Annotated in this window: 40 protein-coding genes and 2 tRNA genes (2 of these 42 running past the window's edge); 21 read left to right on the top strand and 21 right to left on the bottom strand. The window is 70.5% G+C overall.

The window, feature by feature from the left end:
- Both BMY97_RS37925 and BMY97_RS37920 read left to right on the top strand, forming a co-directional pair.
- Positions 1-15,758, top strand: partial view of a TcdA/TcdB catalytic glycosyltransferase domain-containing protein gene (locus BMY97_RS37925; protein WP_143086385.1) — the 3' portion only. The gene continues 982 nt to the left of window position 1, outside the view; the window shows 15,758 of its 16,740 coding nt (coding positions 983-16,740); its start codon lies beyond the left edge, outside the window; its stop codon occupies positions 15,756-15,758.
- On the top strand, positions 15,748-16,290 hold the full coding sequence (locus tag BMY97_RS37920; RefSeq protein WP_091627235.1) for a type VII secretion system-associated protein: 543 nt from the start codon (positions 15,748-15,750) through the stop codon (positions 16,288-16,290). Before BMY97_RS37925 ends, BMY97_RS37920 begins: the two co-directional genes overlap by 11 nt.
- Here the strand turns inward: BMY97_RS37920 and BMY97_RS37915 are convergent.
- Complete coding sequence (locus BMY97_RS37915) at positions 16,287-17,792, bottom strand: purine-cytosine permease family protein (RefSeq protein WP_091627232.1); 1,506 nt, start codon at positions 17,790-17,792, stop codon at positions 16,287-16,289. The genes BMY97_RS37920 and BMY97_RS37915 overlap by 4 nt on opposite strands.
- A gap of 183 nt (positions 17,793-17,975) precedes the next feature.
- Between BMY97_RS37915 and BMY97_RS37910 the strand changes: the two genes are divergently transcribed.
- Complete coding sequence (locus BMY97_RS37910; protein WP_091627228.1) at positions 17,976-18,401, top strand: Hsp20/alpha crystallin family protein; 426 nt, start codon at positions 17,976-17,978, stop codon at positions 18,399-18,401.
- A 760-nt stretch (positions 18,402-19,161) separates the two neighbouring features.
- Here the strand turns inward: BMY97_RS37910 and dusB are convergent.
- Positions 19,162-20,298, bottom strand: coding sequence for a tRNA dihydrouridine synthase DusB (gene dusB, locus BMY97_RS37905; RefSeq protein WP_091627225.1), 1,137 nt, complete (start codon positions 20,296-20,298; stop codon positions 19,162-19,164).
- A gap of 130 nt (positions 20,299-20,428) precedes the next feature.
- On the opposite strand from dusB, the gene BMY97_RS37900 reads away from it, so the two are divergent.
- The 4 genes from BMY97_RS37900 to BMY97_RS37880 all read left to right on the top strand — a co-directional run bounded on the left by BMY97_RS37900 (position 20,429) and on the right by BMY97_RS37880 (position 25,652).
- The gene (locus BMY97_RS37900; RefSeq protein WP_091627221.1) at positions 20,429-21,400 is read left to right on the top strand and encodes a Gfo/Idh/MocA family protein; all 972 of its coding nucleotides are present in this window, start codon (positions 20,429-20,431) and stop codon (positions 21,398-21,400) included.
- Positions 21,401-21,529: 129 nt separating this feature from the next.
- Positions 21,530-23,824, top strand: coding sequence for a DUF2339 domain-containing protein (locus tag BMY97_RS37895; RefSeq protein WP_091627217.1), 2,295 nt, complete (start codon positions 21,530-21,532; stop codon positions 23,822-23,824).
- A gap of 91 nt (positions 23,825-23,915) precedes the next feature.
- Positions 23,916-24,317, top strand: a complete 402-nt coding sequence (locus tag BMY97_RS37890) for a TIGR03667 family PPOX class F420-dependent oxidoreductase (RefSeq protein ID WP_091627215.1) — start codon at positions 23,916-23,918, stop codon at positions 24,315-24,317.
- Positions 24,318-25,136: 819 nt separating this feature from the next.
- Positions 25,137-25,652 carry a DUF6328 family protein gene (locus BMY97_RS37880; protein WP_091627212.1) on the top strand — a complete coding sequence of 172 codons (516 nt, stop codon included), beginning with the start codon at positions 25,137-25,139 and terminating at the stop codon, positions 25,650-25,652.
- A 94-nt stretch (positions 25,653-25,746) separates the two neighbouring features.
- Here BMY97_RS37880 and BMY97_RS37875 read toward each other — a convergent pair whose 3' ends face one another.
- Entirely contained in the window at positions 25,747-26,244 is a 498-nt protein-coding gene (locus BMY97_RS37875) for an Lrp/AsnC family transcriptional regulator (RefSeq protein WP_091627209.1), read from the bottom strand.
- 247 nt (positions 26,245-26,491) lie between these two features.
- Between BMY97_RS37875 and BMY97_RS37870 the strand changes: the two genes are divergently transcribed.
- Positions 26,492-28,033, top strand: coding sequence for an APC family permease (locus BMY97_RS37870; RefSeq protein ID WP_091627207.1), 1,542 nt, complete (start codon positions 26,492-26,494; stop codon positions 28,031-28,033).
- On the opposite strand, the gene lysA is transcribed toward BMY97_RS37870, so the two are convergent.
- Positions 28,030-29,367 carry a diaminopimelate decarboxylase gene (gene lysA / locus BMY97_RS37865; RefSeq protein ID WP_091627204.1) on the bottom strand — a complete coding sequence of 446 codons (1,338 nt, stop codon included), beginning with the start codon at positions 29,365-29,367 and terminating at the stop codon, positions 28,030-28,032. The two genes, BMY97_RS37870 and lysA, sit on opposite strands and share 4 nt — an antisense overlap.
- 206 nt (positions 29,368-29,573) lie before the next feature.
- Here lysA and BMY97_RS37860 point away from each other — a divergent pair, with 206 nt between their 5' ends.
- Positions 29,574-30,551: an RNA polymerase subunit sigma-70 gene (locus BMY97_RS37860; RefSeq protein ID WP_245787705.1), complete on the top strand. Its 978-nt coding sequence runs from the start codon at positions 29,574-29,576 to the stop codon at positions 30,549-30,551.
- Between the two features lie 65 nt (positions 30,552-30,616).
- On the opposite strand, the gene BMY97_RS47405 is transcribed toward BMY97_RS37860, so the two are convergent.
- From BMY97_RS47405 to BMY97_RS37835, 6 genes are all read right to left on the bottom strand, one after another.
- Positions 30,617-30,772, bottom strand: coding sequence for a DUF6307 family protein (locus BMY97_RS47405; protein WP_177231728.1), 156 nt, complete (start codon positions 30,770-30,772; stop codon positions 30,617-30,619).
- On the bottom strand, positions 30,769-30,960 hold the full coding sequence (locus tag BMY97_RS47895; protein ID WP_091627199.1) for an RGCVC family protein: 192 nt from the start codon (positions 30,958-30,960) through the stop codon (positions 30,769-30,771). Before BMY97_RS47895 ends, BMY97_RS47405 begins: the two co-directional genes overlap by 4 nt.
- Positions 30,957-32,006 carry a fatty acid desaturase family protein gene (locus BMY97_RS37850; RefSeq protein WP_091627196.1) on the bottom strand — a complete coding sequence of 350 codons (1,050 nt, stop codon included), beginning with the start codon at positions 32,004-32,006 and terminating at the stop codon, positions 30,957-30,959. Before BMY97_RS37850 ends, BMY97_RS47895 begins: the two co-directional genes overlap by 4 nt.
- A 241-nt stretch (positions 32,007-32,247) precedes the next feature.
- Positions 32,248-33,150 carry a dihydrodipicolinate synthase family protein gene (locus BMY97_RS37845; protein ID WP_091627193.1) on the bottom strand — a complete coding sequence of 301 codons (903 nt, stop codon included), beginning with the start codon at positions 33,148-33,150 and terminating at the stop codon, positions 32,248-32,250.
- A gap of 112 nt (positions 33,151-33,262) precedes the next feature.
- Positions 33,263-33,721 carry a heme-degrading domain-containing protein gene (locus tag BMY97_RS37840; RefSeq protein WP_091627190.1) on the bottom strand — a complete coding sequence of 153 codons (459 nt, stop codon included), beginning with the start codon at positions 33,719-33,721 and terminating at the stop codon, positions 33,263-33,265.
- A 25-nt stretch (positions 33,722-33,746) separates the two neighbouring features.
- The gene (locus BMY97_RS37835; RefSeq protein WP_091627188.1) at positions 33,747-34,979 is read right to left on the bottom strand and encodes a M20 metallopeptidase family protein; all 1,233 of its coding nucleotides are present in this window, start codon (positions 34,977-34,979) and stop codon (positions 33,747-33,749) included.
- Positions 34,980-35,055: 76 nt separating this feature from the next.
- Here BMY97_RS37835 and BMY97_RS37830 point away from each other — a divergent pair, with 76 nt between their 5' ends.
- The 4 genes from BMY97_RS37830 (at position 35,056) to BMY97_RS37815 (ending at position 37,110) form a co-directional block, all read left to right on the top strand.
- Positions 35,056-35,538, top strand: coding sequence for a tRNA adenosine deaminase-associated protein (locus BMY97_RS37830; protein WP_091627185.1), 483 nt, complete (start codon positions 35,056-35,058; stop codon positions 35,536-35,538).
- A gap of 23 nt (positions 35,539-35,561) precedes the next feature.
- Positions 35,562-36,002: a nucleoside deaminase gene (locus BMY97_RS37825; protein ID WP_091627182.1), complete on the top strand. Its 441-nt coding sequence runs from the start codon at positions 35,562-35,564 to the stop codon at positions 36,000-36,002.
- A gap of 44 nt (positions 36,003-36,046) precedes the next feature.
- Positions 36,047-36,137: transfer RNA gene (locus BMY97_RS37820), tRNA-Ser, on the top strand.
- A gap of 154 nt (positions 36,138-36,291) precedes the next feature.
- Positions 36,292-37,110, top strand: a complete 819-nt coding sequence (locus tag BMY97_RS37815; RefSeq protein WP_091627179.1) for a class I SAM-dependent methyltransferase — start codon at positions 36,292-36,294, stop codon at positions 37,108-37,110.
- A gap of 10 nt (positions 37,111-37,120) precedes the next feature.
- Here the strand turns inward: BMY97_RS37815 and BMY97_RS37810 are convergent, their stop codons facing one another.
- Together BMY97_RS37810 and BMY97_RS37805 are read right to left on the bottom strand one after the other, a co-directional pair.
- Positions 37,121-37,690, bottom strand: coding sequence for a hypothetical protein (locus BMY97_RS37810; RefSeq protein WP_091627176.1), 570 nt, complete (start codon positions 37,688-37,690; stop codon positions 37,121-37,123).
- Between the two features lie 156 nt (positions 37,691-37,846).
- Complete coding sequence (locus tag BMY97_RS37805) at positions 37,847-38,146, bottom strand: hypothetical protein (protein ID WP_091627173.1); 300 nt, start codon at positions 38,144-38,146, stop codon at positions 37,847-37,849.
- A gap of 350 nt (positions 38,147-38,496) precedes the next feature.
- Here BMY97_RS37805 and BMY97_RS37800 point away from each other — a divergent pair, with 350 nt between their 5' ends.
- Both BMY97_RS37800 and BMY97_RS37795 read left to right on the top strand, forming a co-directional pair.
- Entirely contained in the window at positions 38,497-39,423 is a 927-nt protein-coding gene (locus BMY97_RS37800; RefSeq protein ID WP_091627170.1) for a TauD/TfdA dioxygenase family protein, read from the top strand.
- 23 nt (positions 39,424-39,446) lie between these two features.
- Positions 39,447-39,893, top strand: coding sequence for a limonene-1,2-epoxide hydrolase family protein (locus tag BMY97_RS37795; RefSeq protein WP_177231726.1), 447 nt, complete (start codon positions 39,447-39,449; stop codon positions 39,891-39,893).
- 352 nt (positions 39,894-40,245) lie between these two features.
- Here BMY97_RS37795 and BMY97_RS37790 read toward each other — a convergent pair whose 3' ends face one another.
- Positions 40,246-41,283, bottom strand: a complete 1,038-nt coding sequence (locus BMY97_RS37790; RefSeq protein WP_091627168.1) for a CapA family protein — start codon at positions 41,281-41,283, stop codon at positions 40,246-40,248.
- Positions 41,284-41,471: 188 nt separating this feature from the next.
- Between BMY97_RS37790 and BMY97_RS37785 the strand changes: the two genes are divergently transcribed.
- Complete coding sequence (locus tag BMY97_RS37785; RefSeq protein WP_177231725.1) at positions 41,472-43,922, top strand: endonuclease/exonuclease/phosphatase family protein; 2,451 nt, start codon at positions 41,472-41,474, stop codon at positions 43,920-43,922.
- A 530-nt stretch (positions 43,923-44,452) separates the two neighbouring features.
- Here BMY97_RS37785 and BMY97_RS37780 read toward each other — a convergent pair.
- From BMY97_RS37780 to BMY97_RS37755, 6 genes are all read right to left on the bottom strand, one after another.
- The gene (locus BMY97_RS37780; RefSeq protein WP_091627162.1) at positions 44,453-44,824 is read right to left on the bottom strand and encodes a hypothetical protein; all 372 of its coding nucleotides are present in this window, start codon (positions 44,822-44,824) and stop codon (positions 44,453-44,455) included.
- The gene (locus BMY97_RS37775) at positions 44,821-47,574 is read right to left on the bottom strand and encodes an FtsK/SpoIIIE domain-containing protein (protein WP_091627160.1); all 2,754 of its coding nucleotides are present in this window, start codon (positions 47,572-47,574) and stop codon (positions 44,821-44,823) included. The genes BMY97_RS37780 and BMY97_RS37775 overlap by 4 nt, the downstream gene beginning before the upstream one ends.
- A 26-nt stretch (positions 47,575-47,600) precedes the next feature.
- Positions 47,601-47,849, bottom strand: coding sequence for a hypothetical protein (locus tag BMY97_RS37770; RefSeq protein ID WP_091627157.1), 249 nt, complete (start codon positions 47,847-47,849; stop codon positions 47,601-47,603).
- A gap of 6 nt (positions 47,850-47,855) precedes the next feature.
- Positions 47,856-48,116 carry a hypothetical protein gene (locus tag BMY97_RS37765; RefSeq protein WP_091627155.1) on the bottom strand — a complete coding sequence of 87 codons (261 nt, stop codon included), beginning with the start codon at positions 48,114-48,116 and terminating at the stop codon, positions 47,856-47,858.
- A gap of 489 nt (positions 48,117-48,605) precedes the next feature.
- A tRNA-Ser gene (locus BMY97_RS37760) sits at positions 48,606-48,690 on the bottom strand.
- A gap of 64 nt (positions 48,691-48,754) precedes the next feature.
- On the bottom strand, positions 48,755-49,507 hold the full coding sequence (locus tag BMY97_RS37755; RefSeq protein WP_091627152.1) for a PP2C family protein-serine/threonine phosphatase: 753 nt from the start codon (positions 49,505-49,507) through the stop codon (positions 48,755-48,757).
- A 77-nt stretch (positions 49,508-49,584) separates the two neighbouring features.
- On the opposite strand from BMY97_RS37755, the gene BMY97_RS37750 reads away from it, so the two are divergent.
- Both BMY97_RS37750 and BMY97_RS37745 read left to right on the top strand, forming a co-directional pair.
- On the top strand, positions 49,585-51,339 hold the full coding sequence (locus BMY97_RS37750) for an N-6 DNA methylase (protein WP_091627290.1): 1,755 nt from the start codon (positions 49,585-49,587) through the stop codon (positions 51,337-51,339).
- Between the two features lie 25 nt (positions 51,340-51,364).
- The gene (locus BMY97_RS37745) at positions 51,365-52,255 is read left to right on the top strand and encodes a serine/threonine-protein kinase (protein WP_091627287.1); all 891 of its coding nucleotides are present in this window, start codon (positions 51,365-51,367) and stop codon (positions 52,253-52,255) included.
- A gap of 22 nt (positions 52,256-52,277) precedes the next feature.
- On the opposite strand, the gene budC is transcribed toward BMY97_RS37745, so the two are convergent.
- A complete protein-coding gene (gene budC / locus BMY97_RS37740) occupies positions 52,278-53,045 on the bottom strand; it encodes a meso-2,3-butanediol dehydrogenase (RefSeq protein ID WP_091627150.1) in 768 nt (255 codons plus the stop codon).
- A 94-nt stretch (positions 53,046-53,139) separates the two neighbouring features.
- Between budC and BMY97_RS37735 the strand changes: the two genes are divergently transcribed.
- On the top strand, positions 53,140-53,706 hold the full coding sequence (locus BMY97_RS37735) for a TetR/AcrR family transcriptional regulator (RefSeq protein WP_091627147.1): 567 nt from the start codon (positions 53,140-53,142) through the stop codon (positions 53,704-53,706).
- Positions 53,707-53,726: 20 nt separating this feature from the next.
- On the opposite strand, the gene BMY97_RS37730 is transcribed toward BMY97_RS37735, so the two are convergent.
- A complete protein-coding gene (locus tag BMY97_RS37730; RefSeq protein WP_091627145.1) occupies positions 53,727-54,233 on the bottom strand; it encodes a hypothetical protein in 507 nt (168 codons plus the stop codon).
- Between the two features lie 233 nt (positions 54,234-54,466).
- Here BMY97_RS37730 and BMY97_RS37725 point away from each other — a divergent pair, with 233 nt between their 5' ends.
- Positions 54,467-55,096: a L,D-transpeptidase gene (locus BMY97_RS37725; protein WP_091627142.1), complete on the top strand. Its 630-nt coding sequence runs from the start codon at positions 54,467-54,469 to the stop codon at positions 55,094-55,096.
- 99 nt (positions 55,097-55,195) lie between these two features.
- Positions 55,196-57,671: the 5' portion of a PQQ-dependent sugar dehydrogenase gene (locus BMY97_RS37720; RefSeq protein ID WP_091627139.1), read on the top strand. Its footprint extends 335 nt past the window's final position; the window shows 2,476 of its 2,811 coding nt (coding positions 1-2,476); it begins with the start codon at positions 55,196-55,198; its stop codon lies beyond the right edge, outside the window.

Raw genomic sequence — 57,671 nt, 5'->3', positions numbered from 1 at the left:
GCCTCAACCGCACGATCGCGAGCATCACCGGCGACGCGCAGTCGACCCTCGGCTGGGCCTACGAGCGCATGCTCCACCCCGACCGCGCCGCCCAACGCGACCAGTTCCGCGACCGCTTCCACATGGTCTCACTGGACGCCGACGGCCCCCTCGGCCCGAACGGCAAGGCGTTCAGCGACCTGGTCAAGGGCCAGCGGTTCGACGACCTGGCCGAGTACGGGTCCTACAACTTCCAAGGGAAAACCGACTCACGCGCCGACTTCGACAACGGCCGGCCGCACCGCCGGCACGAACCGAATCCGGACGGCAGCGCCTACGACGCGCTCAAGGAGAGCATCGGCACCCGCAACCCGGCGAACCCCGAACCGGCGAACACCAACGCGCCACCGAAGCCCCCACCGTCCACGAACCCGAGCGCGGAGAAGAATCCGGGAACGTCCACAAAGGATCTTCCGCCCGCGAAGGATTGGTCGAACCAGCGCGATTCCGCTCCGGCCACGCGGTTCTCCTCGGAACGGTTCGATCCGGCGAAGTCGATTTCGCAGCAGTTCACGGGTAATCGTGAGGGCTTGCGGGGCGGCCAGCTCGGCGGGGCGATCACGCAAATGCGGTACGACGTGCGGCGTTTCGAAGAGTCGCCGGGGAATTGGGTCCGTGAGTTCACCGTTCCACTGGACCTGACCTCGCAGTCGGGCTCGGTATCGATCGATGCGCGCAACCAGCTGGCCGCCGACCTGCAGAGCCACCTCGACGCGACGGTGAACCAGCACTACCGGCTGCCGGGCGGAGACCAGCTGCACGTTCGAGTGGATGCCAACGCCACCAACGACATCCACCCGAACGACGACAGCTGGGAGTCCGACTCGTCCCGCGGCGTGCCGGTGAACATCCACGATTCCACTGTGGACGAGAACACCCCGGCCACGAACCAGCTCAACTGGGACGTGCACGACGCCAGCACCGGCCTCACCCACGAAGTGATGCACTTCCTCGGCCTGGGCGAGGGCTATCGCGACAGCCGGCTGCTGTTCAACCGCCAGGACACCCCCGGGGTGATGGGGCCGGACGCGTGGACCGACTCCTCGCTGACGCCGCAGAACCTGAGCCAGCTCGAGAACGTCTCGAACACCGCGAACATCCGCGACCACCACCTCGGCGACCCGGCGGCGACCACCCCGTCGGCGCCGCATCACACCCCGGCCCCAGACCACCACGCCGAGCCCAAGCCCACCCTGCACTACCCCACCGAAGCACCCAGCTCGGCGCACGTCACCGTCAACGGCAGCCGCACCGTCGATGCCACGCCCGGCACCGTCGTCCGCCGCGACGCCTTCGACCCGGACCAGCACACGATGCTCGGCGTGCACGGCCTGGACGCCGTCATCGTCGGCGGCGACACCACCCACGAAAACTTCCGCCAGGCCATCGCCCACAGCCTGCCGGACAACACCCCCCGTGAAACCGCCCGCATCACCTCGCAGCTGGAAGGCAGCCACCACACCGACCTCGGCCAGATCGCGCACGACGCCGGGGTACGGGTGCACGTGCTCGACCCCGGTGGCGGCTGGACCAGCCACGGGCCCGAGACCGGCCGCCCGGTCCACATTGTCAAGTCCACAGTAGACGGAAAGGACACCTACCTCGGCACGAAGGAGAACGTCCACATCGGACGCCCCGGCGTGAGCTATCCCGGGCCGACCGTGCTCGACGGCGACCGCAAGGTGGTGCACCGCGGCGAGTTCGAGGTCGAGACCGTGCGGGGTGAGCACTACGTCCGGATGTACACCGCGGTACTCGACCCGGCCGCACGCGATTCGGACTTCAAGGACGTGCACCAGAACGCCGACGGCACGGTGGACGTCTTCGCGGGCGGGACCGCGCAGACGTTCTGGGTCGGCGGCGGCCGGCCGATGCGCGCGGTGCAGTGGGCCGCCAAGTACGAGCACGACGCGAACCGCGGCAGTGACATGCAGCCGGTGCTGCGCTCGTTCCTGGTGCCGCTCAAGACGTTCAACCAGGTCAGCCGCGAGGCCACGGTCGAGGCGCTGTCCAAGGACAACTCGCTGGCGATGAACGTCGACCAGGCCGGCGACACCAACCAGTTCGGCCTGCGGGGCGAGCACTTCGAGCAGATGCGGGACAACGCGCTCAAGGGCTCGCTCGTCACCTACGCCCCCGGTGGCAAGGACATCAAGCTCCCCGATCTGGCCGGACGCCGCGAGGACATTTCGGACCTTTACGTCCGCCTCGGCCTGAGCCCCGACTTCGACTCGGCCGGGCTCGGCCGCGAGAACGACCCGTGGTTCGACTGGAGCAAGGAAAGCGGTCAGGACCGCAAGTACTTCAGCAACGACCCCGGCAAGCTCAGCGCGCTCGCGAAGACCCTCAGCGGCCACTACCACACGTGGAAGGGCTCGCCAGAGGCGTTTTTCACCCCGCCCGGCGACTCGACGCCGGGGGTGAACAGCGGTCAGGCGCGCGACTCGCAGGAGCAGCGCCAGCAGGACCTGAATGTCTTCCTGAACACCCACGGACCGTCCGGCCAGGTGGTCGGGCAGCTCACCGACGGCATCGGCGACGCGCTGACCTCGGCCGTCGACGCCGGCCCGCACACCGTGCCGCTGGACGGCCCGGCGGTCCGCGACCAGGTGCTGATCGAGGCGAAGAACCTCAACAACGCGCTGACCACGGCGGTGACCAACCTCGTCCGCGAGCGGGCCAAGGGGCCGGACGGCTTCGTCCCGCCCACTGCCCGAATCGACACGATCGAAGGCCTGCGGGACGTGATGAGCGACCCGTCCTTTGTGGACGAGGTGGCGAAGCGGGCCGCCGAGCAGATGGTGGACAACGCGGTCAACACCATCGGCGCGACGCACGGCACGCAGGACTTTCGCGCCGGGCTCAACACGATCGTCCAGGACGCGGTGAAGAGCCAGTTCGCCCTGAAAGATGGGAAGTTCAGCCCTGAGGTCGAAAAGGGCTTCCAGAAGACCACCGGGTCGAAGCGTGGCTACTTCACCGGGCCGCGAGTCGACGTCATCGGCGGCGCGGTTTCCAAGCACCTCAAGGCCGACGGCAATATCGAGACGCTGGTCCACGACACCGGCCTCGGCCTCGACCGCGAAACCGTCAAGCAGCGCCTTTCCGAGCACGTGGTGCCCGAAGCGGTGTCGGACGTGGCGAAGCAGAACCTCGTCGACGCCAGCCCGGACCAGCTGAAGGACACCTTCCGGAACGCGCTGCAGGGCGGCGCCGACCGGTTGCGCAAGAACCTGAACGAAGACCCGGTGCTCAAGTTCGCCGTGGCGAACGAGCGCACCCGCCTCGGCGACGCGGCCGCGCAGGTGATCAACGACCCGCACACGGTCGACGGGATCACTTTCACGCCCGTCACGCGCGAGCAGGCCGACGCGTTCATGGACAAGGTGCCCGATTACGCCACCCAGGCGGAGATCGGCGCGGCCATCGCGACGGACGAGCGGCGGGTGAAGGTCGACTTCAACACCCGGGAGAACCAGCTCGACCCGTCGCGCACCAAGGTCGAGTCGAAGACGTTCGAGAACGAGTACGGTCACTGGGGCGCGGGCGCGGTGCCAGGCCACACGCGACAGCACCCGGCCGGGGTTTTCGAGCGGCACCAGCAGATCGGCCGCTCGCTCGGCACCACGATCGGCGACCAGCTGGCCCGGCCGGACGAGCGGTCCGCCAAGGCCGTCCTCGACCACCTGGTGCGCGAGGCCGATCGCGACAACCCGGATCGGCACGATTCGCTGCGCCGGAAGTTCGACGAGGTCGTGAAGGCCGACCCGAAGAACCCGCGGTACCGCACCGGCGACACGGCCAACCCGAACACCTTCGGCGAGCACGCGCAAATGGTCCTCAACCAATATCTGCGCCTCACCCAGGGCCAGAACGACAATGGGCGCTTCGTGTCCAGGGACGCGCTCGCGAAGGCGATCCTGTTCCACGACATGGAGAAAGTGAACTCCAAGAACCAGTTCGGCGACGGGCAGGGCCGGCACGACCGGGAGCCGGAGCACCGCGGCGCCGTCGACCAGATGAACCGGCACGAAGGCCTGTGGGGCAACAGCCGCGACTTCCGCATCGCCCGCGCCATGGTGGACGCCGACCCGTTCGGCTTCTACTTCCGCCCGGGCAAGGGCCTGGACGTCGACGGGGTGCACTCGTTCATCAAGGGCCTCGCGCACCAGGTCGGCAGCCCCCGCGGCGGCGCCCCGACCGCGGTCGACGTCCGCAATCTGTTCAACGAATTCCACGAGTACTACCAAGCGGGCTTCTCCTCGTATTTCTCCGACAGCCACTTCGCGCACGAGCAGCACGGTGACGTCCGCTCGTTCGGCAAGCCGGCGCTTTCGGGCCTGAAGACCGATCCCGACGGAAAACTGGTCACGACCGACGGCGGCCATCGATTCGCCTATCTCGACGACAAAGGCAAGGGCGCCAAGCAATCGTACGAGCAGAAGTACCGTGACCTGCGGGATCGTTTCGACAAGGACGTGGCGAAGGAAGAGCAGGAGCGCGTCGTTTATGTGAACGACGACAATCCGGCGACCGGCGTCACCCACGATTCCGACCGCGGGGTGCAGGCGGTCAAGGAGAGCAACCCCAATGGGAAGCCGTCCGCACTCGCGCGGGTGCGCATGCGCGACTTCACCAACGAAGAGAAGGGCGCGATCGACGACGCCCTTGGCCACTATTCGCCGATCATCGGTGACCAGCGGGCGAACTCCAGCCGGGCCGGGGTCGAGCAGGAAGTGCGACACATCGGCGCGGTCAATTTCGGGCTGGAGCGCGGTGAAATCGCGTACGGCATGGGCGGCGAGTACATCGGTTCGCACCAGACGGTCAACCTCTACGCCCCCGCGATGCTCAGCCGGGAGTTCGGCGGCGGACAGCGCGGGCTGGAGGGCACCGTCACCCACGAGCTGTCCCACGGCCTGCTCAAGTACGCGCTCGACGACTACGGCAAGCACGTCGGCTCGTGGAACGAGGACGGGTCCCCGAATCGCGGCCCCGACGCCGAGCCGCCCAGCGACGCGAAGGCCCGCAGCGACCAGGCCGACTTCAAGGCCGCGGTCAAGTCGCACCTGCTCGGCCGGGCCGGCCTGGAGCAGAAGGCGCCGCGCCGCGCCGAGTTCGTCGCGCAGCTTGAGCAACAGCACCCGGATGTGTTCGCGCGGCAGGGCACCGAGCTTTCCGGCCCGCGCGCCGAGCGCGTCTACCAGGCACTGAAGGACCGGCAGGCGGACTTCAACGAGCACACCGGTTACTGGGACCGCGACGGCTTCCCGTCGTTCACCGGCGAGCGGCCGATCACGAAGTACGGCGCCACGAACGTCAACGAGGACATGGCCGAGACGGCCAAGTACTACTTCCTCGACCCCGACAAGCTGCGCGCCGAGGCTCCCCGGCGCGCGGCGTTCTTCGACCAGCTGGTCAGCGACTGGAAGAAGCCGTCCGACGACACCGTGCTGGTGGCCGACAACGAGACTGACACCCCGCCCGACGACCGCGCGCTGCGTGACCGCCTGCCCGAGTACGCGCGGGACGGCCAGGCGCTCGGCGCGCTCGTCCCGGTGGACGTGCAGGGCGCCAAGGACGTCGGGACCACCATCGAACGGCTGATCCGGAACCTCGATCCCGGCCGCACGAACCCGCCGAAGCCGGTGGGGATCGACGCCATCACCGGCACGCTCGACGGTCCCGGCTTCGAGTCGTTCCTCGGCCCGGGCCGCAAGTCCATGGTGCGGGTCGGCGAGAAGTGGTACGAGGTGCACGTCAAGGCGGAGCCGGATCTCGCCGCGGTCGGGGCGGACCAGGTCACGAAGCAGCCGAACCCGACGATCGCCGACGTCAACGACCAGAACCAGACCACCCACGCGCAGCCGCAGACCGATTCGACCACGGGCACGGTCGGCTCGTCCTACTTCGGGCTTTTCCCGGCGGGGCCGTACGCCTCGGTCGGGGCCACCGCGCAGCTCGCGTCGCCGTCGGCGGAGCACACGTCCACCGTCACCGGCACCGAGCAGCGGGTGATCCGCTCGGCCGGCGAGGTCGACCGCGCCGACGTGCCGGTGAAGTACACGATCACCGTCTCCGACCAGAACGGCGGGCCGACCGGTTCCACAGTGGACGGTCGCGTTTCGCTGCTGCTGCCCCAGGACCTGGCCAACCTGAAGCCGCACACGATTCAGGGGACGCCGACCCCGCCGAAGCCCGACTGGCACGAGCAGATCGAGTTCCTCACCCCCGAGGCCGTGCTGCTCGACGAGCAGAGCCTGTTCAACCAGGTCAGCGCGCTGCTGCACCCGTCGGTCACGAAGTTCGGCGCGCCCGGCCGGTCCGCGCTGCAGGACTTCGTCAGCGGCGGCGGCATCCGCGGGGTGCTGGGCACGGCGATGCAGGGCAGCCCGGTGGTGTCGAACGACCTGCTGAGCCCGCACGGCAGCCACCGCGACGCCGTCCAGTTGCAGGCGCGGCCGAAGGGCGTCGAGCTGGTCGGCGTGGTGCCGGGTGATTCCGAGCTGCGGTTCAACGACTCTTCGGTGAACGGCGGCAGCACCGCGGCGACCTCGAAGTCCGGGCTGGACGTGAACGCCATCTTCGGCGGCGGCGCCTACATTCCCGGCGCCGTCGGCGGGGTCGGCGGCGTGAGTGGCAGCGCGTCGGCGAAAGTCAGCCAGACGTCGACGAGCGGGACCAACGTCACGACGAAGTCCACAGTGAACGCGAAGGGTGACGTCGGGCTGTACAAGGTGAAGGTCGACGTCGAGGTCACCACCGCCAGCGGTGACAAAGCGACCGTCGAAGCCACCGCTTATGTCCGAATGGGACTGCCCGAGGCGAAGGCGCAGGGCCTGCCGGTGCCGGAAGGCACCCGGGACAAGCTCACCGACGTCGGCAAGCGGCACGAGCCGCCGTACCTCGCTTCCGCTGTCGCGGCCGGCCAAGCGCGGGCCGGTTCGTTCACCCCGGCCGCGAAAGTCCAGCCGCAGATCGAAAACGCGCTGCGCGACCGGCCCGGGTTCGGCAAGTTCCTGCCGCGGTGGGACAAGTTCCAGAGCGATTCGAAGGGCTCCACGCGTGACGTCGCGGAGCGGCTCGCGAACCTGCGCAAGCTCACCTCGGCCTTCTCCCCGGCCGCGCTGAAGTCCAAGATGGACAGCCTGCTGGGCCCCGGCGTCTCGGTGCAGCTCAAACGGCGCGGGCTGTTCACCGACGAGTACCTCAGTGTCACCGTGAAGGCGAAGGTCGGGCCCGGCGAGCACCTCGGCCAGGCCACCGGGCGTTCGGTCAAGGGCTCGGTCGCCAGCAGCCCCTCGCTGAACACCTCAACTACCACGGAGAAAGGCTGGTCCGCGGGCCTCGAAGGCCGCATGATCATCCCGGGTGCCACCGCGATCACCTCGCTCGGCATCAGCCCGACGGTCACGCCGGTGCAGTACTCGGACTCCCGCACGTGGAAGAACACCGGCGGCCCGACCGTCACCACCACCCTGTCCGCCGGTGGCAGCCCCGACTCGCAGGTGTTCAGCCACGACGTCGAGTTCGAGGTCGAGATCACCAGCTACACCCGCAACCGGCCCTGGGTGAAGCGGCTGACGCCGGGCTCGCCGTTCCGCGTCACGCCGACAGTGTCCACAGTGGCCAAGACCGGAGACGGCGGCGGGGTCGCGCTGCCGAAGATCTCCGGCAAGGTCGATCTGTGGGTCAACGACGGCTCGGCGCTGAAGAAGGACCCGGCGGAATTCACGCCCGGCAAGTCGGGCACCGTCGCGCTCACGCCGTCCGAGACTCCGCGCATCGACGACCTGGCGCGGCAGCCGAATCCGCCGAAGTTCCTGCACGTCGAGGCCTTCGCCAACACTGAAGTGCTGCGTGACGAGGCCCTGCGTCAGCTCCAGCGCGCGGCGGGCGGCGACGCGGTGCTCGGGCTCCCCGGTGGTGAGGCCCGCAATCGCGTGGACCGGATGTTCTCGCCCGAGACATTCCGCAATGGACTGCCCCGGTTCCTGAGCCAGGGCGCGCAGTCGGGCGGATTCCGTTACGAGCGCCGGGTTGCCGACCGCGTCGGCGGCCTCGGCATGGGGATGTCGCTGAGCAACCCGAAGCTGGTCGTCACGTCCGACGCGGGTGGCAGCGACACCACGTACGCGGGCGGTGGCAAGGCGGGTTACGAAAACTCGCGCAAGCAGGCCGTCGAGGCGAACGCGCAGCTGGGCCTCACGATCCGGCCGGACGGCAGCGACACCCACGGCCAGGGCCAGATCTACGGCTCGCTCAAGTGGAGCCCGTGGGTCCGCACTTCGGGCAGCTCGAAGGAGCTGAGCGCGAGCGTCGATCACGTCAACCGCGCGCCGTCGAAGAGCCGCACAGTGCTGGTGCAGTACGACGCCGACGTGCGACTGGTCGCCGAGAGCCGTCAGGAAAGCCTGGTCAACGGCTCGACCGCGCGCTCCGGCGCCGACGTCAAGCTGCCCGGCGCGGTGTTCGTGCGGATGACCGAGGACCAGGCCCGTGAGCAGGGCCTGCTGCCGGCGCTGGAGCCGCGCACGGCCCCGCCCGGCGAGCTGACCAGCCCGGCGCTGGTCGGCGCGCAGTCCAGCTCACTCGGCGCGGCGGTGGTCGAGAACGCGCCGGACCTCTCGCAGCTCGTCCGCGACGCCCGCACTCAGCTGGGCCGGACCGGCGACAAGCTGCTGCCGAAGTCGGTGCTCGACGACTCGATGAACAACCTCCAGCGGATGCTCGACCTGGCCTCGCCGGAGAGCGTCACCTCCCTTGTGGACAGTTCGCTCGACGGCGGCGTCCCGCTGGTCCTGCACGACGCGGGGATCCTGTCCACCGACAGCTACCAGGTGCTGCTCAAGGGAACCGTCACCAGCGGCGAGTTCCTCGACGTGGTGCACGACGGCGGTGAGGTCGACCACGTCGTCAACTCCGGCTGCACCGCCAAGGCGAACTCCGGGCACGGCTCGTCGTACGGCGGCCAGTTCCGCGGCGCCGGGCGCGGGCTGTTCCAGAGCACGCCGTCGAAGACCAGTGGTTACGACGGCGCGTACGCCGGGATTTCCGGTACGAAGTCCAAGAGCGACCAGACGGTCTCCACGGACACCACGACCTCCGCGCACACCGCGTCGGCCGGCGGTCCGGCGGTCCGGCACCGGCACCAGGTGCGGTTCGAGCTGGTGGTGCAGCGCGGTGGGCGAACGTACCCGATCGCCCACCAGGACACGCGGCTGACCGTGCGTTCCTCGGCTGACGACCAGAAGATCAGCGCCCAGAACCAGCCCGCGCGGACCGCGTACGCCCCGCGCACCACCGAGCTGACGCCCGCCGACGCCACCCCGGAACGGCTCACCGAGTGGCGGCAGCAGGGCACGGGCCCGTTGCCGCGGTCCGCGCTCACCGAGGGCCTGCGCGGGGCGGGCGCCGTTCGCGCCGGCGCCGTTCGCGCGCTGCGGCTCGCGGGCGCGGGCGACGGGCTGACCGGCCCGGGCACCGGCGCGAACAACACCCTCGTCTCGTCGGTGACCAACGAGATGCTGCAGGCCAACCTGCCCGGCATGGTCGAGCGGCCGCTGGAGGCGCCGGACCTGCACGAGGCCGCGATCTTCAAGAACGGCCACGGCAGCGTGAAGGTGTACGCGCGGCTGGTCAGCCCGGACCTCGCCGGGCTGAGCGATTCGGTGAAGCTGGAGCGCTCGGACCAGGCGACGAACACGTTCACCGGCGAGGCCAAGCAGACGGTCAGCGGTGAGAACCAGTACAACCTCGGCAACGGCGGCCTCACCGACCCCAGCCAGAACGCGCATTCGTGGGGCGGCGTCGACGGCCGTTCCCCGGTCGGCATCTCCGACGCGACGGCCACCACGTCCGGTGGCCAGCGGTCCGTCGTCGGCAAGCCGAAGGGCCGCACCGGGCTGGTCGGGTTCGACGTCGAGTACCGCGTGGTCGCGGATCTCGGCGACGGCCGGACCGGCGCGGTCGAGGTGCGGGTGCCGGCCTCGGCGCTCGTGCGAATGTCGGACGCGGACCTCGAAACGCTGCTCGGCGGGGCGCTGCCGGATTCGCTGACCAAGGCGCAGGACGCGGTGAAGGACGCGGCCACCGAGTGGCGCACCGCGGAGGAGGCCGTCGAGACGGCCCAGCGCGAGGCCGACGACCGGTGGCTCGAGCAGCGCGACAGCGTGAAGACGCTGACCAAGGGCGCCGGCGAACTGCAAGTCGACGTGACCGCCGACCCCGCGCGTGGCGTGCGCCAAGCCCTCGCCGACGCCGAGAATGACGCCCGGGACGCGGGCCGGACCCTGCGCGACGGCAACACCGAGATCGTCCGGCAACAGGACATCGCCGCGCAGGCGTTGTCCGTGGCCGCGTCGACCGACGAGGGCTCGCCCGAGCGCCAGGCCCTGCTGGACCAGGTCACCCGGGCCGAGCAGCGGATTCAGGACATCCGCGACGGGCAGCCCGCGCTGGTCCAGCAGCGGCAGGCGGCGCAGGACCGCGTCGCGCGCCTGGCCGGTGTGCTCGACGAATACCGCAACGACCACTCCGACCAGACGGCCCGGCGCGACAGCTCGCTCGAGGACGTCCGGCAGGCCAGGGAGAAGGCCGACGCGGCGCGGCAGAAGTGGTGGGACGCCAAGCAGAACGTCGACCGGCGGCTCGACACGCACGTGTGGCCACGCCGTGGGTCTACTTTGGACCCGAACGCGGCCCGGCCGATCCGTCGCAAGCCGGTGCCGCCGGCCACCCATCGGATCCCGCGCAAACCGGTACCACAGCCGACTCCACATCGGATCCCGCGCAAGCCGGTGCCGCAGCCCAGCACCACGGCGGGGCCGTCGACCGAGCCGCATCGCGACGGGACCGTCGAGGCGCGTGACACCGAGCCCGCCACAATCTCCGGCTGGGACGCCGGCTCCGGGCGCCCGTACGACTTCGACGTCTCCGAGATCGAGCTGCACCAGGTCACGGACCGTTCGGGGAAGGTCGTCGCGGTCTCGTTCCTGCCCGCCTCGGAGCAGACCTCCGGCGTTGAGCACGACTGGGTGGCGGACAATTCCGGCACCGTCAGCACCCTCGACGAGGGAGTGACGCCGGACCGGTTCGACCCGGCGCTGAAGGACGCGCGCGACAACGGCACCACCCCGGACCTCAACGGCCGCCGCTTCGGCGAGTGGGCCGAGCAGTCGGCGGCGCCGTGGGGCAAGGGCGTCGAGGACAACTTCTTCGTGTTCGCCCACGGCCGTCCGCAGTCGGTGAGGCTGACCCTGCTCGGCGGCCGCACGGTGCGGGTGGACGGCGCCGCGTTCGCGCGGATCGTGGCGAACTCCGCGCCGTTTGGGCAATCGGGGCCCAAATCGTCGGTCACGCTCATCGCGTGCAGCACCGGCCAGGCCGACGGCCCCGGCGGCGTCGCCCACGATTTCCAGCGTGCGCTGAGCGAACTCGGCGGGCCGGTGACCGTGCACGCGCCCACCAGGCCCGCGTTGTTCGGCCGTGACACCGCGACGCTCGGCAGGGCTGTCGGCGCGATCGGCGGATTCACCGCAGTGACCGACGGCGGGCACTTCCGGACCTTCGGCGGCCGCCCCGGCGACGAGGCCATCGTCGGCCTGGTGCGCGAGCTGGAGCAGGGGAACCATGCCGAGCTGCCGGACGGGCCGATCCCGTTGTCGGACCACGACGGCACTCTGGCCCTGACGTCCACTGTGGAGCGTCAGCTCGCGGACGAGGCGGCCCGCACCGGCGAGCTGCGGCTCACCTCGGTGCAGGACCTGGTGGCCCGGCACGATCGCCCCGATGTGATCTGGTCGGCGGCGCTGACCCGGCTGGCCGGACGGCCGGACATCGACGTTCACACCATTGTGGACACTCGACGGGACCCGGAAACCGGAGAGTGGACCCGCACCCCGCTGCCGCCGATGGCGCGCGGACTCCTTACCGTGACCGGAAAGGGCAGCTGGGGCGAGCACGAACTGGCCCGTCCGGCGCGGCTCAATCCCGCGTGGAGCACCGGCCCCGCTCGCGAGACCACTCCGACGCGGCCCGACGCGCGCGACTACGCCGAAACTCTCGTTGAGCACCACCTCGACGGCGCGTCTTCGCCATCGGTCACGGTGCCTGCCGACGTCGCGGACAGGTTCAAGGCCGACGTCACGCGCCTGCTGGACGAGCGGCCGTTCCGCGATTTCCGGCCGTCACTCGACGAGCTGGTGCATCCAGGTGTCGTACTGACGCAGGACGGGTACTCGGCGAACGAGCTGGTCACGGACCTGCGCGCGGCCGCGGTGGGCCGGGGCCCGGCACTCGCGCCGCTGCTGGGCCCGGACCTGTTCGGCCTGTACCGCGCGCCCGAGCCGCCGGAGTTCCTGCGCGGCCACGACTACCGCTACCTCACCGCGGGCCAGGGCATCGAGTTGCTGGACGTGCTCGACCTGGCCAAGGGCTACCAGCTCGCGTCCGAGCACACCGACCCGGCGAACCTGGCCGACAGTCGCGAGTGGACGATCGAGACCGAGCGGGACGAAGAGAAGCTTGCCGCGTGGGCGCCCGGCGATGTCGAACCGCTGACGAAGGTCACCGCGACACCGTTGCTGATGCACGCGATCTGGCTCGGCGGCCCGCTGCGCGACGCGGGCACCATGCACACGTTCCGGCAGAACTTCGGCGGCGCGGCCGACCGGCTGAACGAGAGCGTCGTCCCGGTGCTGTGGACGGACGTCCCGCGGTGGCAGACCGACCTGGCCTTCACCACCGAGCCGCCCGCCGACGGCCCGGACCCGCTGGCCGACGTGCGCGACTTCGTGGGCTGGGCCCAGGAGCACGGGATCCGGCTGGCCAACGTCGACGAGGTGTTCACCAGCGAGAACCCCATGCTGCTGCAGGAGTTCTACAACTCCGAGGCGCTCAAGCAGGCCGGCCCGGGTTACGCCGCGGCCAGCGACATCCTGCGCATGGAGCTGCTGCACCGCTTCGGCGGCTTGTACACCGACGGCGACAACGTGGTGCACAACCTCAACGACGTGATCCTGGCCGCCCGGTCCGACGAGGGTTACGCGACGCACCGTGTCGGGACCAAGATCGCGAACTCCGCGTTTACCATGTCCAAGGGGCACCCGTTCGCCCGCGCCTACCTCGACCAGCAGCGCGAGAACTACGGCAAGACGCAGAAGAATCTCATGCCGGCCAACGTCAACGCGCTCGGACAGGAGTTCTTCGCCACTCCGCTCGGCCGGGTGCACCGCAACTCGATCATGCACCGCACCGGTCCGGAGGCGCTTTCGCAGACCGCGCGCCGGATCGGGCTGGCGTCCGCACAGCAGCTGCCGGGCATGTCCGAGATCCGGATGAACAGCGACGCCAGCTGGCTCAAGCCGCCGCCCGCGGGCGAGTCCGCGCCGCCTTCGCCGGGCCGCGGCGAGACGCTGGAGCTGACCCAGCGCGTGGTGCAGACGCTGGTGCGAGGGCTGTACAACCGCGACGGCGATCTGCATCTGACGGCCGTCGAGTCCACTGTGAACCGGCACCCGGAACCGGATTTGGTCTGGCACGCGGCGTTGTCCTACTTGGCCGCGGACCCGGAGCTGGCGCCGCTCGTGCGCACGGTCACCGATCAACGCGGCTACACCGGCACTGTCCACGATGTACAGTTGCCGCCCGCGGCACGCGTGCTGCTGGACATCGACCCCAGCCGGGTGCACCGCAATCTCGGCGAGGTGCAGCGAGCCGCGACGATGCGCGAACCCGGCGCCGTGCTGGTGTCCGATGTGGAGACACCGCTGGAGACAGCCGCCGGACGGCTGGCCCGCGCGCTCGTCGAGGCCGACGACCGGGGCGAACCGCTCACCCCGATCCACGTGACCGGCACCGGACCCCACGCCCGAGTGCGGGCCATGGAGGTCGCGAAGGAGCTGGCCGGGCACCTCGGCCGGGAGTTCGGCGAGTCCCGTCGTGACCTGCTCGCGCGCGTGCCGGTGAAGATCCGCGCGGGCGAGCGGGACACCGCCGGCGTGACCGTGTCGTTCCGGCCGGAGCACGGCACGGCGGTTGAGGTCGACCTCGGCCGCTCGCATGTCGCGCACGTTTTCCACGGCTTCAGCGAGCCTGCCGACGCGGTGGCCCGTCCGTGGCAGCACGAGGGGCGCACCATCGGCGCGCACTACACCGAGGCGTCGACCGAGGTCACAGCGTTCGATGCGCTCCCGCGGTTCAGCGGCGAAGGCACGGCGCTCGTGCACGACTTCACCGAACACCTGCGCACCAACGGCTTCGATCTGCCCCTGCACCTCGGCACCGATCCCGGTTTTGTCGACGCGGTGGACCGGCTCCCCGGCGTTTCGTACCTGGTGGCCGGCGATCACCCGTTGACCGACGAGGACAAGCGAGTGCTGACGGAGCTGTCGCGCGCTGCGGAGCTGGACTGGTGGCACCGGCCGATGACGCCGACGGGGCTGGTACGGCTCGAGGATCGCTCCGCCACGCTCAAGCTGCTGAGCGGGGTGCTCGGCAAACTGCGCCACTCGGTCAGCTTCGGTCCGGCACTCGACCTGACCGCGGCGGCCGCCGACGTGGCTCGCCACGAGCGGCCCGACCTGGTCTGGAGCGCGGCGCTGGAGCTGGCGACGATGTCGGAGACCGTCACCGGGGACACGCGTTACATCATCGACCGCAGGCTCGACCCGGCCACCGGTCGTTGGTCTCCGGTGGAGCTGCCCGAGGCCGCGCGCGAGCGGTTCACCGTCACCGGCAAGGCGATCTGGCAGGACGGCGCGGTGTACCGCCCGGTGCGGCTGCACGCCGAGCCCGGCCGGCTGCGGGATCGCGACGAGCAGCCGCCCGCGCCGTTGCCGCTCACCGACGAGCGAGCCGTCGCACGGTGGATCGCGGAGTCTATTGTGGAGCGAATGGCGGACGGCCTGGCCGCGCCGCGGGTCGCCGTGAGCGGTCCGGCCGAAGTGCGAGACCGCCTCGTCGCGCGGATCCAGGCCGACCTCGCCGCGCTGACGCCCGCCGGGGTGACGCCGACGGCGGCCGCCGAGCTGGTGACCGTCGCGCCGGGTAATGATGCCGTGGCGACGATCTCGTTGCCACTCAAGCCTTCCCCGGCCACGCTTTCGCCTGCCGAGACCGCGGTCGCCGTGGGCCTCGAGGAGGAGTTCACGCTGCTGCAGCTGCACGGCGTGACCGATACGTTGCTCGGCAAGCAAAATCCGGCCGCGGTCGGCGTGCTGCTGGACCTGGCCACTGAGGTCGCGGGTGGCGCCGACGTCGGCGAGACCGCCGACGCCGTCGAGATCCTCGACCGGCACGGCGCACTCGATGCCGCACTGTCCGCACCCGATGGACGTTCGTTGCTGCGCGGGCACTTCCGCAGCATCCTCGGCCGCCCTGACGCCGAGAGCTACGCCCGCGACCTCGCCACGGCTGTCCGCGAACTGGCGTCGGGCTCCCTCTCGCCGGATGTGGTGCGCGAAGCGGTGCGCGGCGCGCTCAACGGCTGGCGCGGCGACGAAGTAGGCGAAAAGGGCACGCTCGAACAGCGTGTGGTGCGGACTCGCGAGACGTTGTGGCTGATGCGTCGCTTCCGCGTCACGAACCTCGCGTGGCTCTACCGGTGGCGCATCGCCGCAGCCGTGCGACGCTACCAAGAGCAGGAGAAGGCCGCGTCGGCTCAGCAGGCGGCCCAACTAGCGAAACTGACCGGAGGAGGCGCCGGCGATGACCGATGACCAGTGGGTACTGCTCGTCGACCCGGTGTGGCAGGCGGCTTCGGCTTCAGGCTCGGCCTCGGTCGAGGACGGCGCGGAGGTGACGGCCCCGCCGTTGAAGGCCGTGGTCGGCGGCTGGCTGGCCCGCGCGGACGGTTCCGCCGGCCGGTTCGAGGCGAACCCGGCCTACGAGCCGTCGGGCCCCGGCTCGCCGACCGACCCGCTGGACGCCGCGCTGCGCCTGGCCGCGCGCGAGGAGGCGGACTTCGACCAGGTCGCCGCGGTGCTGCGTGAGTCGGCGTTCTCGGTCGCGCTGGACGTCGACCAGGAGCCGCTCATCGCACCGTCGCCCGACAACGTGCCGTGCCTGCTCGTGGCGACCGCGCCGGCCCACCGCACGCGGGTCCGGGCCGCCGGCTGGCTGCCCGCGTCGGCCGAGGACCTGCTCCCGCTGCTGTCCGCCCGCGAGGGCACGGACCTGCTGCTGAACCCCGGCGCCCCCGGCTGCACCCGGTTGCTGGCCGACACCGTCCGCGAGGCCATCGTGAGCTAGGCGGCCGCCTCCTGCGCCCGGACCCGGGACCGGCCGAACCCGAGCGTCACCACGAAACCGAGCACCAGCGCGACCAGCACGCCGAGGTTCGCGAACGCCCACGAGCCGCCGAGGCCGAGCGGCCCCAGCAGGTAGCCCTGCCAGTGCAGCCAGCTCGCGGACGCATTGGTCACCAGTCCCCAGCCCAGCGCCGTCGCGACGACGATGAGCGTGATCGGGCCCAGCCGGACGTCGCCGTAGCGGCCGCGCGGGTCGAACAGGTCGGCCTCGGCGTAGTCGCGGCGGCGCAGCAGGACGTCGGCCAGCATCACGCCGCACCACGCGGCCACCGGCACGCCGAGGGTGGTCAGGAACCCTTGGAACTGGCCGAGGAACGTGCCGCCGAAGAAGACCAGGTAGACCGTGCCGCCGATCATGATCACACCGTCGACCAGCGCGGCGGCGTAGCGCGGGACCCGCAGCCCGGCCGACAGCAGCGACAGCCCCGACGAGTAGATGTCCAGCACCGCGCCGCCGACCAGCCCGAGCACGGCGACGATCGCGAACGGCACCAGGAACCACACCGGCAGGATCGTGGTCAGCGCGCCGATCGGGTCGGCGGCGACGGCCTGGTTCAGCTCCGGTGAGGACGCGGCCAGCAGCAGCCCGAACACCAGCAGCACCACCGGCGCCACGGACGCGCCGAACGTCGTCCACCCGACCACCCCGCGTCCGGACGCCTGTCGCGGCAGGTAGCGCGAATAGTCCGCTGCCGCGTTGACCCAGCCGAGCCCGAAGCCCGTCATCAGGAACACCAGCGCGCCGATGAACTCCTGTGCCGAGCCCGCGGGCACCGCCGTGACCGCGGGCCAGCGCACGTGCCCGGCCACGAGCACCACGTAGACGACGGTGAGCACGCCGGTCACCCAGGTGATGACGGTCTGCAGCCGCATGATCAGGTCGAAGCCGAGCACACCGCTGACCACGGTCAGCCCGGCGACCACCACGAGCGCCACCACTTTGGTCGTCGTCCCGCCGCCCCAGCCGAGCCGTTCGAAGACGGTGGCGGTGGCCATGGCCGCCAGCGCGGTGAGCACGGTCTCCCACCCCACGGTCAACATCCACGAAATCGCCGACGGCAAGTGGTTGCCCCGCACGCCGAACGCCGCGCGCGAAAGCGTCATCGTCGGCGCCGAGCCGCGTTTGCCCGCCACCGCGATGAACCCACAGAGCAGGAACGAGAAAACGATCCCGATCACCCCGGCGACCACCGCCTGCCAGAACGAGATCCCGAACCCGAGCGCGAACGACCCGTAACTGAGCCCGAGAATCGACACATTCGCCCCGAACCACGGCCAGAACAACTGCCGAGGCCACCCCCGCCGATCCGCGCCGCCGATGACGTTGATGCCGTGGGCCTCGACCTTCAACCGGCTTCGGCTGTCTTCGAGCTGATGCTTGGGGTGGCTGTGGTCGCCGCCGTCCTGGCCGCCTTGAGGCGGCTCCTGCCCGGTCCTGACCATGCCGACCGCCTATTCGAACCCGTCCTGGAACTCCGGCTGCGTTCATGGTGCCGCCAAAGACCAGGCCGGCGGTACTCCGACTGTGATCTGCGTCGTATGGGAACAACTAAGTTGAGTCTGTCGTTGGCAACTTTGCAAGGTCCGACCAGGGCAGGTCAGGACCCTTCGAAGGAGGAACCAGACATGTTGATCCGGACCGACCCGTTCGCCCAGTTCGACCGGCTGACCCAGCAGCTCTTCAGCGGCCAGCCCACGTCCACCCGCTCGGCCGCGATGCCGATGGACGCCTATCGCGCGGGCGACGAGTACGTGCTGCAGTTCGACGTCCCCGGTGTGGCCAGGGACTCGATCGACGTGAGCGTCGAGCGCAACGTCCTGACCGTCAAGGCGGCTCGCGAAGCCGGCTACGGCGAGGACGCCAAGGTGCAGGTCTCCGAGCGCTCGCGCGGCAAGTTCTCGCGCCAGCTCTTCCTCGGCGACACCCTCGACACGACCAGCGTCGCCGCGGAGTACGTCGACGGTGTGCTGACCCTGCGCATCCCGTTCGCCGAGAAGTCTCAGCCCCGCAAGATCACCGTCAACGGCGACCCGAAGCAACTCGACGCCTGAACCGGTTTCCCGGCCCCGTCCATCCACTGTGCTCTGTCCATTATGGTCAGTTCGCTACGGGTGGACGGGGCTGCTTCGTGCCCGGCGCCGCGGGTGAACGGAGCCGTACTGCGCTCGTTGACGGCTGCCCGGTTCGCCCGGCCCAGCCATCCACATCCCCCACTAGAGTTATCCACAAGGCCCTGTGGACAACCTGGGGACAAGTTGTGGAGAACCACCACTCGTTCGGGTATCCACAGTTGGTGACCTGGGCTTAGGTGGACAACTCGCCCGGCGCCGAGCGCTCGTCACCCACAACGGCGGGGGTACACCTGTGCACCCACGACAGAGTGAGGCCGTTCAGCGTCGTCTCCAACGGGGATCGGTGTGGATAGCGGTCCGAGCGTCCACAGGCTCCCGAGGGTGACCTCAGCGGTCGGGCGCACTGCCCCGCCGTTCGCGATCCTGGTCGCGATCAGGGAGAAAACCGTTCAGCAGAGGGAAAATCACCGGCCGGCGGCACCGTCGACGGCCAGGCTCCCGCGTCGGTACAGGCAACGTCACCCGAGCTGATTTCCGCAGCTCAGCCGTCGCCGGGAAGGCGGGCGCCAACGTCCGCGGGACGAAGTCGTGGCCGCGATCCAAGAGGGTCGGAAACACCGGCGCACCGAGGCGGCCAGCATCGGCGCGCGTCACCGGCGTCGACGTCCCGGGCGATCTTCATGGGTCGAGCACAATCGGGCGTACCGGACTCGAACTGTCTGTGGACAACTCCGGCCGATCAGCCGCCGGAGTGCATGTCCTCGGCCTCGGGGACGCAGTCGTCGTCCGGGTCGTCGAGCCAGCCGTGCGGGAGCGTGACCTTGCCGGGGGAGCCCTGGCGGCCGCGGGGGCCGTCGGCGTTGTCCGGGAACGGGGTGTCGTGGTCGAGGCGGGCGAGGAGGTCGTCGAGCTCGTCCATGCTCGACACCATCGCGAAGCCGCGGCGCAGCTCGGAGCCGACCGGGAAGCCCATGAAGTACCAGGCCATGTGCTTGCGTAGGTCGCGCATCGCCTTGACCGAGCCGTCGTGGGCGACGAGCAGTTCCGCGTGCCGCCGGAGCACCCGCGCCACTTCGCCCAGGTTCGGGCCCTGCGGCACCTCGCGGCCCGCGAACGCGGCCTCGAGTTCGCCGAACAGCCACGGCCGGCCGAGGCAGCCGCGGCCGACGACCACGCCGTCGCAGCCGGTCTCCGCGATCATCCGCAGCGCGTCGGCGGCGGAGAAGATGTCGCCGTTGCCGAGCACGGGGATGCTGGTCACGGCCTCCTTGAGCGCCGCGACCTTCGTCCAGTCCGCCTGGCCGGAATAGCGCTGGGCGGCGGTGCGGGCGTGCAGGCTGACCGCCGCCGCGCCCTCGGCCTCGGCGATGCGCCCGGCGTCGAGGAACGTCTGGTGGTCGTCGTCGATCCCGACGCGGAACTTCACCGTGAACGGCACCCCGGCCTCGGCCGCGGCCACCGCGGACTCGCGCACGATGTCGGCGAACAGCCGCCGCTTGAACGGCAGCGCCGCGCCCCCGCCCTTCCGCGTCACCTTGGCGACGGGGCAGCCGAAGTTGGAGTCGATGTGGTCGGCCAGCCCCTCGCCGACGATGATCTTCACGGCCTCGCGCATCGTCTTCGGGTCGACCCCGTAAAGCTGCATGGACCTGGGCTTCTCGTGCTCGCCGAAGGTCATCATGTGCATGGTCCCGGGATGCCGCTCGACGACGGCGCGCGCGGTGATCATCTCGCACACGTAGATCCCGGCGCCGTACTCGGCGCACAACTGCCGGAAGGCGACGTTGGTGATCCCGGCCATGGGCGCGAGCACAACCGGCGGATCAACCTCGTAGGGGCCGATCTTCAGGGCGGGCTTGCTCAGGGTCGCGGTCACGGCTCCATTGTCGCTTGTGGCGTCGACCACGTCGACCAGGGGCACGCACAGGCGGCAAGGCACTCCGAAGGGGGAGACGCCGAAAGCGGCATGATGGGCGTGACACAGCCCGAAGATCGAGGAGCGTGACGTGGTCGGGAAGCCGGTGCGGTGGGGAATCATGGGCACGGGCGGCATCGCCGGGGTGTTCGCCGAAGATCTCCGGCTCACCGACTCCGGCACGGTCGTCGCCGTCGGCTCGCGGAGTCGGGACAGCGCTGACGGGTTCGCGGACCGGTTCGGCGTCGGCACGCGGCACGGCAGCTACGAAGACCTGGCGAACGACCCGGACGTCGACGTCGTCTACGTCGCCACCCCGCACCCCATGCACCACGCCAACACCTTGCTGGCGTTGGAGGCGGGCAAGCCGGTGCTGGTGGAGAAGCCGTTCACGATGAACGCCGCGGAGGCTCGTGAGCTGGTCGCGGTCGCGCGGGAGCGGGGACTGTTCCTGATGGAGGCGATGTGGACGCGGTTCCTGCCGCACGTCCGGCGCATCCGCGAGCTGCTCGGCGACCTCGGCGACCTCGTGACCGTCATCGCGGACCACGGGCAGTGGTTCGCCGAAGACCCCGCGTTCCGGCTGTTCGCGCCGGAGCTGGGTGGCGGCGCGCTGCTCGACCTCGGCGTCTACCCGGTGTCGTTCGCGTCGATGGTCCTCGGCGCGCCGAACCGGGTGGTCAGCCTGTCCGATCCGGCGTTCACCGGCGTGGACGCGCAGACTTCGATGCTGCTCGGCCACGCGAGCGGCGCGCAGGCGGTGCTCAGCTGCTCCCTGTGCGCGGTCGGCCCCACCACGGCGACGATCGTCGGCACCGACGCCCGCATCGAGATCGAGGGCGCGTTCTACGCCCCCACCTCGTTCACGGTGATCCCGCGCCGCGGCGAGCGGACCCGGTTCGAGTACACCGACGAGGGCCGCGGCCTGCGCCACGAGGCGGACGAGGTCGCGCTGCGCCTGCGTGCCGGCGAGATCGAGAGCCCGCTCATGCCGTTGGACGAGACCGTGTCGATCATGGCGACCATGGACGAGGTGCTCGCGCAGACCGCCACCGCGAAGTGACCAGCGCCGGGTGACGGTCGCCGATTCGGCCCGGAAGGCGTGGCCAGGGCGGGATCGCAACCGTCCCGTGTCCGGGGTTGAGTAGTGCTACGGATCCGATCAACGGCCCTTATGCCCGAATCTGGCGGCATGAGTACCGAAGGCGAAACCCTCCACCGCCTGGCCGACGAGATCAACGACCTCGGCCGGCGCCTGGCAGTGGTCGGAGCCGAGCTGCGGGGTGTTGAGGTCTCGGTTACCGGAGCTGAGCCGCGGACTGGTCTTTCGACGTCGTCGGGTGTTGCCGGTTCGCAGACGGAGGGCGCTCCGCCGACGTCGTCGACCGTGCCGGGTGCCCGGCCGCAAGGTTCGACGGCAGCGCAGGATGATCCGCGTGATTCGCGCGCGCCGCTGGAGGAAACGGCGGCCGCGCAAGACGATCCTCGTGTGTTGTCGCAGGGGCCGGTGGTAGCGCCGGATGAACCGCGCGTGCCGCCAGAGGAAACGGTTGCAGCGCAAGATGATCCGCGGGCGTTGTTGCGGGGACCGGCGGTGGCGTCAGGTGATTCGCGCACGGCGCTGCCGGGATCGTTGGCGGCGCAGGAGAGTTCGCGCGCGCAGCCGCAGGAGTTGCCCGCCGCGGTGGGCGAACCTCGCCCGCAGCCGCAGCCGCAGCCGCAGCCGCAGCCGCAGCCGCAGCCGCAGCCGCAGCCGCAGCCGCAGGATCCGGTTGGTGTGCAAGGGGATCCGCGGTCTGCCGGGGCGGGCCCGTTCGTGGCGCAGTCTGGGCCGTCCACGCCCGTATACGGAGCCGCCTATCCCTACTACGGCGCGCAGGGCCACAGTCACGGCATGCCTTATCCCGCGCCCCCACAAACCCAGTACACACAAACGCAGTACGCGCAGGCCGTGCCGCAGTACTTCGCGATGCCGCCGCAGCAGCCCTACATTCCGCCGCCGACGTTCGGGGAACGGTTGCGGAAAGAGGGCGCCGGGGCGCGTGTGCTCGCGTGGGTCGGCGGTGCGGTCACTCTGCTGGGCGTTGTGCTGCTGCTGGTGCTCGCCGTGCAGCGGGGGTGGCTCGGGCCGTTGCCGCGGGTGCTGGTCGGGGCGGCGTTCGGGGCCGGGCTCGTCGGGGTGGGCGCTTGGCTGCACCGCAAGCCCGTCGCGCGCACGGGCGCCTTCGCGCTGGCCGCGACCGGCATCGCGACGCTCTACCTCGACGCCGTCGCCGCGACCTCGCTCTACGGCTTCCTGCCTGTCCCCATGGGACTCGGCGCCGGACTCGTCATCGCGGTGGGCGGCCTGCTCCTTGCGGTCAAATGGGATTCCTCTCTGCTCGCCGGCGCGGTCGTGGTCGGGTGTGGGCTGTGCGCGCCCCTGATCACTTGGGGCTTCACTCCGGAATTGGTGACGTTCCTGCTCATGCTCCAGCTCGCAACGGCGCCTGTCCAGTTCCGGAAGGAGTGGTGGGCCCTTTCGCTCACCGCGGCATTGCCGCCCTTGACAACGTCGGTGATCGGCAGCGCGCTGCACACCCAGAACGTTCCGGTCGCCGTGGCCGCCGGCGTCGTGAGTGCTGTGCTCGCGCTGGTCACGTTGCGGTGTAAGGAAAATGATCCGGCTGCATTGGCTGTGCTCGCGTCTGCCGTCCTGCCTGTCCTGGTCGCGGCGGCGCTGTTGCCGAAGACTCAATCGGCGCTTCTGGCGGGTGGTGCGGCCGTTCTGCTTGTCACGACTGGGCTCCTCGTGCGGGGCCATTCCGGGAACGTCGCGGTGATCGCCGGCCTGGTCGCCGCGCTGCAGGCCACCGTTACGCAGTTCGACGGCGGCGCGGTCCTGCTCGGGGAAGCCGTCGTGCTCGCCTTTGCAGCGCGGTGGACGCGTAACCGGTTCGTGCTTGGCGGCGCGTTCGCGTTCGGCGTGATCGGCTGGCTGATCGCGCTGGTCACGGACGTCACGCCGGCGTTGCTGATCGTCGCCCGCGCACGCACCACGACGGACCTGCTGACCGGTCTCGTCGCCGCCGTCCTGCTGCTGGCCGCGGCGGTCGCGGTGCCGTGGGCCGCGGTCCGGCTGGAAGTGTTGAAGCCCGCCAAACTCGTGCCGTGGCTGCCCGCTGGACTGGCGGCGCTGCATGGTGCGGCCGGCCTGGTCCTCTGCGCGTCGTTGCTGGCGATTCCGGACCGGGCGGGGTTCCTGACTGGGCACGCGCTGATCACCGTGTCCTGGACGATCACCGCGCTTGTCCTGCTTTTGCGCGGTATCAACGTTGTCGCGCTGCGGGTGGTCGGGCTGGTGCTGGTGGGGGCAGCGGTGCTGAAGCTCGTGTTGTTCGACCTAGCCGCGTTGGACGGCCTCGCGCGCGTTGCCGCGTTCCTCGGCGCCGGGTTGGTGCTGATGGTCGCGGGCGCGCGCTATGCACGGCTCGTGGCGTCGCGTTAGCCGCTCGGGATCGCGGGTCGCTCGGGAAGAAACTGTCGGTGCCGTGTGGTTGTCTGGCTCACAACGGATCACGACCTGGGAGGAGCCCGGCATGAGTTACACACCCGACCCGAAGCTGATCGAGCGCGCCGGCGAATCGATCGGATGGCTGACCACCGTCACCCCGAAGGGGCGGCCCGCACCCCGACCGGTGTGGTTCACCCTCGACGGCGACGACATCCTGGTGTTCAGCCAACCGGACACGGCGAAGCTGCGCCACATCGCGGCGAATCCCGAGGTGAGCTTCAACTTCAACAGCGACAAAGGCGGCGGCAGCATCCTCGTCGTCAACGGGCGGGCGCAGGTGGAGGCAGGCAAGGCGTCGGAGGCACCCGGTTACCTCGACAAGTACGAGTCGACGTATGCCGGTATCGGTTATGCCGACGCGGCGGCTTTCGACGCTTCGTTCTCTGTGCGGATTCGGATCGTGCCGGAGCGCTCTTGGGGATTCTGACGGTTTTGGTGCTGGGGAGGGCTTCGGGAGGCTGACGTTTCTTGGGTTGCCGTGGAATCTGGCCGCCGGGTGCTTGGTCCATTGTGGACTCGCGGTTGACGGACTTGCAGGGGGTGTGGGGTCTGGTTGCGCCGGCTCAGGTGTCCGGGACGTCCGGTTGCGGGGAGGCTGGCTGCCTAGTGGGCAGGTGATGTCTGGGGTCGGTTCTGGCCGAGAGCGGCGTTTGCGACGTTGCTGGTTGCCGGGTAGCTCCGTGCTGGCCGGATTCAGCCGACGCCGATGCCGATGCCGCTGCCGCTGCCGCTGCCGCTGCCGCTGCCGCTGCCGCTGCCGCTGCCGCTGCCGCTGCCGCCGCGGTGTCGACTGGGCCGGGGCGGTGCCGACGCCGACGGTGCCGCGGCGGTGCCGACAGGGCCGCTGGGGTGCCGACGATGCCGACTGGGCCGGTGCCGACGCCGAAGGTGCTGACGCGGTGCAGGCGGCGGTGACGATGTGGTGCAGGGGCCGGTGCGGTGCGCCGACGGTGCCGATGCGGTGTCGGCGGCGCCCGCGACGATGCGGTGCCGGGGCTGTGGTGTCCGGGCTGAGGTGCTGGTGTTGGCGTTGCGGGATCTGGAACTGGACTCGCGGCCGGTGGTGGGTGCCGCCTAGGGTTCCCGGGGTGTTCTCAGTGGAGTATTGCCTGGTGGCGGCGGTCAGGGCGGTGGGTGGCGTGGAGGCGAGCGCGAAGGTCGGAGGCTCGAGCGCTGGAGACCTCAGTACTGGAGGCATGAGCGTTGGAGACCTCAGTGCTGGATGCTTGAGCGTTGGAGAAAGCGGATGACCGACGCCGGGGATCGTGAGCGTGTTGCTGGGAGTGAGGAGGACGCTGAGAGCACCGGTGAGACCCGTAACCAGAAGCTGCAGCGCAACATCGGCGAGTTGCTCCAGGAGTTGCGCGTGGCGCAGGCCGGGGTGCAGATCCTGTTCGGGTTCCTGCTGGCGGTGGTGTTCACGGATCGGTTCCGCGATGCGAGCGGGCTCGAAAAGGGGCTGCACCTGTGCGCCGTCCTGCTCACCGTGGCGGCGACGGCGCTGCTGACCGCCCCGGCGGCGTGGCATCGGGTGTTGTTCCGGGCCGGTCGGCGGGACGAGATCCTGCGTGTCGGCAATCGGTTCGTGCTGGTTGGGCTGGGGTGTCTGGCCGCGGCGATCACGGTGACGGTCGCGCTCATCGCCGAGGTCGTTTATGGGCTGGTTGCGATGGTGGGCGTCGCGGTGTTGGCGTTGTTGCTGTTCGGGGTGCTCTGGGGGTTGATCCCGTATCGGATGCGGCAGGGACAAGAGCGCGATTGAACGCCCAGGAGCGCTCCCAGCGGCAGCCGCCGCGGTAACAGGCGGAACAAGCCTCGGAGGCCACCAGAACCCACGGCGGCCTCCGAGACCGGAGTCACGCCGTCAGCTTCCCCCACGCGTAGTTCTGCTTCGCCAGCTTCAGATAGACGAACAGTTCCGTCGACGTCACCCCGGGGATGGGCCGGACCTCCTCGCCCAGTACTTCGAGCAGGTGCTCGTCGTCCCGGCAGATCAGTTCGGCCAGCAGGTCGAAGCGGCCGGCGCAGAGCACCACCTGGTGGACGTGCGCCAGGGTCGACAGCCGCGCGGCGATTTCGCGGGGGTCGCCGTTCACGGTGATGCCGATCATCGCCTGGCGGGTCAGGTCCACGTTCTCCGGTGCCGTCACCGCGACGATCTGCATCATGTCGTCGCGCAGCAGCCGCTGGACACGTTGTCGCACGGCGCCCTCCGAGAGCCCGACCGCCTTGGCCAGCGCCGTGAACGACGCCCTCCCGTCATGCTGGAGCAAGGCGATCAAAGTTCTGTCGGTGCTGTCCAACGCCTTCGGCGCACGCTGGTCATCGACCTTCGTGCGGTTTTCGTCACCCATGCCGTCCCTCCCTGTGTTTCGGCATGTGATTCCTTAAGCGCGCAGCGTATCGGCCACGGCGCCCGAGCAGGAGGGCTGTTCGGACCGAAACCGCGGTCAAGCCGCTGGTCCAGTGAATTTCAACCGGGCCACCGGTGTGCGCCCGGGCACAGCTGCTCTCGTCGCGCCCGGCGCGACGGGTAACGTCTGCCGGCCCGTCCGCGCCCGAAAAGTGCCCGAAAAGCGCCCAAAAATGAGGAGAAAAGCCATGTCGGAAGCCGTCGCGCCCGGCCCCGCGACCGCTCCCGTGGTCCAGGCCAAGGGGCTTCGCGGCGGCGCGCTCGGCATGGTGTCGTCGATGGTGATCGGGATGTCGTCGACGGCGCCCGCATATTCCATTGCGGCGACGCTCGGCTTCATCGTGCTCGCGGGCACGGGATTCAAGGCCGCCGCGTTCATCCTGTTTTCGTTCGTCCCGGTGCTGTTCGTGGCTTTCGCGTTCCGCGAGCTGAATGCCGCGGAGCCGGACTGCGGCACCAACTTCACCTGGGCGACGCGCGCGTTCGGCAGCCGCGCCGGCTGGCTGACGGGCTGGGTGGTCACCGTCGCGCAGCTGCTGGTGATGAGCAGCCAGTCGGCGCTCACCGGCCGGTACACGCTGCTGCTCTTCGGCGCCGACGGCCTCGCGGGCAACCGCGCCGTGACGACCGCGATCGGCGGCGTGTGGCTGCTCGCGCTGTGCTGGCTCTGCTATCGCGGCATCGAGGTGTCCGCGCGAGTGCAGTGGATCCTGCTCGGCATCGAGCTGGCCGTCCTGGTGGTGTTCTCCGTGGTGGCGCTCGGACGCGTGTACGGCGGCAGCGCGGGCGCCCAGGCGAGCCTGCCGCAGTGGAGCTGGCTGTGGCCGAACGGCGTCAGCATCGGGACGGCCGTGTCCGCCGTCCTGCTGGCCGTGTTCATTTACTGGGGCTGGGAAAGCTCGCTTTCGGTGAACGAGGAGTCCGCCGACCCGCGTCACGCGCCGGGCCGCGCCGCCGTGTTGTCGACCGTGCTGCTGGTGCTGAACTACCTGCTCGTCACGGTCGCCGCGCTCGCGTTCGCGGGCGTCGGCGAGGACGGCATCGGGCTGGGCAACGAGGCCGACTCCGGGGACGTGCTGGCCGGCCTCGGCGGCGCGGTGTTCGGCTCGTCCGGGCTGGGCCGGGTGTTCGGGCTGCTGCTGATCGTCTCGGTGCTCACCAGCGGCGCCGCGACCAGCCAGGCGACGATCATGCCCGCCGCGCGCACCACGCTGTCGATGGCGGCCCACGGCGCGCTGCCGAAGGTGTTCGGCCGCGTGCACCCGAGGTACCGGACGCCGACGGTGTCGACCTGGACGTTCGGCCTGGTGTCACTCGCGCTGTTCGTGCTGCTGGCAGCGTGGAGCGACAACGTGCTGTCCGACTCCGTGGACGCCGTCGGGCTCACGATCGCGATCGAGTACACGATGACGGCGCTCGCGTGCGTCTGGGTGTTCCGCCGGACGCTGTTCACGAGCGTGCGCAACTTCTTCTTACGCGGGCTGCTTCCGCTCACCGGCGGCCTGTTCTTCCTGGCTGTGCTGGTGCTCGCGGTGCGCGAATACGCGAAGCCGGACGCCGGGGAGACCACGGTCTTCGGCATCGGCGGCGTCGCGGTGATCGGCGTGGTGTCGATCGTGATCGGGTTCCCGCTGATGTTCGCCGTGCGCCACTGGTGCCGCGAGTTCTTCGCCGGCCGCCGCCTGCCGCGCGGTTCGGTCCCGCGCGGCGGCGACGTCATCGAGGCCTAGCAGCGCCGGAGCAGGTCTTCCTCGGTCTCGCGCGGGACCAGCAGCGTCGCGAGGCCGTCGCGGACGCCGACCAGTGGCGGGCGCCCCACGAGGTTGTAGTTCGAGGCCAGCGAGTGGTGGTACGCGCCGGTGCACGGCACGGCCAGCAGGTCGCCCGCGTGGATGTCGCCGGGCAGGCAGACGTCGTGGGCCAGCACGTCGCCGGACTCGCAGTGCCGTCCGACCACGGTCACCGGCTGTCGTGCCGCTCTTGTGTGGCGCCCGACGAGCCGGGCGGTGTAGCGCGCGCCGTACAGCGCGGGGCGCGCGTTGTCGCTCATCCCACCGTCGACGGCGACGAACGTGCGGCTGCCGCGCTTGACCGCGCACACCCGGTACACCGTGATCCCGGACGGCCCGACGATCGCGCGGCCAGGCTCGATCGTCAAGCGGGGCAAGGGAAATCCGCGTGACGAGCACTCGTACCCCAGCGCCACCCGGAGCCGGCGCGCGTAGCCTTCGAGGTCGAACGCCGCCTCGCGGTCGAGGGACGGCACGGCCTGCCCGCCGCCCAGGTCCAGCTCACGCAGGGTGACGCCGTAGGTGTCGCGGATCCGGACGAGCACCTCGACCATCCGCCGCGCCGCTTCCTCGTACCGGTCCACCCGCGAAACCTGGGAGCCGATGTGGCAGTGCAGGCCGACCAGCCGCAGCCCGGGCTGCGCGAGCACGGCGGCAACGGCGCGGTCCACGTTGTCCTGCACGTCGCCGCGCAGCGAGAAGCCGAACTTCTGGCCCTCGGTGCCGGTGGTGATGGCGGCGTGGGTGTCGCCGGTGACGCCGGGCGTCACGCGGATCATCACCTCCTGCGCGCCGTGCGCGAGGGCGCCGAGCTGCTCGACCTCGTCCAGCGAGTCCAGCACGATGCGGCGGACGCCGTACTCGAGCGCGGCCTTCAGGTCTTCGGGCGTCTTCGCGTTGCCGTGCAACAGAATCCGCTCGGCGGGGAAGCCGATGGAGCGTGCGACGGCGATCTCGCCCGCGGAGCACGTGTCGAGCGACAACCCCTCTTCGGCGAGCCAGCGCAGCACGGCGCGGGTACACAGCGCCTTGCTCGCGAAGGCGACTTCGGCCTCCGGAAGGGCGCGGCGGTACGCGCGGGCGGTGTCGCGCACCTGCGCCTCGTCGAGGAGATACGCCGGCGTGCCGAACCGGGCGGCCAGGTGACTCACCGGGGCACCCGCGAAAATCAGCTCACCGCCTTCGCCAAGGGAGGCGCTCCGCGGCCACAGCCCCGGTTCGAGGTGGTCGGCGGCCTCACAACCGAGGCTGGGCAGTAGCTCGCTGAGCGTCACGGTTACCTCCGTGAGTGGGCCATTCGGACCCCTCCAGCAGACTGCCGGGCTCAGCGTTCCGCTCACACCGTGAACACGACGCTGACGCTTTCGTCCCCCGCGCTGACGTCTTATTTACGCACGGGTAACTTGCGCCACACCCGCACTGACCTGCGCTGTGTTCGGTTTTCGGGCGAGACGCCGTCACAAGGGACATGGTTGAACCGATGACGGACTTCACGACGGAGATCGAGGCGCACCGGCGGGAGCTGCGGGTGCACTGCTACCGGATGCTCGGCTCGTTCGACGAGGCCGAGGACCTGGTCCAGGAGACGCTGCTGCGCGCTTGGCGCGGCCGTTCGACGTACGAGGGGCGCGCGAGCGTACGGGCGTGGCTATACCGCATCGCGACGAACGCGTGCCTCGACTTCCTCGACGCGCACCCGCGGGAGCTACCGGTGCTCGACCTGCCGTCGACGCGCGATTCGGACCTCACGCCGCGGCCGGCGGTGGCGGTGCCCTGGCTGCAGCCGTTCCCGGACAGCCTGCTGGAGCCGGACGCCGTGGTTGTCGCGCGCGAGACCGTTGAGCTGGCTTTCCTGGCGGCGATCCAGCATCTTTCGCCGCGTGGACGGGCGGCGTTGCTGCTGCGTGACGTGCTCGGCTGGTCCGCGCGCGAGACGGCGACGGCGCTGGGGACCACGCCGGCTTCAGTGAACAGCACCGTTCAACGGAGCCGCGCCGCGCTGAAGGAGCATTTGCCCGCACGGCGTACGGAGTGGCAGGCCGGTGAAGCGAGTGAAGCGGAACGCGCTGTCGTCGCGCGCTACATGACGGCGTTGGTGGAGCACGATGAAGCGACCTTCGCGGAATTGCTGCGCGAAGACGTCCGCTGCAGTCACGCGTCGGGCGCCGGCGGTCACTCCGGACCGGAGCCCACCTGGTATTCAGGCCTGTCGACAGTGCAGGAGGCCTGGGAGCCGGCATTTCGCGGGGACCACGCCGCGCCGTTTCGCGTGCTGCCGATCTCCGCGAACGGCCTGCCCGCGCTGGCCACTTACGTCCGCGTGGACGGGGTCTTCCGCGCTTTCGGGCTCAACGCGTTACGGATTTCGAATGGCCGAGTCGCCGAAGTGATCACCTTCGGGACAGAGGTGTTCCCGGCGTTCGGCCTCGGCGAGACCTGGCCGGCCTCGGCGCCGTGAGGCGGCTGCCGGCCCGGAAATGGCCAAGCGGCCACCAGGTGTTCTCACCGATGGCCGCCCGGGTTTCAGCGAACGGACTCCGGCATGGTGTCGAGTACGTGCACCATGTCGGTCGCGAGGGCGCGGGCCTTGGTGTCGTCGAGCTTGGTGTGGACCTGGACGATTTTCTGTACTCGGTCGACCCGTTGCTGGTAACGGGTGACGGGCGTGGGTGCGGTCATGGCTTCTTCCTGGCGTGCGGATCGACGGCCGCGCCGCAGACGCAGCCGCGCTCGAGGTGGCCGGCGGCCGTCGCGGTGCAGAAGCGGCGCGCGATCACGTCGTGTGAGTCGAGTGGGTGAGGGCAGCTGGGGCAGGCGTTCTCCGCCAGGGGCCCGGCGGGTGCGTCCGCCGGGGTCGCCGCGGTCATGACGAGACCCGTGCGGGAGTTCGCAGCGGCTCGCCGACGGAGTGCAGGTGCTCCAGCACGTAACCGTAGGAGCGGGCCCAGCCGCACTCCGCGTAGGAGATTCCGCGCTCGGCGCAGAACTCCCGCACGATCACCTGCGCGTGCTTGAGGTTGCCCCGGGCCATGCTCGGGAACAGGTGGTGCTCGATCTGGTAGTTCAGCCCGCCGAGGACGAAGTCGACTACCGGCCCGCCGCGGATGTTGCGCGAGGTCAGCACCTGCTTGCGCAGGAAGTCGAGCTTGTGCCCGCTGGTCAGCATCTCCATGCCCTTGTGGTTGGGCGCGAACGAAGAGCCCATGTACAGGCCCCAAAGGCATTGGTGCACGGCGATGAACACGAGACCGGTCAGCGGTGACAGCACGATGAACACCGCGGCCAGGTAGGCCACCAGGTGACCGATCAGGAGCGTGGACTCCAGTTTGTGCCGCCGGACGTCACCGGCCCACACCGCCTTCACACTCGACACGTGCAGGTTCAGGCCTTCCAGCAACAGCAGCGGGAAGAACAGGAACGCCTGGTATTTGGCGACCCAGCGGAGAAAACCGCGCTTCTCACTGCTCTGCGCGCGGCTGAAGGCGAGGGCGGCGATGTCGACGTCCGGGTCCTCGTCCTCGTGGTTCGGGTTGGCGTGGTGCCGGTTGTGGGTGCCGATCCACCAGCCGTAACTGAGGCCGGTCAGTCCACCGTGGACCAATCCGGTGGCGTCGTTTGCCTTGTGGGTGCCGAAGATCTGCCGGTGTCCGGCGTCGTGGCCGATGAAGGCGAGCTGCGCGAACATCATCGCGAAGAACGCGGCGAGGAACAGCTGCCACCAGGAGTCACCGAGGTAGACGAAGGCGACCCAACCGGCCGCGAAGGCGAACAGGTTGAGCCCGATCCGGATGGCGTAGCTCTTGCGGCGGCGCTCCAGCAGGCCGGCCGCCTTGATCAGCCGGGACAGCTCCGCGAACTCACTACCCTTGGGGGGCAACGGATCGAGGGCATCAGAAGTACGGGACGAGGTCATGACGACACCGCTCTGGTTCAGGCGAGATGCTTGTCCAGCGACGGTTTTCCGGCCACGACGGGTCCGGGTCCAGTCCGGGAGAAGGGCGCTGGGGCCTGGCCGCGATGGCATCGCGGCCTGCGCCCAGCCTCTCACTCCTGCGCGGCGATGGCAATTCCCCTGGCGGAAACGAAACAGGCGTATGGTCAACGGTATTGCGCACGCCGCCGGTTGCGGCAGCCGGCGGGGCCCGTTCGCCCGGTTACGAAAGTCCCCAAGACGACAGCAGTCCGAACAGTCGTTCCCGCTCAGGCGGTGTCAGCACGCGGCTCGGCGGCCGGACGTCCGGACGGCACAACCCCAATTGGGAGAGCGCGTCCTTGACGACGCTGACGTTGTTGGCGTTCCCTTCGGCCGCGCGCATCTGTTCGAACGGCCGGATCCGTTCCCAGATCGCCATCGCGCCCGCGAAGTCACGGGTGCTGAGCTTGGCGAACAGGTCCAGCGAAATCCTCGGGTCGACATTCACCAGGCCGGACGTGAAGCCGGTCGCGCCGACGGCGAAGTAGCCAGGCGCGGACAGCTCCGCGAGGCCGGCGATCCACACGAAGCGCTCGTACCCCGCTTCTCGCGCGACAGTCGCGAACTGCACCGGATCCGGCACCGCGTACTTGACGCCGATGACGTTCGGCGCGGCGTCGCCGAGGCGGGCCAGCTCTTCCCCGGAGATGGCGGGGTTGCGGATGTAGAGGACAACGCCGAGCTCGGGCACCGCCTCGGCGATCGTCCGGTGGTACTCGACCCACCCGTCCCGCGAAACGTAGGGATGCACGGGCTGGTGAATCATGATCATGTCCGCGCCGGTGTCCCTGGCGTGCCGCGCGGCCTTGACCGCGGAGCGCACGTCGTGCCCGACGCCCGCCAGCACACTCGCGCCGTGCGCCCGCTTGACCGCCAGCTCGAGGCACAGCCGGGTCTCGGGCTCGTCGAGCGCGTAGAACTCACCGGTGTTCCCGTTGGGCGTGACGACCTCGATGCCGCTGGTGGTCAGCCGCTCGACCAGCCGGCCGTACGTCTCCTCGTCGATCTCGCCATTGCCGCCGAACGGCGTCACCGGAATCGCGACCACGCCGGCCAGCCGCCGCCGCTGTGTTTCGAACACCACTGGCATGTCCGATCTGATATATGATGTGCATCGACCCGAGGAGACTAGCACGGGGCGGGCGTCCTGAGTGTTGGGTCAGGCGACCTGGCTGTCGGGTAACGGAGTTCTGCGGTCAGCCGGCCAGGAAGGACGCCAGCTGCTCGACGACAAACGCGTGGTCGTCGGCCTGCGGCAGACCGGAGACGCCGACGGTGCCGATCGGCCCGACGCCCGCGACGATCACCGGGAACACGCCGCCGTGCGCCGCGTAGAGGTCCGGGTCCAGGCGCGAGTCGGCCTCGAACGAGCTGCCCTTCTCACGGAACTGCGTGCCGACCAGGAACGAGCTGTGCCCGTAGCGGTCGACGACGCGGCTCTTGCGCTCGATCCAGGCGTCGTTGTCGGCGGACGTGCCGGGCAGGGCGGCGTGAAACAGGCGCTGGCCGTTCCGGCGGACCGAGATCGTCACCGGCAGGGACCGCGCCCGCGCCGCGGCCAGCAGGTGCTCGCCGAGCGCCAGCGCGGTCTCGTTGTCGAACCGGGTGAAGGTGAGCCGGCCCTCTTGCTCCAGAAGCTCGGTTGCGGTCGTCATGCCGCTATTAAATCAACACTGTTGTTTAATCCCGCAGGGCGGCGAGGGCGAACGCCGTGTGCATCGCCACGCCACTGGGCATCGCGTTCTCGTCGAACACCACGCGGTTGGAGTGGTTGTTCGGGGCGGTCTCGGGATCAACCCCGGGCGGGCAGGCGCCGAGGAACGCAAACGCGCCCGGAACTCGTTGCAGCACATAGGAAAAGTCCTCGGCCGCCATACTGGGCACCAGAATCTCCTCGGCGTTCGCCGGGCCGAGCACGTCGGCGGCCAGCGCCAGCACCTGGGCGGCGACAGCGTCGTCGTTCACCGTCACCGGGTAGCCCGGGTCGACGTCGGCCAGCACGCGGCAGCCGTGGGCCTCGCCGATGGACGTGCAGACCTTCGGCAGCTCCTCGCGGATCAGCGCGCGCGTGCTCTCCGACAGGGCGCGAATGGTCCCCTGGAGCACCGCCGTCTCGGGGATGATGTTCGTGGTCGTGCCGGCCTCGATGCGGGTCACCGAGATCACCGCGGGATCGAACACCGGGATGCGGCGCGTCACCATGGTCTGCAGGGCGCCGACCATCGCGGCCGCCGCCGGCACCGGGTCGATCGCCTCGTGCGGCATCGAGCCGTGGCCGCCGCGACCGGTCACCTCGATCCGGAACGTGTCCGCCGAAGCCATGATCGTCCCGCCGCGCACCCGCAGGACGCCGCTGGGCATCGTCGCCATCGAGTGCAGGGCGAAGGCGCGCGACACCCGCGGGCCCGCGGCGTCCAGCACGCCCTCGTGGATCATGTGCCGCGCGCCGTGGTCGCCCTCTTCACCGGGCTGGAACATGAACACCACCGAGCCGGCCAGCTCGTCGACGCGCCCGGCGAGCAGCCGCGCGGCCGAGGCCAGCATCGCCACGTGCGTGTCGTGCCCGCAGGCGTGCATCGAGTCGTCGACCTCGGAGGCGAACTCCAGACCGGTGTCCTCGTGCAGTGGCAGCGCGTCCATGTCGCCGCGCAGCAGCACGGCCGGGCCCGGGCGGGCGCCCCGCAGCACGCCGCTGAGCGACGTCGTCGAACGGCCCTCGGTGAACTCGATCGGCAGGTCGGCGAGCGTCGCGCGGATCGCCTGCTGCGTCCGCGGCAGCTGAAGGCCCTGCTCCGGACGGCGGTGCAGGGCCCGGCGGAGGTCGACGGTGCGGTCCTGCAGCGCCCGCGCCTCGGCGAGCAGCCCGGCGAACGGGGTGCCGGGGAGAGTGGGCAGGTCGGTGGGTCCGGTCATGATTCGATACTGGCACCCCCGCCCCTTCGGGTGCACCGTGCGTGCGCTCGTTTCCCCGGCGGAATACGGTGTGCGCATGGCGGTGCAAGAGCCGGTCACGGGCTTCGCGATGGCTGTGGTCCGAGAAGACGGTCGGTGGCGGTGCAGTGCGCTCGATCCCGCGGCGCTCACAGAGCTGGACGCGGCGATCACCGAGCTGGGGAAACTCCGCTCGACCGGGGCGGCGTTCGGGCTGCTGGCCGTGGACGACGAGTTCTTCGTGATCGTCCGGCCGAGCCCGCGGGGGCCGTCGCTGCTGCTGTCCGACGCCGCCGCGGCACTGGACTACGACATCGCCGCCGACGTGCTGGACGTCCTGCGCGTCGACCCGCCCGACGAGGACGACGAAGCCGTCTGGCCGGAGGGCGACCTGGAGATCCTGACCGATCTCGGGCTGCCGGGCGTCGAGCTGGAAGTTATCGTCGGAGAGGTGGATCTCTACCCCGACGAGCAGTTGCAGATGGTGGCCCAGAGATGCGGGTTCGCGCCCGAGTTCACCAAGCTGCTGGACGAGCTCTGAGACGCCCGGCCGACACCGAAGCCGTGCAGGCCGCCCTGGAGGCGGCCCGCGGCCCTGGCGCCGATGTGCCCATCGGCGCCGTGGTGTTCGGCCCTGACGGCCGCCCCCTCGCGGCGGCCCGCAACGCCCGCGTCGAACTGGGCGACCCGACCGCTCACGCGGAGATCCTCGCCCTGCGCGCGGCGGCCCGCGTCCACGGCGACGGCTGGCGCCTGGAGGGCTGCACCCTCGCCGTCACGCTGGAGCCCTGCACGATGTGCGCGGGCGCGCTGGTGCTCGCCCGGATCTCCCGCCTGGTGTTCGGCGCGTGGGAACCGAAGACCGGCGCCGTGTCGTCCCTGTGGGACGTCGTGCGCGACCGCCGCCTCAACCACCGCCCGGAAGTCCACGGCGGCATCCTGGCGCAGGAGTGCGCCGGTCTGCTGGAGAACTACTTCGCCACCCGCCGCGCCCAGCTCTCCTGAACCCCGCTCCGGGTGTCGGGAGGGGGTCCGGTATATTTCTCGGCGGTGGCGTGTCCGAGCGGCCGAAGGAGCACGACTCGAAATCGTGTGACGGCTAATCCCCGTCCGTGGGTTCAAATCCCACCGCCACCGCCACCGCTCGGCTGAGGCGTCGTGTGTTCGCGGAAAACGCGAACCGCGGCGCCTCGCTGCATTTTCCGGGGCGCAACCCCGGGCCCGCCCGGGGGCGAGCCCTCGGACCCCCGGCGTGGTCACCATCGCGGGTTCGCGCGGCTTTAGGCTGGCGGCCATGACCACGAAGCCGGAAGAACTGCCGCCTGTCAGCCGGACCGCGGTCGGGGTGGCCGGGTTGCGGGCGTTGGAGAGCGGACGGCCCGATCGGTTGTTCGAGGATCCGTACGCGGGCGCGTTTTTCCGGGCGGGGCAGGCGTTGTTCTCGGCGGAGGAGCGGGGTGACGGCCTCGGGCGCGTGTTCGCCGAGCAGGTGGCGGTTCGGACCCGGTTCTTCGACGAGTTCCTCGCCGGCGCGGACCAGGTCGTGCTGCTTGCGGCGGGGCTCGACACGCGGGCGTTCCGGCTGGACTGGCCCGAGGGCGCCCGGCTGTTCGAGCTGGACCTGCCGGACGTGCTGGAGTTCAAGGACTCCGTGCTGGCCACGCAGTCCGCCGAGCCGCGGTGCGAGCGCGTGGTGGTCCCGGTCGACCTGCGTGACGACTGGCCCGCCGCGTTGCGTGCGGCCGGTTTCGCGCCCGGACGGCCGACGGCGTGGCTCGCCGAGGGGTTGCTCGTCTACCTCGACTACGACGAGGCCGCGCGCTTGCTCACGGACGTCACCGCGTTGTCCGCGCCCGGCAGCCGGATCTCCTTCGAGCACCGGCCGCAGGCTGACCGGGACGGCCTCCTCCAGCGGGCCCGCGCGGTGGCGAACGGCTCGTCCGTCACCAGCCTGTGGAAGGGCGGCCTCGGCGGCACCGCGCCGGAATGGCTGACCGAGCACGGGTGGCGGCCCGAGACGTACTCGCGGGCCGAACTCGCCGCGGGGTACGGGCGACCGTCCGAGGATCCGGCGAGCGGCGGGTTCGTCACCGGGGTCAAGAATCCGTCCTAAGTGGACCTTGTCAGTCCGGGATCACGGGAGTGCTGAAGGGTTCCAGAGCGGGAATGGTCTCGACGATCGTCGAAACGCCCGCCGCGACGGCCTTCGCGATCGAGTGGCAGGCCGACGTCACGGGGTGGACGACGTCGGTCGAACGGTCGCCGGCCAGCACGGCTTCCGCGGCCGGCCGCGCGGACGTCGCGATCGAGGTGACCTGCTCGGCGGTCTGGACGGCGAGCCGGTCCAGCAGATCGGCGAGGTCGAGCCCGACGGCGGCGGTACGGGCGGCGGCTTCCGCGGCTTGACGGTAGTGCGCGTCCAGCTCGTCGGCGCGGCTGCGGAAGAGCGCGGCGGGCTCGCCGCCCCAGCGCCGTTCCGCGCGGTGCGCCCCGCCCTCGAACTGCAGCCGCGCGGTGACGAGCACGTCGCGGCCGCTGGAGAGCTTGCGCGCGGACTCGCGGATGGCCTGCGGTGAACAGTCGATCTGCCGCAACGCCGCGATGGGGTTGGGCGCCCCCAGTCGCGCCCCTGCCAACCGCAACGGCTCCAACGCCGCGGCGGCCTGTTCCAGCGCCGGATGCAGGAACGGCATCAGACCCCCTCCGCCGGGCGCGCCGGAGCTGCTGCCGCCGAGGGCCTGCTTGGCGCCGCTACACCGGAGGTGTGCGACGGGGCGGGCACAAACGGCGCCGAGCGCGGGAACGACGGCATCAGGACCCCTCATGGGAACGGGCTCGGGTCACCAGGCTCAGCTGAACAGGGCCGTGGCCACGATCGGGCGGATGCGGTCGGCGTGGCCGCCCGCGGCCATCCGGAGCAGGCCGGCCAGGTCGGAGGTCGCGTCGCCGAGGACGCGGGCGTCCACGTCGCGGGCGGCGAGGGCGGCTTCCCAGCGGGCGGCCAGCTCACGGGCCGGCGCGGAGATCCCGAAGGGCGTCGACTCGAGGCGGGCTTCGGCGAAGCGGCCGGCGGCCTGGTCGGCGTCGGCCGCGGCCTTGTCCAGTGCGTCGGCTGCCGAGCTCAGCCGTTCGCTCGTCGAACCTGGCATGGGACTCCCCTCCCTGGGCGCCGCTCCCGACGAGCGGCCGGTCACGAGGGGCGGGCCCCCACCCGTCACCCCGTAGGGGGAGATCTAACCCCATCACGTCCGGTGTGGTCACCCGGCCAGGCGATGGCCGGTTCCACATCGTGAGGCGGCTTGACCCCGTGACCGGGGCGTGACGATCATCGGGCCATGCCAGTGACCCGGGATCTGCCGCTCGCCGGGCGGGCCCCGGCCCGGTCGGCCGGCGAGGGCGTGACGGCGCTGCTGCTGCGCCGCGGCCGCCTCGGCTCCCCGCCCGCGTAGGTGAATTTCCGCTCAGCCAAGCCGAATTCTCCTACCACCGGGAGTGATACGTGTCGATCGACCTTCCCGCCCGCCTCCGCTCCGCCACGGTGCCCGAAGACGGCATCGTCGAGGGTCCGCGCACCCTGCGCCGCCTGCCCGAAGGGGTCGGGGAACGGCCGTACGAGCTGTTCCGGCTGCGGCCACTCGGCCGGGTGATCGGGGCGGAAATCGCGGGCGTCGACCTCGGAGCGTCATTGGCCCCCGCGCTGCGCGCCGAGCTGAACCGCGCGCTGCTGGAGTGGAAGGTGCTGTTCTTCCGCGACCAGCGCATCACGTCCGCGCAGCAGCGCGCGTTCGCCGCGAACTGGGGCGAGCTGGAGACCAACCCGTTCATCGAAAGCGGCGAGACCGACGAGGTCGTCCGGTTCACCCGCAGCGCCGGGATGCCGGGCTACGAGAACATCTGGCACACCGACGTCACCTGGCGCCCGAACCCGGCGCTCGGCTCCGTGCTCCGCCTGGTCGAGGTCCCGCCGGTCGGCGGCGACACGATGTGGGCCGACATGGGCGCGGCCTACGACAACCTGCCGGCCGACGTCCGCGAGCGCGTGGACGGCCTCACCGCCGTGCACGACTTCATCCCCGGCTTCGACCGCTTCACCGACCCCGACCTGCTGGCCCGGTGGCAGGAGCGGTTCCCGCCCGTCGAGCACCCCGTGGTCCGCACCCACCCGGAGACCGGGCGGCGCACGCTGTTCGTCAACCAGTCCTTCACCACGCACATCGTGGGCCTGGACCGCGCGGACAGCGACCGGCTGCTGCGGTACCTGTTCCTCCAGGCGCACACGCCGGAGTTCCAGGTCCGCTTCCGCTGGGCACGGGATTCGGTGGCGTTCTGGGACAATCGCGCCACCCAGCACTACGCGGTCAACGACTACCACCCGCACGCCCGCGTGGCCGAGCGCGTCGCGATCGTCGGGGACGAGCCGTTCTGAGCCCGACGGCCTAGCCTGGAGCCATGACTGAACCGAAGGCCGTGGTCACCGGTTTCCTGCAGGCGCTCGAAGAACTCGACATCGACCGCGCGCTGAGCTACGCGGCTGTCGACATCACGTATCAGAACGTGCCGCTGCCGCCCGCGCGCGGGCTGACGGCCGTGGAGAAGCAGCTGCGCACGATGGCCCGGTTCGGGTCGGGGTTCGAGGCGCGCACGCACCACATCGCCGCGGATGGCGACGTGGTGCTCACCGAGCGCACCGACGTGCTGCGCAAGGGCTCGTGGCAGGCGGAGTTCTGGGTGTGCGGCACTTTCGAGGTCCGGGACGGCCGCATTGTGCTGTGGCGCGACTACTTCGACTGGACGACGGTGCTCGCGGCGAGCGCGAAGGGCGCGGGCAAGGCGGCGATCGCCGGTGCGCGCACGCTCATCGGGAAGTACCGGCCGGCGAACGAAATCCGGAGCTGAGAACGAAAATGCCGGCCGTGCCGGTCCGAAGTGGACGGACCGGGCACGGCCGAGCCCCCGGGGCGAGTTCAGGCGCCGCGGTCGCGGGGTGAGACCGGAATTCCCGCGCCCGCGGCGTTTCCCGAGCCGGCGCCCGGACACGCAAGCCGAGCACGATCAACCCCCATGTGATCGTGTCGCCTCCCCCCGTGCCGGGCGGCCGGTGAGCGCCGGGGCGGTCCGGTCGAGAGTGGTCTGGGCCACTTTCCGGCCGCTCGAAAGTAAGGTACCTCCGCCGCGACCCGACCGCGCCGAAGCTTGACCTGCATTTAAGGCAGATGGGCCGGATGGGTGACGAACCGGCGAAACGGGCTTACTGCCTCGGCGTGCTCAGCCCTGCCACGGAGCCGATCCCGTCGCGCACGGCGATCCGCGTCGACCGGGCGGCCGACAGCGTGACGACGTGGCGCAGCGCCTCGTCCGCCGCCTCGCCGGCCAGCGGCGCGCACGTGTTGTCCTCGCCTCGGCGCACCGGGATCAGCTCCAGCCGCGGCTCGGCGCCGAGCACGCAGCCCGCCATCAGCCCGTCGAGGTGCCGCCCGCGCATGGCCGGCCAGTCGAAGACGAGGTTTCCCAGGCTGTAAAGGATTCCGCGGCCGCGGTACACCTCGACCGCCTGCACGGTGTGCGGGCCGTGGCCGACGACGAGGTCGGCGCCCGCGTCGATCAGCGCGTGCGCGTACGCGACCTGGTACTCGGTGAGCTCGTCGCCGGGCAGGCCCCAGTGCATCGAGACGACCACGTGGTCGGCGGCGGCCTTGGTGCGGTGGACGTCGGCGATCACCCGCTCGAGGTGCTCCGGCACCGGGGCGGTGCGGACGATCGGCGGCCGCCCCGGGACGTCCAGCACCCGCTCGTCCGGCTGGTACGAGGTCACCGCGCCGGCCACCGCGACGCCCGGCGAGTCCGCCCTCGCCGCCTGGCCGACCGGCCAGCAGAGCGAGGTGTAGGCCAGGAAAGCGACCTTGCGGCCGGACCGTTCGAGGATCGCGGGCGTGTGCGCGCCGGTGAGGTTGACGCCCGCGCCGCAGTGCGCGATGCCGGCCTGGTCGAGCACGGCCAGGCTCGCCAGCGCGGCCGACGGTGGGAAAGTCACGTTGTTGGCGCACGAAACGACGTCGATTCCCGCGGTGGTCAGCGCGACGGCCATTTCCGGGGGTGAATGCCGCCAGTTCGGCTTGTGCGGGATGTCCAGGCCGCCGTGCCCGGCGGCCGAGCCGGACAGCGGCCCTTCGAGGTTGACGAAGCGCAGGTCGGCCCCTTTGAGCAGCGGGGAAAGCGCGTCGAACGCCCGTGCCGGCTCGGTTCGGCCCTGCAGGTTGACGTCGCCGCCGAGAACAAGAGTGATCACCGAGTCAACCCGTCCAAAGGAGGAATTCCCTCACGCTCGTCACGAATTGTTGCCTTATCGTCTTCCTCCTCTTCGCTTGTTCGGGGGACGATGCCTCGACCGTTCAGTTGCAGAGGGGACTCAGGGTGACCATATCCCGCCGCCCGGCCGTGGGTAGCACCACCGGCGTCAGAAGAGCCACGTTGTCCGTGGCGGTAGTAACGGGTGTTGTGCTGAGCGGCGTCGCCGCCCCGGCCGCGCTCGCCGCGCCCAGCGCGGACGCGGTCATCGCCGAGGTCTACGGCGGTGGCGGCAACTCGGGGACCACGCTCACCAACGACTTCGTCGAGCTCGGGAACCGTGGGGGCACGGCGTTCCCGCTCGACCGCTACAGCGTGCAGTACCTGCCCGGCTCGGCGTCGCCGACCAGCACGTGGCAGGTCACCAACCTGGCCGGCAGTGTCGGCGCCGGCGCGCGTTACCTGGTCGCCGAGGGCAAGGGCGCGGGCGGCACCGTGGCGTTGCCGACGCCGGACGCGACCGGCGCGATCGCGATGTCCGCGGCCGCGGGCACCGTAGCGCTTGTCAACGGCACCACGGCGCTGACCTGCAAGACCGCCGCCGACTGCGCGGCCGACCCGCGGGTCAAGGACCTGGTGGGCTTCGGCGCCGCGACCGTCCGCGAGGGCAGCCCGACGGCCGCCCCGGCGAACGGGACGTCCGTGTCGCGCGCCGCCTCGCTCGCCGACACCGACGACAACAGCGCCGACTTCACCGTCGGCGACGCGACGGCCACCAACTCCAAGGGCGAGACCGCCGGTGGCGGCGGCGACCCGGGCCAGCCGCCGGTGGACGCGAAGATCCACGACATCCAGGGGTTCACGCGGATCTCGCCGTTCAAGGACAAGAAGGTCGGCGACGTCACGGGCATCGTCACGGCGGTCCGCGGGTTCGGTTCGTCGCGCGGCTTCTGGATGACCGACCCGAACCCGGACAGCGACCCGCGCACCAGCGAGGGCCTGTTCGTGTTCACCGGCTCGACCACGCCCGCCGTGGCGGTCGGTGACGCGATCACCGCGTCCGGCACGGTCAAGGAGTTCTACCCGGACGCCCCGGCGACGTCGAACTACCAGTCGCTGACCGAGCTGAGCAGTGCACAGTGGACGGTCGGCTCGCACGCGAACCCGCTGCCCGCCCCGACCGTCATCACGCCGGACCAGGTGCCGGACGTGCTGGCGCCGAACACGGGCGGGAACATCGAGCCGCTGCCGCTGGAGCCGGCCAAGTACTCGCTGGACTTCTGGGAGTCGCACGAGAGCGAGATCGTCAGCGTCTCGGACGCGCGGGTCGTCGGCCCGAGCAACAGCTACGATGAGCTGTACGTGACCACGAAGCCGCAGCAGAACCCGACGCCGCGCGGCGGCACGGTCTACCCGTCGTACGACAAGATCAACACCGGTGTGCTGAAGGTCCAGTCGATCATCCCGTTCGACCAGCAGCCGTTCCCGAAGGTCAACACCGGCGACGTGCTCACCGGCGTGACCTCCGGCCCGGTCGAGTACAGCAGCTTCGGCGGCTACACGCTGTTCGCTTCGCAGCTCGGCGCGGCGAAGGACAGCAAGCTGCAGAAGGAGGTCACGCGGCGGCAGCGTCCGGGTGAGCTCGCGGTGGCGACGTACAACGTGGAGAACCTCGCGCCGTCCGACCCGGACACGAAGTTCGCGCAGCTGGCGCACGGCATCGTCGACAACCTGGCGGCGCCGGACGTGGTGAACCTGGAGGAGATCCAGGACAACGACGGCGCGACGAACGACGGTGTGGTCGCCTCCGACGTGACGCTCAAGAAGTTCACCGACGCGATCGTCGCGGCGGGCGGCCCGCACTACCAGGCGCGCGAGATCGACCCGGTCAACGACGCCGACGGCGGCCAGCCGGGCGGGAACATCCGCGTGGGCTTCCTGTTCAACCCGGCACGGGTGTCCTTTGTAGATCGACCGGGCGGCGGCGCGCTGTCCTCGGTGGACGTCGTGAAGGACCACGGCAAGGCGCACCTGACCCAGTCCCCGGGCCGCGTGGACCCGACCAACGAGGCCTGGACCGACAGCCGCAAGCCGCTGGCCGGCGAGTTCGTCTTCCAGGGCCGCACGGTGTTCATCATCGCCAACCACTTCAACTCGAAGGGCGGCGACCAGCCGACGCACGGCCGTTACCAGCCGCCGACGCGCAGCTCGGAAGTCCAGCGCCAGAAGCAGGCGACGGTGCTGCAGTCCTTCGTCGGCAAGCTCCTGACCGCGGACCCCGGCGCCAACGTCGTGGTGGCCGGCGACCTGAACGATTACCAGTTCTCGCCGGCGTTGGCGAAGCTGACTTCGGGTGGGTACCTGAAGGACCTCATCTCGACACTGCCCGCCGCGGAGCGGTACAGCTACGTGTTCGAGGGCCAGTCACAGGTGCTGGACCACATCCTGGCTTCGGCCGCTTTGCGAGGGGTGGACTACGACGTGGTTCACATCAACGCGGAGTTCGCGGACCAGGCCAGCGACCATGATCCGCAGATCGTCCGGTTCCGGCCTTCCGCGGGGAACAAGCTGGCGGACTGGGCGTATGACTTGGCGGATTACGTGGACCAATTGCTGGGGCGGACTGCGCCGCGTAAGTAGGATTTGGTCGAACGTCGGAGGCCGCCACGGATTGCCCGTGGCGGCCTTCCGTTTTGGAGCAACCGGGTTGACAATCACGAACTGGCCGGCCAGGTCGCACACCGACTCGAGTTCGAAACTGCTCGGTGGTCTCGCATTGCGAGGCGTACAGGGTGTCGGTATGAGTGCGGCCGCCGACGACGGACTGTCCTTTCTTGAATCGCCCGCCAAGGGAGAGGGAGTGGAAAGGCAGTCCTGGTGGCTCGGTAAGCTGTCCTGGGGGGTCGGGACCGCGTGACGGTGGAGTTTCGGGTGGCTGCGAATGCAGTTCTGCTGCCAGTGGAGCCCGCAAGTGCTGTCGCTGGGGCGCCGACCTGCAGTGCCGACGGACGGCCTTGTCTTTGGGCTGTTTTGGTGACGTGGGCGCAGTTTGCTGTTCTTGGTGCATGGTGATGGTCGGCACCCTCGCATTTCGGCGTGGGTAAGGTTACCGGCTGACCTTCACGGACGAGTGATTTCGCTGGAAATATCCCCCTTTTTGGGCTCGTGGGTCAGCGTTTAGCGCGCCACCCCAAGCTCAACACCGCCTGCACCAGCTCCTGGTAACTCGGCTTCACTTCCTCCAAGTACCGCTCCAAATACTGCGGCCGAGCCGTGGTCACCGCCTGTGGTTCCTCCGAAGAGTCCACAAAGGTCAGACGCGAGACGTTGTGCAGGGCCATTTTCCACCAGCGCGCCGCGCGTTCGCCCGCCTTCGATTCGCGTTCGGTGGCGGCGGCGACGGCGGCGTGGGCCTCGGCGAGCTGGCGTTCGATCTCGTCCGCGCGGGCCAGTTCCCAGGCGCGCAGGTTTTCCGCCGAGCCGCGGGCCATGCCCACGACCTCCTTGTAACGCATGGCCGCGCCGGGGTTTTCGCCGGTCATGGGGTGCCTCCCGCGGGGTCGGGGTCGGGGCGCTGGAACGGGATGATGACCTCCGGCGCGCTGTGCGTCGTGCGGTCGAAGAACAGGGCGCGGCCCGGGCGCGGGGACCAGTGCACGACCAGGCCCGCGGCGAACGGCGAAAGCTCGTTGCCCTGCACGTCCAGCGCCGCCCAAGCGCCGATGTCGTCCGTGCCGCCGAAACCCAGGGTGTCCTTGAGCCGCGCGATGCTGCGCCACCAGCCGATGGCGTGCACGCCGTGGCCGGGGCCCTGCTTCAGCACCGTGCGCAGGTGGTCCAAGCCGCTCTTCGGCTGGCCGACGGCCTTGGTCTCCAGGGCCGGCAGCGCCGCGTCCACGCCGTACAGCAGCAGGACCTTCGTGGCGACGTCCGAAGTGGACATCGACTCCGCGACCGACGTCAGCGTGGCCGGCAGGTCGTCGGCGAGGGTGGCGACGTGGCCTTCGGCGCGCAGCCGCTCCGTCAGCTCCAGCACGGCGGGCGCGCAGGCGTCGATGGCGCAGCTCAGCACGAATTCCACCTCGCCGACCTCGAACTGGCGGGCGAGTGAGCGCGCGGCCGAGTCCATGATGGACAGTGCCTCCGCCGTCGCGCCGCCCAGCACCGCGACGTTGCGGCCCGGCGCCCGGGGCAGCTCCACGCCGCAGGCCGCCTCCGTGACGTCGATGGACTGGCCCAGAAGCGCGCGCGGCTTCGAGCCCGGCTTGAGTTCCGTGTACGCCGGGAACTGTTCCAGCACCGGCGAATGCGCGCCGTCGAACAGGCGCGGGCGCGGGAACCGCCCGGAGTACAGCTCCCAGAGCTGGTGCTGCAGGTTCACGAACACGTTGCGGCTGCTGGAATCCGGCACGTGCGCGAGCATGTTGCCGTGCGCGACGCCGGAGTCGTGGTTGATCACCGCGTGCCACTTGGGCGCCGAGACCGCCGCGTTGTTCGTCTCCGCCAGCACCCGCCGCGCCTTCGGCATCGCGATGCGCAGTGTGCACTGCTCGAACACGGCCGGCTTGCCCCAGAACGCCTCGATGCCCGCGACGTCCTGACTCGCCAGCACCAGGTGGATGCCCTGCGAACGGCCGCGCCGCGCGATGTCCTCGAGCAGCTGCGTCGCCTGCGCGGTCACCTGGTCGCGGCCCGCGAACAGGTACTGGAACTCGTCGATCACGGCCACGATCCGCGGCCAGTGCCCGCCCGGGTCCTGCTCGCGCAGGTCGGCCAGGTTGGTCACCTCGTGCTCCTTGGCCGCGGCCGAGCGCCGGCGCAGCTCGTCGGCCAGGAAACGCAGCAGCGCCAAGCCGAACTCGCGGTCGGTGTTCACGTTGACGCCGACCAGCTTCGCGTGCGGCAGCCAGCTGGCGTCCTTGCGGCCGGGCGCGAGCCCCGCGAACGAGACGCCCTCCTTGAAGTCCAGCAGGTACAGCGCCAGTTCGTCCGGGGTGTAGCGCGCGGCCAGGCTGCCCAGCAGCGCGTACAGGAAGTTGGTCTTGCCGGACCCGCTCGGCCCGCCGATCAGGGCGTGCGGGCTGGCATCGCCGATCACGACCTCCACGCTCTCGCCCTCGTAGAACCCGACGGACGCGCGAAGCTCCCGAGCCGAATTCTCCTGGCCGAGCTCCGTCGGCAGCAGGTCCGCGAACGCGCGCGGCCCGCCCTGCTTGGCGATCAGCGCCTCCGCGATCCGCCCCGCCGCGCGGATCACCTGGCCCGAAGGCAGCGCCGGGTCCAGGTCCACGACCAGGTCGCTGCCCGTCATGCTGCTGACCGCGCGTCGTTCGTCGAGCAGGCTCAGCGTTTCGATCGACGCGCTGACGGCCGTCGGCACGTCCACCAGGATCAGGCAGATCCCGGCGGCGAGCGCACCGCTCGCCACGCGCTTGAGGTCCCGCGCGCGCTCGGGCTCGAGCGTCTCGCCGTTGCCGTACAGCACCGCGATCCGGTACGGCTCCACTCGCTGCCCGGTGGCCTTTCGCAGCTCCCGCAACGACGTGTGCCCGGCCTGCATGCCCGTCGCGTGGATGCGGCGGATGTGGCCGGCCAGCTCGTCGAGCAGGTCCTCCAGCCGCGTCGGGTCGTACAGCGACAACGCGCTGGTGCGGCTGAGCGGGTACAGGTCGGGCAGGATCGCGGTCAGCTGCCCGACGTCCCACAGGTGCACCTTGACCGCCCCCGGTTCGAACGCGGACAGCACTCGCATCAGCAGGTTCTGCACGATGCCGTCGACGACCGGCCGCGTCTTGGGCGCCGACGTGATCGCCAGGTGGGACTCGTCCAGCAGCGGCACGGCCACGTCGAACGTGCGGGAGATGTCGCGTCCCGCCGCCGTCGCCGAGCCGACCCGCCAGAGCCCGGGGCCGGTCACGCCGGGGTTGGTGCCCACGCGGCCGAGCCATTCGCCCGGCGGGCGCCCGGCGGGGCCCGGCGCGTTCGCGGCGACCAGTTCGCGCAGGGCGTTCGGCCCCGTGCTCCAGTCGGTGTAGAACGCGTTGCGGACCCCGCCGAGCGACGCGAACACCTCGTGCGCGGCCGGATGCCGCGCCCATTCCGTCTGCTGCTCGGCGTCGGCGTGGTTCATGCCGATCCGGACGATCTCCTGCTCCAGCATCAGCCGGGACAGCTCGGCCTCCGCCATCTCCCGCGCGCCCGCGGCCGCGCCGAGGACGAGCCCGATCTGGTGGCGGACGCGCTCCAGCGCGGTCTGCACGCGGTTGCGCTGCTCGCTTGCCTTGTTAGCCATCGGTTTCGCTCATGACGCGGTCGTCCCTACAGGCGTGACTGGTATCCGCTCACCAGGTCGTCGGCGGCGGCTAAACGGGTGAGGAGGTGGTCGATTCCCTCGTCGGCCATCACCAGTTGCTGCGGCAGCCACGGATCGGCTTTCGCCTGCGCGTCGACGAGTGCCTGACGGGCGTCGCCGAGCAGGTTCTTCGCCCGCTCGGCGTGGGCCCGCCCGTCGGTGAGGCCCGCCTGCACGGCGGTGAGCAGCTGGTGAATCTCGGCGAGTCCCGACATGGTGGGCTAGAGGCGGGCCGAGTAGGAGTCGGCCGAGGAGATTCCGGCCTGGATGGTGCTTTGCATCCCGCTTATCCCGTTCAATGCTTCGGACAGCAGCCCGTGTGCCTGGTTCACCTCGTGCTGGCTGCTGCCCTGGGTCGCCTGCGAAAGCGACAGCTGCGCTTCTTCGAGAGCTTGCGCGGCCTGCTGCAGTGCGGCGATGCTCGCGGACGCCTTCTCGTTCGCGAGCGCGATACCAGCGCGGATCTCTTCCACTCCGGCCATGTGGGCGGACTCCTCGGTACGTCGGGGGCTGGAACGACCACACACAAACTTAGCGTGATCAGGTGTTTTCGGTAAGTAAGTGAGAACAGGAGAATGGACAAGGCCCCGGACGTGGTGACGTCCGGGGCCTCGCGGGCGGCGGCGGACCGGGTCCGAAAACGGTCATCCCGACCCCGCGCGCCAGCCTGCCTACCTGCGTGTATCGAGATGCCCGCGCTCTGCCGCGCCCAGGTCAAGCCGGTATTCGTGACACCGAAGAACCTCTCCGAGCGGGTACGAACAAGTCTGTCGCGAAGCCTAGCGGGTGCCTGCGGATAGCCGAGTCCTGACCCGTCCGGACGCCGCGAATTCGGCTATCGATCTTTTCCGAACGCCCTTTTCCGCATGCACGGGCCGCGATATGTCGACTCCGCGGCCGGGTTCCGGGTGTCGGGGAAAGCAAAACGCCGGACCGCTCGCGAGGAGCTGCCCGGCGTTCTGTGTGAAACGCGGAGGATACAGGATTCGAACCTGCGAGGGCGTGAACCCAACACGCTTTCCAAGCGTGCGCCTTAGGCCGCTCGGCCAATCCTCCGTGGAGAAGGGTACCGGATGGGGTGGTACCGCCCGGAAGGTGGTCCGGTCCGCGGGGACGGGGTCTACTCGGCCTCGACGACGTCCGCGACGACGATGGTGATGTTGTCCGGGCCGCCGCCTTCGTTGGCCAGCGCGATCAGGGCCGGGACGACTTCGGCGGGGGCGCCGGCCTCCAGTGCGTCGCGGATGGACGGCTCGTCGGCGCCCGCGGTGAGGCCGTCGGAGCAGAGCAGGTAGCGGTCGCCCGGTTGCGGGGTGAACGTCCAGACGTCCGGTTCACCCGAGCCGGTGCTCAGCAACGCCTTCATGAGCAGCGAGCGGCGCGGGTGGTCGGCCGCGTCGGCCTGCGAGATGCGGCCGTCCTCGACCAGCGCCTGGACGAGTGTGTGGTCGTGGGTCAGCCGGTGCAGGTCGCCTTCGCGCAGGAGGTAGCCGCGCGAGTCGCCGATGTGGGCGGCGGCGAACTGGGTGCCGTCGAACAGCAGGGCGGTCAGGGTGGTGCCCATGCCGTGGGTGGCCGGGTCGGCCTCCGCGACCTCGGCGAGCCGCTCGTCGATGCGCCGCACGCCGTCGGCGAGGGTGGCGCCGAGGTCGAGCGAGGCCAGTTCGAGTGAGCCCAGTTCCGTGTCCAGGCTCGCGAGCACCCCGACCGCCGTCGCGCTGGCCACTTCACCGTGGGGCTGACCACCGATACCGTCGGCGACAGCAAGCAGGCGCCCGCTGGCGTAGACGGAATCTTCGTTGATCCGGCGTCGTCGCCCGGTGTCGGAGCCCGCGGCGTACCGCAGGACGAACCGGGACTGCTCGTTAACCATGAGTCCATAAAACCACTGGTTGACTGAGTTAACAAGCGAAATGCTGGAAACCGCAGTCATCGGCTATGGTGCTGGCCATGGAAGACGACGCGGCAGTCAGCGCCGCTGACATCGCCCGGCTGGCGGGTGTGCGCCGGGCCGCGGTGAGCAACTGGCGGCGGCGCCACGGCGACTTCCCGCGCCCGGTGGGCGGCACCGCTTCCAGCCCGCTGTTCTCCTTGCCCGAGGTCCAGGCCTGGTTGCGCGGCCGCGGCCGCCCGTTCGAGCTCGCCCCGATCGACCGCGCCTGGCAGCAGCTGCGTGCCCTCGGCGACGACCTGGAGCTGGGGGCCCGGGTCGCCGCTGCCGGAGCGTACCTGGCGCACCCCGTGCCGCGGGCCGATGACGACCCCGATCTTCGGGCCATGCTGACCCGGCTGGCCGTGGACAAGGGCGCGGCGTGGACGTTCGAGCAGCTTTGCGAGCGCTACTTCGAGGCCCATTCCCGCCGTCTCTCGCCGACGCCGCCCGAGTACGCCGACCTGATGGTCCGGCTCACCGGCGCGAGGGGGACCACCGTGCTCGACCCCGCGTGCGGCTTCGGCTCCCTCCTGCTGGCGAGCGGCGCGAAGAGCGCGCGCGGCCAGGACAGCGACGTCACCACGGCGAAGATCGCCGGGTTGCGGCTACAGCTGCGAGAAGTCGACACCGAGGTCCACGCTGCCGACGCGCTCCGGGAGGACGCCTTCGCCGGCCAGGAGGCCGATGTCGTGCTGTGCGACCCGCCGTTCAACGAACGCTCGTGGGGCCAGGAAGAGCTGCTCGGCGACGCGCGCTGGGAGTACGGCCTGCCGCCGCGCGGCGAGTCCGAGCTCGCGTGGGTCCAGCACTGCCTGGCGCACGCGAAGCCGGGCGGCGCGGTCGCGATCCTGATGCCGGGCGCGGCCGCGGGACGACGCAGTGGCAAGCGGATCCGCGCGAACCTGCTGCGGGCCGGGGCACTGCGCGCGGTGGTCACCTTCGCGTCCGGCGGCCCCGACCTGTGGCTGCTCACGCGCCCGGCGCCCGGGGAGCGTCCGCCCGGCACCGCGCTGATCGCCGAGGCCGACGTCGCCGAGGTCGAACCGCTGTGGCGCGCGTACGTCGAGCGACCGGAGGCCGTCGGCGAGCGGATCATCGACCTGCTCGACGACGACGTTGACCTCACGCCCGCGCTGCGCCGTACCGCGCGCGAGGACTCGGGGCAGGCTTTCCTTGCCGCACAACAGCTTTTCGACAAAGCCGGGCTCCGGCTGCCGCCGCTGGAGCCGGCCGCCGAGGAGCTGGCGCACACCACCGTCGGCGAGCTGGTGAAGTCCGGCGCGCTCCAGGTGTGGCACGCCCCGCCGCGGCCCGCCGACGGGGACGAGCCCCTGCTGACCGCCGACGACGTGCTGGCCGGCGGCCCGCCCACCGGCCGCGCGGCGCCCGACGAGGCGGCCGTGACCGCGCACGAGGGGGACGTCGTCGCTTCCGTGACCGGTGCCGTCGGCGTCCACAGTGGACCACCGGTCCGGCTGGGCCCGTCGCTGTCGCTCTACCGCGTGGACCCCCGGCGCCTCGACGCCGAGTTCCTGGCCGGCTGCCTGCGTGCCGCCGACTTCCCCGTGCACAGTGCCTCCACCCGCATCGACGCGCGCCGGCTCAAGGTGCCGCGGTACCCGCTGGAGACGCAGCGGGCGTACGGGGCCGCGTTCCGCGCGCTCGCGGAGTTCGACCGGGCCCTGCGGACGACGGCGGAAATCGGCCGTGACCTGGTCCGGCTAGGCTTTGCCGCGCTCGCCGAAGGACGGCTTCGGCCCGGTGCCGGGTGAGCGCCGCGACGCTGTGAGGGGGCCCATGCTCATCGCCGATCGTTATGAGGTCGACGAGCTGCCGCTGGGCCGCGGCGGGATGGGGGCCGTGCACCGCGGGCACGACCGGCGGCTCGGCCGGCGCGTCGCGATCAAGCTGCTGCGGCTGCCGGGACGCGACGAAGAGCTTGAAGAACGCTTCGCGCGCGAAGCCCGGATCCTCGCGACGCTCGATCACGCGGGCGTCCCGGCGCTGTACGACTTCGGCACCCACGACGACCGGTTGTTCCAGGTCATGCAGTTCGTCGAGGGGGTGACGGTGGCCGACCTGCTGGCCGAGCACGGTCCGCTGCCGGTCCCGTGGGCGGCGGCGATCGCGGCCCAGGCCACCGCCGTGCTGTCCGCGGCGCACGCGCGTTCGGTGTGCCACCGCGACCTCAAGCCGGCCAACCTCATGCTCTGTCCCGACGGCAGTGTGAAGGTGATGGACTTCGGTTTGGCTGTACTGCGCGAAGCGGACGTCGCCCGCTTCACGCGCGCTGGGCAGCTGCTGGGCACGCCGTCTTACATGGCGCCGGAGCAGATCCAGCGCGGGCTCGCGGAGCCGCGAAGCGACCTGTACGCGCTGGGCTGTGTGCTGCACGAAATGCTTACCGGCAAACAACTCTTCACCGGCCCCACTGCGTACGCGGTCTTCGACAAGCAGGTGAAGGACGCTCCGCCGGCCGTGCTCGGCGTGCCGCCCGCGTTGAACGCCGTGCTCGCCTCGACGCTGGCGAAGGACCCCGAGGAACGGCCGGCCGGCGCGGACGTGCTGTACGCGCGCCTCACGCCGTTCGTCCGTGATCTGCCGCCGCTGCCCGGATTCCTCCACCCGGCGTCGGTGCCGAGCCCGGCCCGGATGTACGCGCGGATGGTCGGCCGGATGCCGTCCTGACCGCTGGACGGAACGCCGCTCGTCAGAACAGGTCGGGCTGGCCGCTGCCGGCGGTGATCCCGCCGTCGACCGGCAGGATCGCGCCGGTGATGAACCGGGCGTCCGCACCGGCCAGGAACGCGACCGCGGCGCCGATGTCGTCCGGGGTGGAGTAGCCGGCCAGCGCCCGGCGCGGATTGAACTTCTCGACCAGCTGCTCGAGCCCGGGATGGTCCCGGTGCTCCGGGCCGATCGTGAGGGACGGGGTGACGGCGTTGACGCGGATCCCGTGCGGGCCGAGGTCGAAGGCGAGCCCGCGGGTGAAATTCACCACCGCGCCCTTGGCCGCGTTGTAGGCGGTCAGCCGCCGGTCGCCGCCGAGCCCGGAGGCCGAGGCGATGTGGACGATGCTGCCGCGGCTCGCTTTGAGGTGCGGCAGCGCGGCCTGGGCGCCGAAGAAGGCGCTGTCCAGGTCGGTGCCCAGCACCAGCCGCCAGTCTTCGAGCGTGGTCTCCTCGAAGGGCTTGGCCAGGCCGAGGCCGGCGTTGGAGACCAGTACGTCGATCCCGCCGAAGCGCTCCGCGCCGGCGCTGATCATCGCCTGCACGTCCTCCTGGCGGCGGACGTCGGTGGCGACCGCGAGCACCCGGTCCGGGCCGAGCTCGGCCGCGAGCTCGTCGAGCCGGTTCTTGCGCCGGGCCGCGATGACCAGGTTGGCCCCCTCCGCGGCGAAGCGCCGGGCGATGCCGACGCCGATGCCGGAGCTCGCCCCGGTGACGACGACCGTGCGCCCGTCGAATCGGTGTTCCATGTGCTCTCCTTGGCCGAGCAGGTTGTGTCAGTTACTGACGATAAGATACGTCAGCCGCTGACGCAACCGCGACTTTTCGTGCTAGCATCGACGGATGCCACGAAGCGGAGAACCGGTCCGGCGACGGCTCGAACTGGCCGCCGTCGAGCTGTTCGTCGAGCACGGCTACGACCAGACCACGGCCCAGCGCATCGCCACCCGCGCCGGCGTCACCGAGCGCACGTTCTTCCGGCATTTCGCCGACAAGCGCGAGGTCCTGTTCGGTGGCGAGGCCGAGTTGCGCGAGACGCTGACCAACGCGATCGCGGCGGTGCCCGAGGGCACCAAACCGCTCCCGACGATCCAGGCCGCCTTCCACGCGAGCGTGCCGCTCTTCGAGCGCAACCGGGTGGTCTCCGAGCCCGGCGCGCGCCTGGTCGCCACGACCCCGGCGCTCCACGAACGCTCGCTGGCCAAGACCGCGGCGCTCATCGACGCCATGACCGAGGCCTTGCGGGCCCGCGGGACCGAGCAGCGCATCGCGCACCTGTGCGCGCAGATCGGGATGGACACCTTCAGGAGTGCCACGAGCCGGTGGCAGGCCGACGCATCCACCGGCTTGGCCACGCTGATCGACCAGGCTTTTGTGCAACTGCGCGAAGTTGTCGGCACGCTCGGCTGAGCGTGCCGACTGCTCGGGCATCAAGCGTTGACGGACCGGCGGTCCTGATCGGCCAGCGGCAGGCCGAGCCGCTGGATCCGCAGGTAGGTCAGGCCGTTCTGCACGGCGATGCTGATGCCGAGGGTGAGCATGATCGTCGACGACGTCAGCGCCCCGCTCACGCCCAGCGTCCCGCCGAGGAAGCCGAAGCCGACGCGGACGGCGATCGTCGCGAGCCACAGGACCAGCGTGAGGGCCGAGCCCTTCTGGAAGGTCGTGTTGCCGCTGCGGGTGAGCGTGGTGGTCGCGCTGCGCAGTGCGCCGAGCGCGCCCAGGACCACGATGTCGACCCCGAGCAGCGCCAGTTCGCCGGCACTGGCCCGCGGCAGCGCCTGGAGCGCGGTGAAGACACCGATGGCCACCAGGATCAGCGGCATCAGCATCAGCCCCTTGCGGCTGAGCAGCGTGCCGCGCAGCTGGCGGTAGATCACGCGGTAGATGACCAGCGCCGCGATCGCGACGTAAAGCAGGACAGTGGCCGGGCTCATCGGGACTCCTCTGTTTCCGTGGTCCCTCAAGAGTCGGCTGAACGGGCGCGGATCTCGTCGGCGCACGGGCGGGTCCCAGGTGGATCCACTGCTCCATCCACGGGTGGACCTTCACCCGCACGGGGGGTCGGCTACCTGATCGTGACCTTCCGATCGCAACCGTCGGCGGGTGTGGCCCGTCTTTGCCGGGTAGACAGGGTCGAGCCTGGAAAACTTCGTGGGGGTGCCGGATCGTGAAGAGGATTTTGGTGGGTGCGGTGGGGCTGGCCAGTGCGTTCGCGCTGGCCGCGTGTTCCGGCGGCTCGTCCGACGCGGGGTCCACGACCGGCGGCGGCGCCGTGGCCGCGGGGGCGAGCAGCAGCGCGCCGGCCACCACGACCCCGGCGCCGACCACGAGCAGCCCGGCGCCCACGCCGTCGAGTCCGCCGAGCACGTCCAAGGCCACGCCCAAGCCGGCGCCGCCCAAGCCCAAGCCGAAGCCGCCGGTGAGCACCGCGAACGTGCCGTGCGCGAAGGCCGCGGCGGCGAGCGGCACCAGCGCCTGCGTCGACCTGTCCGCGCACCGCGCCTGGCTGCTCGAGGACGGCAACGTCGTCTACGGGCCGGTCTCCATGCTGCCCGGCCAGAAGGCCAATCCGACTCCGACGGGCACGTTCCACGTGCTGTCGAAGGAGAAGATGCACTACAGCCGCGAGTTCGACAACGCGAAAATGCCCAACTCGGTCTTCTTCTACCCGGGCGACGCCTTCCACACCGGCAGCCTGAGGGCGTACTCACACGGCTGCGTGCACCTCTCGGCGACGTCCTCGCTGAAGTTCTTCAACACCCTGGCCGTCGGTGACGTCGTCCAGGTGGTGCCCTGAAACTACTCTTAGTGTCACGTTCGGGTAAATATCACTCGATCGTGGCAACAATTGGCCTTCCCCAGGCGACAAGCGGTCACTTGGGGAAGGGGGCCATCGATGGCCTTGGGAAGACTTCGTACGTTGTTCGTGGCCGCTGTGACGGCTCTTGCGCTGGCACCCGCGGTGGCCACACCGGCCGCCGCCGCGGGGACGCCGTCGCTGCCACCGGGGTTCGTGCTCCGGGACATCCCGACGGGGCTGGCGGCCTACCAGTTCACCGACTTCGCCTGGCTGCCCGACGACAGCGTGCTGGCGCTCGGCAAATCCGGCGTCGTCAACTGGGTGCCCCCGAACGGCGCGGGCACGCCGGTGCAGATCGCGACCTTCAACGTCGAGTCGCAGGGCGACATCGGGCTCACCAGCATCGCGCTCGCCCCGGATTACGCCACCACGCACCACATCTACCTGAACCGCTCGGTCAGCACGGGCAACGGCGCGTACTTCCAGCGGGCCGCGCGCTTCACCGTGACCCTTGACCGCGCCGGCCGCCCGTCCGGGCTCGCCGAGGAGCAGGTGATCTTCGACGTGCCGGGCAGCCAGTGGTACATCCACGGCGTCGACACCGTGATCCCCGCGGCCGACGGCACACTCTGGTACTCCATCGGCGACAACGGCGACGCGGGCAAGACCAACGAGGTCGCCTTCGCCGCGCAGGACCTGAACTCGCCGTTCGGCAAGATCCTGCACCTCACCGCGGACGGCAAGGCGGTGCCCGGGAACCCGTACTACGACGCCGCCGCGCCGGATTCCGTGCGCTCCAAGGTGTTCGCGAGTGGCTTCCGCAACCCGTTCCGCTTCACGCTCGACCCGAAGAGCGGTCTGCCGGTGGTCGGCGACGTCGGCTGGTACACCTGGGAAGAGGTCGACGTCGTGCAGCCCGGCGCCAACCTCGCGTGGCCGTGCTGGGAGGGCAACCACCCGACGCCCGGCTACTCGGTCGACGCGCGGTGCGCGTCGGTCGTGAACACCCCGCCGCTGTGGGAGCACCAGCACGGCACCGGACCGGCGCAGGGCAACAGCGTCACCGGCGGGATTGTCTACAGTGGAACGACGTATCCGGCGGCCTACCAGGGCGCGTACTTCTTCGGCGACTACGCGGGCCTGAAGATGTGGACGCTGAAGTACGACGCGCAGGGCAAGCTCACGCAGGCGCCCCAGAACCCGCCGCCGTTCTCCAACATCGGCGGGGTAACGCGCATCTCCTCGGCCCCCAACGGCGACATCGTGTTCAGCGACCTCAACTCGGGCCTGCTGCGAAGGCTGAGCTACTCGACGAACAACTCCGCGCCGGTCGCGGTGGCGACCTCGTCCACCGACCCGGACACCCGCACCGTCGCCTTCGACGGCAGCGGCTCATACGACTTCGACGGCGACCCGATCAGCTACGCCTGGGACTTCGGCGACGGCACCACGGGGACCGGCGTGAAGGCCAGCCACCAGTACGCCGCGGGCACGCAGTTCACCGCGACCCTCACCGTCCAGGACCCGTTGGGCGCCAAGGGAACCACCACCGTCGCGGTCGCGCCGGGCAACCACTCGCCGACGGTCGCGCTGACACCTCCGGCTCAGGCGGACTTCGCCGTCGGCGAATCCATCGCGCTCTCCGCGACCGCCACCGACGCCGAGGACGGCGCCCTGCCCGTCACGTGGACGTCGCTGATCCGGCACTGCCCGGACCTCGGCGCCTGCCACGTGCACCCGGGCGAAGGCGCGACCGGGCCTTCGCTGACCGTGCCGTTCACCGACCACACCGACTCGCGCATGGAGTTCACCGCGACGGTGACCGACAGCGCGGGCGTGCAGGCGAGCAGCACGTACGTCGCGTTGCCCCGGCAGCACCGGCTCACGCTCGTGAGCACGCAGCCGGCCGCGTTGAGCATCCCGAGCGAGGGCGGCGTCAGCAGCGCGATGGTCGCCGAGGGCGCGAAGTTCGACGTGACCGCTTCGACGCTGGGCAGCGACGGCGCGTCGAAGTTCGCCGGCTGGCAGGGCGGTCCGACGACGACGTCGTGGTCGATCACCGTCGGCACCGGTGACCAGACGCTGACCGCGAACTACGTGTCCGCGATCGACCAGCGGTACGCCGCCGAGCCCGCGTTGCGCGCGTCGCTCGGGAATCCCACCGGGCCCGAGGTCGTCGACGGCCCGGTGCACCTGCGGCCGTACGCGAACGGCCGGCTCTATTGGTCGGCGCAGACCGGCGTGCACGAGGTCGGCGGGTCGATCCTCGCCGAGTACCTGGCGATCGGCGGGCACCTGAAGTTCGGGCCGCCGCTCAACGACGAGACGGCGACCCCGGACGGAGTGGGGCGGTACAACCACTTCGCCGGCGGCAGCTCGGTCTACTGGACGCCGTCCACTGGCGCGCACCAGATCGGCGGCGCGATCCGGCAGAAGTGGGCGGAGTTCGGGTACGAGCGGGGCTTGGGCTACCCGATCACCGACGAGACCGCGACCCCCGACGGCGTCGGGCGGTTCAACCACTTCAGCGGCGGCAGCTCGATCTACTGGACGCCGTCGACCGGCGCGCACC

The organism is Amycolatopsis saalfeldensis (assembly GCF_900110575.1).
GTDB lineage: Bacteria > Actinomycetota > Actinomycetes > Mycobacteriales > Pseudonocardiaceae > Amycolatopsis > Amycolatopsis saalfeldensis.
Note: the sequence above shows the minus strand (reverse complement) of the source record. Positions and strands in the feature narration are given on the sequence as shown.

Bases quoted from the DNA above. Each gene is read 5' to 3' on its own strand.
- BMY97_RS37850 (WP_091627196.1), bottom strand. From the start codon at position 32,006: ATGACCTCGTCCCGTACTTCTGATGCCCTCGATCCGTTGCCCCCCAAG.
- BMY97_RS37920 (WP_091627235.1), top strand. From the start codon at position 15,748: ATGACCGATGACCAGTGGGTACTGCTCGTCGACCCGGTGTGGCAGGCG.
- BMY97_RS37745 (WP_091627287.1), top strand. From the start codon at position 51,365: ATGCTCATCGCCGATCGTTATGAGGTCGACGAGCTGCCGCTGGGCCGC.
- budC (WP_091627150.1), bottom strand. From the start codon at position 53,045: ATGGAACACCGATTCGACGGGCGCACGGTCGTCGTCACCGGGGCGAGC.
- BMY97_RS37810 (WP_091627176.1), bottom strand. From the start codon at position 37,690: ATGCCGTTCCTGCATCCGGCGCTGGAACAGGCCGCCGCGGCGTTGGAG.
- BMY97_RS47405 (WP_177231728.1), bottom strand. From the start codon at position 30,772: ATGACCGCACCCACGCCCGTCACCCGTTACCAGCAACGGGTCGACCGA.
- BMY97_RS37870 (WP_091627207.1), top strand. From the start codon at position 26,492: ATGTCGGAAGCCGTCGCGCCCGGCCCCGCGACCGCTCCCGTGGTCCAG.
- BMY97_RS37915 (WP_091627232.1), bottom strand. From the start codon at position 17,792: ATGGTCAGGACCGGGCAGGAGCCGCCTCAAGGCGGCCAGGACGGCGGC.
- BMY97_RS37805 (WP_091627173.1), bottom strand. From the start codon at position 38,146: ATGCCAGGTTCGACGAGCGAACGGCTGAGCTCGGCAGCCGACGCACTG.
- BMY97_RS37880 (WP_091627212.1), top strand. From the start codon at position 25,137: ATGACCGACGCCGGGGATCGTGAGCGTGTTGCTGGGAGTGAGGAGGAC.
- BMY97_RS37835 (WP_091627188.1), bottom strand. From the start codon at position 34,979: ATGACCGGACCCACCGACCTGCCCACTCTCCCCGGCACCCCGTTCGCC.
- BMY97_RS37840 (WP_091627190.1), bottom strand. From the start codon at position 33,721: ATGACGACCGCAACCGAGCTTCTGGAGCAAGAGGGCCGGCTCACCTTC.
- BMY97_RS37910 (WP_091627228.1), top strand. From the start codon at position 17,976: ATGTTGATCCGGACCGACCCGTTCGCCCAGTTCGACCGGCTGACCCAG.
- BMY97_RS37795 (WP_177231726.1), top strand. From the start codon at position 39,447: ATGACTGAACCGAAGGCCGTGGTCACCGGTTTCCTGCAGGCGCTCGAA.
- BMY97_RS37770 (WP_091627157.1), bottom strand. From the start codon at position 47,849: ATGTCGGGACTCGCCGAGATTCACCAGCTGCTCACCGCCGTGCAGGCG.
- BMY97_RS37730 (WP_091627145.1), bottom strand. From the start codon at position 54,233: ATGAGCCCGGCCACTGTCCTGCTTTACGTCGCGATCGCGGCGCTGGTC.
- BMY97_RS37890 (WP_091627215.1), top strand. From the start codon at position 23,916: ATGAGTTACACACCCGACCCGAAGCTGATCGAGCGCGCCGGCGAATCG.
- BMY97_RS37750 (WP_091627290.1), top strand. From the start codon at position 49,585: ATGGAAGACGACGCGGCAGTCAGCGCCGCTGACATCGCCCGGCTGGCG.
- BMY97_RS37830 (WP_091627185.1), top strand. From the start codon at position 35,056: ATGGCGGTGCAAGAGCCGGTCACGGGCTTCGCGATGGCTGTGGTCCGA.
- BMY97_RS37895 (WP_091627217.1), top strand. From the start codon at position 21,530: ATGAGTACCGAAGGCGAAACCCTCCACCGCCTGGCCGACGAGATCAAC.
- BMY97_RS37875 (WP_091627209.1), bottom strand. From the start codon at position 26,244: ATGGGTGACGAAAACCGCACGAAGGTCGATGACCAGCGTGCGCCGAAG.
- BMY97_RS37860 (WP_245787705.1), top strand. From the start codon at position 29,574: ATGACGGACTTCACGACGGAGATCGAGGCGCACCGGCGGGAGCTGCGG.
- BMY97_RS37780 (WP_091627162.1), bottom strand. From the start codon at position 44,824: ATGACCGGCGAAAACCCCGGCGCGGCCATGCGTTACAAGGAGGTCGTG.
- BMY97_RS37815 (WP_091627179.1), top strand. From the start codon at position 36,292: ATGACCACGAAGCCGGAAGAACTGCCGCCTGTCAGCCGGACCGCGGTC.
- BMY97_RS37775 (WP_091627160.1), bottom strand. From the start codon at position 47,574: ATGGCTAACAAGGCAAGCGAGCAGCGCAACCGCGTGCAGACCGCGCTG.
- BMY97_RS37755 (WP_091627152.1), bottom strand. From the start codon at position 49,507: ATGGTTAACGAGCAGTCCCGGTTCGTCCTGCGGTACGCCGCGGGCTCC.
- BMY97_RS37765 (WP_091627155.1), bottom strand. From the start codon at position 48,116: ATGGCCGGAGTGGAAGAGATCCGCGCTGGTATCGCGCTCGCGAACGAG.
- BMY97_RS37735 (WP_091627147.1), top strand. From the start codon at position 53,140: ATGCCACGAAGCGGAGAACCGGTCCGGCGACGGCTCGAACTGGCCGCC.
- BMY97_RS47895 (WP_091627199.1), bottom strand. From the start codon at position 30,960: ATGACCGCGGCGACCCCGGCGGACGCACCCGCCGGGCCCCTGGCGGAG.